The following is a 56407-nucleotide window of genomic DNA, read 5'->3' as shown; positions in this document are numbered from 1 at the left end:
CTCAGCTCCTCGAACGGTAGCGGACGGTATTCCTGCGCCGGCACTGGCCGCGCCTCGGGCGGCAGCAGCGAGAGCACGCCGGGAAGCTCCGCGCCCAGACGGCCCAGCAACTCGAAGGATGAAGCGCCGCGCAAATGAATGGCGCTGACGATGTCGTCGAGCGCATCGCCTTCAGGGAGCAGATTCTCGAAAAATGACCGGACCAGGTGCCCGGTGTAGCGCTCAGCCACCAGCGGAAATTGCGGTGCCAGCACATAGTGCCCTGGCTGTTCCAGCCATTGAGGGTCGTACTCGAAGAAGTAGTCAGCTGCAGCATGGCCGAACCACCCCATTGGACGGGCGTTGGCCCAGATGCGCAGCCGGATCATTCGGCGCTCGCCTCGGGGTCGCCCTGCCAACCGCCAAGGCTGGCTTTGAGTCCCAGTCCGGTCGCGAGGAGCAGCAATTTCACCAAGGAACAGCGCCCCGGATCGCTTTCCGCGTCGCGGATGAAAGAGGGGCTGACGCCGCACACCGAAGCGGCTTGCGCGCGCGACAAACCCTGGCGCTTGCGCTCGGCCGTGAGTCGCATGGCCAGTTCAGAAAGATTGTCTGGAGTGAGGTACATGAATTGACCTGATAAGAGCATTATTGCTTAACGCTGATCAAATCAATCTTTTTTGCCTCTATAGGGTCAATTTAAAGCAATATCGATTTTTGACCCAGGAGGGTCAAAATCACGAATCAAATACGGCCAGACAGAAGTATTGACCTTGAAAGGTCAAGCCGCTCAATCTTCAGCTGCTTCTTCCAGACCGCCCTGCGGCTTCACCAACGACACCGGCGCCTCCTTCGGCCGCCCGGCCGTCGACACGATCTCCTGGTCGATCGCGCCGAACAGCGAACGCCCGTCCAGCCCCTTCATCTCGATGCGGATGGTGTCGCCGAACTTCATGAAGTCGGTATACGGCTGGCCGGTCTGGATGGTCTCGATGCAGCGCTTCTCGGCGATGCACGAGTAGCCCTTGGGCCAGTCCATGTGGCCGTTCTTCTCCACGCCCTTGTTGCTCACGGTGCCGCTGCCCACGATGCTGCCGGCGCGCACGTTGCGCGTCTTGGCGATGTGAGCGATGAGCTGGCCGAAGTGGAAGGTCATCTCCGGGCCGGCGTCGCACATGCCGACCTTGCGGCCGTTCCAGCTGCTTTGCAGCGCCAGGTGCACGCGGCCGTCCTGCCAGGCCTCGCCGATCTCGTCGAGCGTCACGGCCACGGGGCTGAAGGCGGTGGCGGGCTTGCTCTGGAAGAAGCCGAAGCCCTTGGCCAGCTCGGCCGGGATCAGGTTGCGCAGGCTCACGTCGTTGGCCAGCATCACGAGGCGGATGCCGTCGAGCGCCTGGTCGGGCGTGGAGCCCATGCGCACGTCGCCGGTGATGACGGCGATCTCGGCCTCGAAGTCGATGCCCATGGCTTCGCTGGGCACAATCACGTCGTCGGTCGGGCCGAGGAAGTCGTCGCTGCCGCCCTGGTACATCAGCGGGTCGCTGTAGAAGCTCTCGGGCACCTCGGCGTTGCGCGCCTTGCGCACCAGTTCGACGTGGTTGATGTAGGCCGAGCCGTCGGCCCACTGGTAGGCGCGCGGCAGCGGGGCCATGCACATCGACGGATCGAAGGGGAAGGCGTGGCGCGCGCGGCCGGTGTTGAGGGAGTCGTACAGGTCCTGCAGCTGCGGGCTCATGAAGCCCCAGTCGTCCAGCACCTGCTGCAGCCGGCTCGCGATGCCGGTGGCGTAGTGGGCGAGCGTGAGGTCGCGCGAGACAACGACGAGCTGGCCGTCGCGCGAGCCGTCCTTCAGGGTGGCGAGTTTCATGATGCGGTGCGTGCGTGATGGCGCGGGACACGGCACGTGCACAAGGCAAGGCGCCGCTCCCACTTAAACTGGTTGAACGGGCGGCAGTGTACCGAGGTGGTCTTGGTGAACCTCCGGGCCGGCGCCTCACTCCACACACTGATGTCGACGCTCGTCGCCCCTCCTTCTTCCTTGCTGCCTCCCGGCCTGCCCGGGCGTCCGTCGTGGCGGGTGCTGATCGGTCTGACGCTGCTGGTGGCGCTGATCCACCTGCTGGTGCTCGGGCTGGCACCGGTGGCCATCGGGCCGGAACCCTCGCCGCTGGCGAGCAAGTTCAGCACGCGGACGATCGTGATCGCGCCGCCGGCTTCCGAAAAGCCCGCGGCGCCGGCTGCCGCCCCGGCGGAAGCCAAGCCGGCGCCGCCGCCCAAGCCGCGACGGCCCCGCGAGGCGTCGGTGCCCCGTCCGAAGCCGGCTCCCGCGGCCGCTACGCCAACGCCGGAGCCAGACGCTTCCGTGCCCCCTGCTCCAGAAACACCCGACCTGACGGCTCAGGCCGCTCCCGATTCAGGAGCAGCACCGCCCGAAGCAGCCGCCAGCGCCCCTGCCGGTGCATCTTCCCCTGCTGGTGGCACGGGCACCGGCACCAAGGCGGCCGGTGGCAGCGAAGCCTCGGGCACCATCGCCGGCACCCAGGCGCTGAGGATCCCCGGTTCGGTCACGCTCGATTTCGAAGCCACCGGCCAGGTGGGAGCGTCGCCCCAGCGGGGCGTATTCGGTGAGCTCGTCTGGCTGCAGGACGGCACCCGCTACGACGGGCGGCTGACTCTCAAGGCGGTGTTCTTCACCCTGCTCAACTGGCACAGCACCGGCCGCATCGGCCCCTCCGGCCTAGAGCCCGAGCGGTACTCCGAAAGCCGCAAGGCCGAGGTGGCGTCGCATTTCGTGCGCGACCAGGGGCAGATCGTGTTCAGCAACAACACGCCCCCCGTGCCGCTGCTGGCCGGCGCGCAGGACCGCATGAGCGTCATGATGCAGCTCGGCGGCCTGCTGGCGGCCAGCCCGGACCGCTATCCGGCGGGCACCCGGATCTCGGTCCAGACCGTGGGGCCGCGCGATGCCGACGTCTGGGTCTTCGTGGTCGGCGAAGAGGAAAAGATAGCCCTCCCGGCCGGCGAATACACCGCGCGCAAACTCACCCGCAACCCGCGCCGGGATTTCGATAGAAAACTGGAGCTCTGGCTTGCGCCAGCCTACGGCTATCTGCCCGTACGCATCAGGCAAACGGAGCCCAACGGGGACTTCGCTGACGCCCAATTGCGCAAACCCCTACCCGCGGGACCCTCAAATTGAGGAGAAAGTCACACTATCGAAGCAAAAGGTCCTGGAGATATGCCGATTAGCCTGTTGGTTTTACAAATAGACAACCTATCTTGAAACTGGCGCGTTGATTGCTATCTAAACCCCATGAACGCCATCGACATACTCACAGGGCCCGCCATGAACATGCTTTATGACTCGGAGTCTTTCGTCGTCGTACACGTGCAGCCCAATGAAGGCGAGGAGCCCGCGCAGCCGAATGTGCCGGTTCTGGAGCGTCATGGCTTCGAGATCGTGGACAAGCGTTCGGGCAAGGAGGTGTACCTCGACGGCTCCTGGGCCGAACTGTTCCAGCAGCAGATCGCCGCGTGGCAGCTCAACACCCCCACGCAGGAAGAAGTCGAAGACACGCTCGAAGGCTACGCCGAGCTGGCCCACACCCCCGTCTTGGTGCACTGAGCCGAAAACCCCGGAAACAACAACTCAGTAGGTCACGGTCACCGTGATGGTGTCGGTATAGCTGCCCGGCGCAGCCGTGTACTGGCCGGTAGGCAGGCGACCGTAGACCGTGTGCGTGGTGCTTGCCGTCCTGGTCCCGAACCCACCTGAGGCAGACGCGCTGCCCGACACCGTGCTGGTCGCCCAGACCGTTCCATAGGTCGAACTGGTGTACAGGTTGTAGTTCAGGGTGTAGTTGCCATAGCTCATGTAGCGGCTCGTGGTCGTTCCCGAATTCCCCGCACTCAGGCTGACCGTATAGCTCAAGGTGCTGGTTCCGAAGATGCTTCCTGAAAACGTGGCCGCCACCGTGATGGTGCCGGTACTTGTGGTGGCGCTCGTCGTGGCCGCGCTGTAGCTTCCGAAGCTCAGGGCCGTCGCGCTGATGGTGGCCGAACAGGTCGGCGTCCCGAGGCCCGTCGACGTGCATGTCGCATGTGCCGGCGTGACAGCCAGGGCACCGATCAGACCAGCAACCCAGATCAGCGCGCCGTGGGTGGAAGCATCGTTTCGCATGTGTAGGGTCCGATTTGTGGCAACGTGCCGGAGATCGGAATGGGGCCGACCGTGAAACTGCAATGGCCTGTACGCCAATTCGCCTCGAAGCGTTCGCCCGCACGGGGGCGATCGAGCTGCAGCGTGCCGCCGTAGCCGGTGATCAATGGAGACGGACGGTTCTCGCCGATGACGTCGATGCCAGCCGGCAGCGGCGAGCCGTCAGGCAGCCGGATCTGCATCGTGGCGCTCAGGTCGCGCGAGATGTCGAAGGTGGCCGCCGCAACGCCCTTGTACGACGGCACGACCTGCAGCACGTCGGAGTGCACCTGCGCCGAGATCGGCAGATCGCCGTTGTCCACGCTGATCTTGTTCAATTCATAGGCGCGCAGGCCGGTCACGAGGGCATGCCCCTCGCCGTCGGTCGTCGTCGCCAGGTTGTTCTCCCGGTAGATCTTGATGCCGGCCGCGCCAGGCACCGTCACCAGCGCAAAGCCGTCGCTGGACGACTGAGCCGCGAAGAACATGCCCGACGTATAGCCCAGTGAGCCCTCGGCAAGCACCCTGGCGCTGGTTTCCTTGTTGAGGTCGACGACCTGCGCGTTGAAGCTCGCATAGGGGGTTCGCCAGGTTGCCTCGGCCTGGGTGCGCTTTGTCTCGCCATTCGAGGCCACGACGCGCCAGCCCAGCCCCTCATCGCTCGGCGTCGCCTGGCTGACGTCGACCGTGGTGGTGCTTTTCCCGTTCTGCCGGCTGGTCGTGGCCGATGCGGTCTGCCGGTCGCCCAGCGGAAGGGTCAGGCTCAAGCCGACCGAGGCGACGCGCTGGCGATTCGCCGTGGCGCCCGAGTCGGTGCGCGCCACATAGGTGTTCAGGAACACGGCACCGAGCTGAATGGAGTGGTTGAGCGACAGCACCTTGGCCTCGTCGCCACCGCTGTAGCGCAATGCCGTGTAGGCCAGGCCCAGGCTGCCATAGCGGCGGCCAAGGGATCGCCCCAGGAACAGCTGCGTCTGCCCGGTCGTGTGCGTCTGGCTGTCCAGCCAGGCAACCTGCATGAAGCCTGCGCTGGCGGATTGCCGGCTTGCAGAGAAGCTCCAGTCAGGAGCGATGTGCGCGAACGAAACACGCCCGAGCGTTCCGCTGCCCGCGTCCTGCGAGCGGCTGGCCGCGCCGTGCAGTCCGAACTCCCCCAGCGGTGCCCACACCCACGTCAGGCCGACGCCGGCGACCTGAACCTGCGCGCCGGCCTCGCCATGCAGTTCCATGGTGGCCGTCTCGCTGAGTCCGCGGCGCCAGTTGCCGGCAGCGAACGGGCTGCCGTAGTCATTGCTCTGAAGGCCATAGTTGAGGCGGCTCCACCCCACGTTGACCGAGTAGTCCGACAAGCCCGCGCGCAGCAGATTCGTGCTCACGTAGTAGGGCGTCGTGACGGTGCGGCGCACGCCCAGCGCGTCGGACACCGAGAAGCTCATCTCACCCGCACCGCTGAGCACCGGCACGTTGCTCAACGAAAACGGGCCCGAATCGACCTGCCCCTGATAGTGCAGCGTGTTGTTCACATAGGCCTCGAGCGTCGATGCAACGGCCGATCCGCCCGTGAGCGACGGCACCGGATAGCTGATGTACCCGGGGCTCAACCCGAACTGGGTGCCGAACTGCACCCCGGCGAAGCGCGACGGCGTGGACCACGCGGCGTTCTGCGTGATGGCGTCGCCAACCGTCAGCCGCGTCAGGCGATCCGGATCGTCGTAGCGGTAGTAGCTGTCGAGCCGGACCATCTTGCTCAGCGACGAAAGGCCCGTCGCATTCTGATAGGCCGACTGGCCGACGAGCACGCTGTTCGCCAGCAATCCCCATTGGCCCGAAACCGTGCTGTCGAGCAGCCCCGATGCGGCAGTGCCGTTGCTGTCGTGCTGCAGCGCCATGCTGTAGTTGACGAAGGCGGCATTGACCGAGGGCGTCGGCGACGGCCGGTTCGCGCCCTTGCCGGTGAGTGCACTGGCCACGAATGCCGTCACGGGCAAGCGCACTTGCGCTGTCTGCGTGCTTTCTTCCAGCGCCACGCTGCCATTGGGCAACGCAGCGGGGTCGTAGTAATCGGCCCCCTCGACCACGGCCGTCGCCTGGGCGGGAACGATGACGCGCCACGCCTGCAAGTCGGCACGGCTGAACAACAGCTTGCCCCCGTGCCGGAGCGCAGAGCGTGCAGGCCCCTCTGCCGTGCCATTGACTTCGACGTCGATGACCAGCGGGGTGAACGCCTGATCGTCTGCAATCACTTGGGCCTGCGCCATGTGTGCCACCGGCAGCCAGCAAGCGAAAGCGACCAGGCTACTGAGCCGCTGCAGCCGTCGCACCGGGAACTTGCAGGAAGACGGGGGGCAGCGGTACTTCGGAGTCCGCCTGCGCCTCGAGCTGGAGTCTGGCGCCCGGTGGCAGTGAAGGCAGCACGACCGGCAACCTGGCGCTTTGCTGCGGCAGCACGTAAACCGACATACGTTGACGCAAGAGTTCGCTGCCATCCGCATGGCGCACGGTGACTTGCGTGATCTGGATGTGCTCGCGCCCCAGGTTGTCGATGGTCAGCGCCGACGCGCTCAGATGCCACGCGACCGAAGGCGCTCCCGCAGGGGACGAAGGAGGCACGAAGATCGGCAAGACCAGTTGCAGCAGCGTCTGCAATTCAGCGCCCGCCCCCTCGGTCCCCGTTGGCAGCGCCTTGTCGCGCGGCAACTGCCTCAGGAAGATGCGGTAGCTGCGCTCGTCGGCCAGCGCAGGCACCTGCAGACCGAGGCGCACGATCTGCCGGCCATTGGCCGGAATCCGGAAGATGGCCGGATTGACCAGCACCTCACGCGTAGGCGCATAGACATCCTGCTGATCCTTCTGCGCCCAGCTCATGACCTCGGCCTGCATCGAGATCTCGCTGGCGCCGTCGTTAGTCACGACCAGCGAAGCGACCGGCCGGTTGGGCTGCAGCACAACCCGGACCGGAGCGATCTGGATGCTCGCGGCCCGAACGTCGACCGGAACGGCCGAGACGGCCATCGCCGCCGCCGAACCGAGGATGATCGCCGCGCGCGGCAGGAGCTGGCGCTTAGCCCAATCGAGAGACATGGACCGTGAACGCTCAGTAGGTGAGCGTCAGGGTGATCGTGTCGGTGTAGTCCGTTGCGGGCGCCACGGCGTACTGGGCGGCCGGGACCTTGCCGTAGACCGTATGGGTCACGGCCGAACCTGTGCCGGTGTAGTCCGACCCCGTCGTGCTGTTGCTCCAGTTGGTCGCATACGAGGAATCTTTGTAGAGACCGTACGACAGGCTGTTGTAGCCACTCGTCGCCGTGGCGCTCGTCATGGTCCGGGCCGTCACCGAGCCGCTGGTGCCTGCGCTCATGCCCAGCGAGTAGGTGGTGCCGTAGGTGCACTGCACGGTGAACGAGGTCGCGCCGGTGAGCGCAGTGCCCGGGGTGAAGCTTCCGAACGCGAGCGTGTCGGGCGTGGCCATGGCGCAGGAACTGAGCACCGTGGCCGTCACCTTGAAGGTCGTGGTGGCCGTCGTGGCGTGCGCGGACTGGAGCGGCAGCACGGCAAGCGCCACCAGGGCAGTGGCAATGGCGCCACCGAGTCTCAAGTTATTCATATCTACCCCGTAAGTGTCGGAAATTGAACCTCCGGATAGATGGATATCCGGCCCGTATCGCGAGCCACATGTGGTCTTTGGTATGACTTTTCGCGACGGGCCGAGTAAACCCAAAGACTTGGTAAAAAATTAGCAGGCTGTCAGATAAAAGTTTCAGAAGTGTTCAGCGGTAAATCCACCGGAACTTCAGCGGCGGTTGCGTGGCCAGCGCGCGAACGAAAAAAGCGGGAGGGCACGGACGACAGGGACAGGGGGAAATGGACGGCACCGCGTGCGCGTGCCCAGGGCATACGATCGCGCGATGCCTCCTCCAAACTGGCCCGCCCGGGCCTCCCGATTCCTGCTGTTCCCCCTGCTCGCCGTCACGGCGTTCACAGGTTGCTCGGCGCTGTCTTCTTCCGGCGCCGAGGCGCCCGACGCCCCCATCGCGCGCCGTGTCGCGGCACTCCAGCCGGTCGATGCCCTGCTGCTCGGCGAGCAGCACGATGCGCCCGAACACCATGTCATCGAACGCGAGGCCGTCGAGGCCCTGGTCGCTCGCGGCAATCTCGCCGCGCTGGCGCTGGAGATGGCGGAGGAAGGCCGCAGCACCGCGCATGTCGCCCCCACCGCCACCGAAGCGCAGGTGCAGGCCGCCCTCGACTGGAGCGACAAGGCCTGGCCCTGGGCCAGCTACGGCCCCGCGGTAATGGCCGCCGTGCGCGCGGGCGTGCCCGTGGTCGGCGCCAACCTGCCGCGCGCCCGCATGAAAGACGCCATGGCCGATGTCTCGCTCGACGTGCAGCTCAACGGCGAGGCCTACACCGCGCAGCAGGACGCCGTACGCGATGGGCACTGCAGGATGCTCCCCGAGTCGCAGATCGTTCCGATGACGCGCATACAAGTGGGCCGCGACCGCGCGATGGCGCAGGCCATCGTCAAGGCGCGACGGCCGGGCCAGACCGTGCTGCTGATCGCCGGAGCCGGCCACGTCGTGCGCACGCTCGGCGTGCCGCAGCACCTGCCCGACGACGTCAAGGTCGCCACGGTGCGGCTGATGGCCGCGCCGGCTGCTCCTTCGCCCGAAGCGGTGGCGGGCGACTACGACCGCACATGGCGGACACCGCCCCTGCCCGAAAAAGACTACTGCGCAGAGTTCAAGCGGCAGGCAAGACCCCAACCGAAAGCCTGAGCGCCCCATCGACAAGAAAAAAGCCGCGAGCCCGAAGGCCCGCGGCTTTTTCTTTCAGTACACGGCAGCTCAGCGCGAGGTAATCGCCGACACCGCCGAGTTGCCCGTCGCAGACGCCGTGATCTGGTTGCCCGTGGTGCGCAGCGTGCTGTTGCCCACCGCGCCCGAGACGCCGACCCCGAAGTTCACGCTCGTCACCGTGGCCGTCACCGCACCGGTGTTGACCTGGTAGTTGCCGATGGCCGCGCTCGGCGCGCCGGTGTTCAGCGCCGTCTGCGTCAGGCGGTTGGTCGCGCTGTTGCCGACGGCCTGCGCCGCCAGTGTGTTGCCCGTGACACCGACCGTGCCGCTCGACACGCCAGCGCCGGTGCTGTTGAGCGCCACCTGGTAGCTCGTACCCACGCTCGTGGCCGACACCGCACCCGAGTTGTTCTGGCTGTTGAGGATCGCTGCGCTCGCACCGACGTTGAGCGCCAGCGGCGTGCCGACCAGGCTCGACGAACCCACCGTGGCCGCGCCGCCGTAGCTGCTGCCACCGCTGGACTCGAGCACGTTGGTCGCCGCATTGCCGCGCGCCAGGGCGGCGGTGGTGTTGCCGTCGAGCGAGATGCTGCTGCCGTTGAGCGGCACCGCCCCCGTCAGCGTCGCATTCGCCACCGTGCTGGCCGTCGCCGTCACGCCGGCCGTGCTGCCCTGCACGTTCACGATGCCGACGCTGGCGCCCTGCGTCGCGCCGCTCGCTACCGTGGCGGTGTTGGTCGCGCGGTTGGCCGAAGCCTCTGCGAAGGTGCTGTTGCCCGAGATGGTGAGCGCGCCGTTGATCAGCCCAGGCGTGGGTGCGGCGTTGTCGTCGTTGTGGATCGACGTGCTGGCCGTGCTGCTGACCGTCGATGCGGCCGACTGGCGGTTCGACAGCACGTGGTCGCCGGTGGCCACCACGTTGTCGGCGCTGCCGGTCTCGTTCAGCGTGGCGGAACCCGTCGCGCCCGGCGGCAGTGTGTTGACCGCGCTCACGCTCAGCGTGTTGGTCGCGTCGTTCATCACGCCCAGCGCCGTGTTGCTGTTGCCCGAGAGGCGCACCGTCGATGCGGTGGACGCGGCCGGCGCGAACAGCTCCTGCGTGGACGTTGCCGTCACCGCGGCGGTGCCCGACTGCGTCGACTGCAGCGCCGAGCGCGCTCCCACGTTCGAGCCTGCCAGCGTCACGCTGTTGAGCGCCGTGTTGGCCACGGCCTTCGCGCTCTGGCTGTTGTTCGTCACGCCCAGCGTCGAGGTGCCGACGATGGATGCCAGTGCCGTGTCGATGCCCACGATGCCCGTCGCGGTGGCCGACACGGTCCCGGTGCCCATCTGCACGTTGGCCAGTGCGTGGTCTGCCGTCACTGCCACCAACAGCGCCGGGCCGGCTGCGGCCACGGCCGGCAACGGCGTGCTGCCGGCAATGGCGCTGCTCTTCACGTCGATGCTGTTGGTCGCGGCGCTACCGGTGGCGGCTGCGCTGGTGCTGTTGCCGTCGAGCGTGGCGCTGCTGCCGGTGAGCGCGTTGGGGCCGGTCAACGTGAGCTTGGTCACGTTGTTGGCGTTGGCTGCCACGGTCGCGTTGCTGTCCTGCGCATTCAGCACCGCGGTCTTGGCCGACTGCGATGCGCCGCCGGTCAGCGAGGCCGCGTTCGTCGCGCGGTTGGCCGCAGCTTCCGAGGACGTCGTGTTGCCCGAGGCGGTGAAGCTGCTGTTGACCAGGCCTGCGTTGGCGGGCACCAGGCTGTCTTCGTTGTAGATCGCGGTGTCGGCGGTGCTGGTGGCCGAGGTTCCGGCCGACTGGCGGTTCACCAGCACCTGGTCGCCCACCGCGGCGGTGTTGCCTGGCAGCGCGCCCTGGAGAATGATCGCGGGCACGAAAGACGCGACGGACGAGCCACCCGCAACGGCGACCTTGTTGTCCACGTCGTTGATCACGCTCAGCGCCGAGTTGCTGTTGTTCGAGAGTTTCACCGACGAACCCGCCACCGAGGCCGGCGCAAACGCCTGCATGAACGAGCGCGACTCCACCGCCGCCGTGCTGCCCTGTGCAGACAGCAGCGCCGAGCGGGCCGACACATCGGTGGCCGCGAGCGCGATGGCGTTGCTGCCCGTGTTGGCCACGGCCTTCGCGCTCTGCGTGTTGCCGGAGGCACTGAGCGTCGAGCCGGAGATCACCGCGCCGACCGCCGTGTCGATACCGAATGCGGCCGCCACCTTGGAAGAGATCGTCGGGCTCGTCACCAGCTGGATGCTCGACAGCGCATGGTCGCCGACCGCACCTGCCAGGCCCGCGAGGCTGGTCGCGCCGGCAAGCGGCAAGCCGTCGCCCACGGCGATGGTGTTGCCCTTCACGTCGATGCGATTGACGGCGGCGTTGCCCGTGGCCGAGCCGCCGGCGGCGTTGCCGTCCACAGTGACCTGCGAGTTCTGGATGCTTGCGCCGCCCAGCACCACTTGCACGCCGTCCTTGTTGTTGAGCAGCGCACCTTCCTGCCCGGTCAGCGAACTGACCGCGGCGCTGGTGAGCTGAAGGTTCTGCACCGCGGTAGTGGTCGAGACGCCGACCGCATCCACGCTCACGCCGTTGACGGCGCTGTTGCTGGTCGCGCCGGCCAGCGTGGTGTTGCCGCTGGCGTCCACCTTCGAGTTGCTGATGGCGCCGGTGACGGTGGTCTGCACTTCAGGCCCGCCGCTGCGCTGCGCCGACACCGTGCCCTGGCCCGACTGCGCGTTCTGCACGCTGAAGGCGGCGGTGGTGGCGAGCACGTTGCCCGTCAGCGTCGCACCCGCCAGCGAGAGGCCCGAGGTGTCGATGTTGTTGCCCGTCACCTTCACCGTGTTGCCGGTGGCGCGGCTGCCGTAGGCCAGCGCCTGCGCCGCGTTGTCCGAGCTGGACACCGAGCCGTTGCTCAACGTGCCCGTGACCGTGGTGCGCGCCACGATGCCGCCTGCCGCCGTGGCGTCGATGACCGTGCCCGCGCCCGCCACCGCCTGCGTGTTGGTGACGTTGGCAATCGAGGCATTCGAGCCACTCACGTTGTTCAGGCCCAGCGTCACGCCGCTGGCCGCGTCGTTGCCGTAGGTGGCTGCGACAAAGGCGTTGTCGCTGTTCGCGACGCTGACGGCCGAGACATTGCCGGTGACGGTCGCCGAGAAAGTGTTGGGGCCGGTGGCCGAGCTGCCGATGTTCCCCTGCACCGACTGGTCGTTCAGGATGCCGTAGGCCGCAGTCACCGTCGGCAGGGCGCCGGCCGCGTTGCTGAACGGCAGTCCGCTTAGCACATCGACCGTGACGGTCGAGGCCGGCGTGCCCAGGAACGGGCCTGGCGCCGCGGCCAGGTTGCCCGCGCTCACGCCCAGCGTGTTCGACGCCGAATTGCCGTAGGCAATGGCGCGCTGCAGGTTGTCGGTGAGCGCGACCGAGCCGCCGGTGACGTTGCCGTTCACCGCGATGCGCGCTTCGGGATTGAACAACGCCGCGCCAGCACCGGAGGTCGCATCGGACATCTGCACGCTCGCGATGCCCGCGCCCGTGCCGACCGAGTTGCCGGTGAGCGTGAGCGTGTTGGTGGCCCCGCTGCCGACCGCCACGGCTTCCTGCCGGTTGTCGGTCAGCGCCAGCGTGTTGTTCGCGACCGGTGCGCCGCCACCGCTGGCGGTCAGCAGGATCTGCGAGCCGAAGTTGAGCGCCGCGGGGCCGCTGCCGTTGTAGTTGCCCTGCAGGTTGGTGAGCGTCGCTGCGCCGCTGGCGGACACGCGCCCGTCGGAGTTCGTGCCACCCGTGAGCACGGCGTTGCCGTTGCCCAATGCCACCGTGGCCGCCTGGATCGCCAGGCTCTGCGTGATCTGGTTGCCTTGTGCGGTGGCCGCCGACGTGTTGCCGGACACGGTGACCGAGCTGCCGCTGGTCTGCCCCGTGCCGGGCGACTCGCCCGTCTGCGCCGAGATGACCGACGGAAACAGGAACGCCGTCGCCGCCGCCGCGGAATTGGCCTGCTGATTCGACACCGCAGCAGTGCCGGTGAACGAGGCCGCGTTCTTGCCGCTGGCAATGGCGCTCGACGCCGTGTTGCCGGTGGCGTCCGCCGTGATGCTGTTGTCTGACAGCGTGACCTGGCTGTTCTTGCTCGACTGCACGCCGGCGCGGATCTCAGCGCCCGAGGTCTGGGCGAAAGTGGTCACGCCGATGTTGCCCTGGCTGTTGACGATGGCCAAGTCGCTGTTGACGTTGCTGGTCACGCCCACGCCGTTGTGGATGCTGTTGTTGGCTGCGGTGGCGGCCGTGCCGGTGCCCGCGATGGTCACGTCGTCGATCAGGATGCGGTTGCCTGCCACACCGGCCGTGGTACCCAGCGCCTCGTTGCCCGTGGCCGCGCTGGAGATCGCATTGCCCTGCACCGACAGCGAGCCCTGCAGCACGTTGGAGCCGCCGGCAGGCACGCCGCTCACGAGGCCCGTGATCACCGAGCTCGCATTGGTTGCGCTGTGCGTGACGGCGAGGATGCCGTTGCCGTTCGCCTGCAGGTTCGCGACCACCGCCGAGCCGGCGAAGGCTGGCGCGCCGCCCGACTGGATTTCGGCCGTGCTGGTCGCGCTGTTGGCCTTGAGCACCGCCGAGATCGAATTGCGTTCGAGCACGGCAGCGGTGGTCAGCGTGATGCCCGGGCTCGCCGTCAGCATCAGGTCGACCGTGTTGCCCAGCACCTGCGCGTTGGAGCTTGCGCCCGTGGCCGACTGCAGCGAGGTCACTACGATGTTGCCCTTGGCATCGAACAGCGGTGCGCCCGCCGGGTAGGTCAGCACCGAGGTGCCGGCCTGCGGCAGCGCGCCGACCGCGGCGGCGCCCGACACGACCGAGCTGCCGCTGTTGAGCGTGGTGGTGGCCGAGATGGTGTTGTCGGCGTTGACCACGCTGCCTGTCTGCAGCGTGCTCGATTCCACCGCCAGCTTGCTGCTGATCACTGAGCTGTTGATCGTGCCGGTGTTGATCGCCACGCCCAGCGTGGCGGCGTTGTTCACCGGCGTGCCGGGCGCCGGCTGGATGCTGTTGGCAAAGCTGTTGCCGGTGGCGGTCGCGCCGACCAGGTTGCCGCTGGTGCTCATCGCCACGGGGTTGGGGTTCGACGGCGTGCCGGTGGAGGTCGTGCCCACGGTGGCGCTGGTGATGGTGGCGTTGACGGCCCCGGTATTGCTGATCTGCTTGTCGATCGTCGGCGTGCCGGTGACGGTGCCGTTGTAGGCGGCATCGACCGAGGTCTCGGCGGCTTGTGCGCCGGAGGCTGCTGCAATCAGCGCCATCGCGACTGCCGTGCCGATGCTGCTGCGGCTGAACATGGGCGCGCGTGTGGCCCGGCTCTGGATCTTGCGTGCTTTCATGGCGTGACTCCTCGGATGTTGTGGAAGCGGTCTGGGTCGGAAAGTGGATGCGCGATGCGCGCGGAACAGCAGGTCAATCGCCCTTGACTGCGCCGTCGGAAGAAGAAGCAGAAGGTGAAGGAGCGGGCGCCGCGCCGCCGACCACCGCGCTGCCGATGCGCAGCTTGGCGATCTCCTGCAGGCCCGGGCCATCGCGGTGGATCGACGTGTCGGCGGCATCGGGTCGCCATGTGAGGCTGATGGCACCCGGTGCCACGCCGCGGTTGGCAAGGGCCGAGGTGACGGCCGCGATGCGCTGGTCGGTGAGCTCGTCGCGCTTGCGGGCGTCCCAGTTCTCGGTGTCGCGCGCCACCAGCACGATGTCGGTCGAGCCCTTCTTGGCCAGGCCCGCGATCTGGTCGATCAGCGCGAGCGAGCTGCCGCCGAGCGTGGTCGCGCCGAAGTCGAAGGACACCTGCGTTGCCGTACCCGTGAGGCGCGCGCCGCCCTGCCCCGCGGCGTTGACGGCCACGCCGCTCTGCACCACGGGCGAGGTCACGGCCGCGCCGCTCACGGTGGCGTCGCCCGGGTTGTCGACCTTGCGCAGGTCGGCCGCGGGCACGGTCGGAATCTGCTCGCCGCCGCCCGGACGCATCGTCATGCAGGGCCGGTGGTCGACCTGCGTGACGGCCGCCATGAGCCGCACTACGCCCTCTTCCAGCGCTGCGCGCACGCCCATCTGCACCGGCTCCTGGCCCTTGGCGCCGATGTCCACGTCGTACAGCTTGCTGCCGAAGAAGCGGAACACGTTCAGGCCCACTTCGTAGCCGTTGAACTGCTTGGTGAGGCTCACCGTGCGCACCACCATCAGCGACTTGGTGTCGACGATGCGCAGGTCCACGCTCACCGACTGGCTGAAGGTGCGCGCCTTCACGCCCACCTGGTTCACCGCGAACTCCGCGCCGCCCGAGTTGATGTTGTAGTTGAGCTCGGTGATGCCGCCGACGATGAAGTAATCAGACTTGTTGATCGTGCCGCCGAAGTACGGCAGCCACGGCACCGCCTGCCCGCCGTTGGGACCGCCTACCTGGTGCGTGCGGCCGTCGCCGAGCTGGCGGCGGTCGGCGTACGCGAGTTCGCGCTCGGCGATCACCGGATCGAAGCGCTCGGCGATGCTCACCGCGCCGCCGAGCTTGCCGAGTGCCGAATACACCATCAGCGCGCCGCCCTGCGTGATGGCATTGCCTTCGTTGATGCTGTACTTGCCGGTGTAGTCCTTCACGTCGCCCACGCCGATGACGATGGGCGGGCGCCGCGTGGCCGCGATGTGGTCGGCGTAGCAGGCGAGCACCGCCTCCATCGGCGTGACGTTGTCGCGCACCGCGGGGCCGAGCACCACGGGCGCCTCGTTGGGCGCAAAGCGTTGCTGCGGAGCGGAGACACAACCAGCGAGCGCCACCGTGGCGATGGCTGCGAGCGCGAAGGTGCGGGAGATGGGGAATTGCATGTCGCGTGCCTCGTTCAATTGAGCACGCCGAACGCGCACGCCGAGCTGCCGCCGACGCTCGCGGTCTGCGCACCCGAGTTGCTCTGATTCGAGTTCAGAGCCTGGTTGGCCGCGCCCTGCACCTGCGTGCTGGTGCCGCCGACGATGGCCGAGCCGACAGCGCCGGAGTTGGCCTGCGTGGTGCCCACCGTCGCGCCGCCGAGCGTGCCCACCGCGGTGCGGCTGTCATTGCCCGATGCACTCGAAGTCGCGCCCGAAGTGGAAGGCGAATTCGCGACCGTGCTGTTGTTGCCGTCGTTGCCCGTGGAGGTCGCGGAGACGTTGCAGTTGTACTGGCGACCGATGTTGTTGGTCGTGTTGTAGACCGGCGCCGAGTAGTAGCCGCTCTTCTGCTTGCGGATCATGTCCTGGATCGCGGCCTGGTTCACCTTGTCGGTGCTGGTCTGGAACTGCCATGCGGCGTTCTCGCCGACGTTGTTGGCGAGTGCAGCCAAAGGCGCACACACCAATGCCATAAGAAATACACGTTGCATGACGGTCCCTCTCTGGAAGACGCACTTGATGAACTCATAAGTGCTACGTTTCGGGAGGGGATGCTAGGGATCGGCGGCCACGACCGGTATCCCGGGAACCGGTAGGAGGTATCCCGGGAACCGGTAGAAATGAGGATGGCAACCCAAGGGCCCGCGCAGGCCGCAGGGGTCGCACGCGCGCGCGCAAGCGTGCGCTTCGGCAGGTCAGGCTAGTCGCCGAACCAGAACAACAACCAGGCGGTGACAGAGCCGAGCGTCACCATCACGAGAGCGACCTGGCGACCCGCAGGAAGTGGCCGGCTCACCCATCGCTCGATGTTTTTCGACATCTTCGTCCCCCGTTCTTCTAGTGAGGACCGAAGCGTGAAGCGCTCGCCGAGTTCTGTCAAAGCAGAAGAAATGCTTCGTCGACTTTCTTGGCGACGGCCGGCAAAGCGCCTTCGTGATCTCGGGCTCACGAAGGCGCTGCCGTCTTGCTCAGGCGTGCGCCTTGATCGAATCCGCCAGCGTGTTCACCAGCGTGTCGATGTGCGACTTCTCCACGATGTACGGCGGCGCGATCACCAGCACGTCGCCAGCGGGCCGCACGAGAGCGCCCTTGTGGAAGCAATCGAGGAAGACCTCATAGGCGCGCTTGCCCGGCGTGCCCGCGATGGGCGCGAGCTCCACCGCCGCGGCGAGGCCGAGGCTGCGGATGCTGACCACGTTGGGCAGGCCCTTGAAGGTGCTGTGGAAGGCATCGCCCAGCACCTTGCCCATTTCGCCGGCGCGCGCGAACAGGTTTTCTTCTTTGAAGAGATCGAGCGTGGCAATGGCCGCGGCGCAGGCCACCGGGTGGCCCGAGTAGGTGTAGCCATGGAAGAACTCGACCACGTGCTCGGGCGCGTCGGTCTTCATCATCGCGTCGTAGAGCTTGTCGCGGCAGATCACGCCGCCCAGCGGAATGACGCCGTTGGTCACGCACTTGGCGAAGTTCAGCATGTCGGGCACCACGCCGAAGTAGTCAGACGCGAAGTTGGTGCCCATACGGCCGAAGCCGGTGATGACCTCGTCGAAGATCAGCAGGATGCCGTGCTTGTCGCAGATCTCGCGCAGGCGCTTGAGGTAGCCCTTGGGCGGCAGGTACCAGCCGGCCGAACCGGCCACCGGCTCCACGATGATCGCGGCGATGTTGCTCGGATCGTGCAGCGGCAGGATGCGGGTTTCGAGCTCGACCAGCGGGTCTTCGGCCCACACCGGCTCCTCGTTGTGGATGTAGGCGTGGTTCACCGGGTCGTGGATGAAGCGCATGTGGTCCACGCGCGGCAGGAAAGCCGAGCCGAACACCTTGCGGTTGCCCGGAATGCCGCCCACCGACATGCCGCCGAAGCCCACGCCGTGGTAGCCTTTCTCGCGGCCGATGAACACGTTGCGGTGGCCTTCACCGCGCGCGCGGTGATAGGCCAGAGCCACCTTCATCGAAGTGTCGGCGGCTTCCGAGCCCGAGTTGCAGAACAGCACCTTGTTGAGGTCGCCGGGCGCGAGCGAGGCGATCATCTCGGCCGCCTTGAAGGCCTTGTCGTTGCTGACTTGGAAGGCGGTGGCGTAGTCGAGCGTGTCCAGCTGCTTCTTGATGGCTTCGTTGATGGGCTTGCGGTTATGGCCCGCGCCCACGCACCACAGGGACGAGATGCCGTCGATCACCTTCTTGCCGTCATGGGTGGTGAACTCCATGCCGTCGGCCGCCACGAAGACGCGCGGGTCCTTCTTGAAATGACGGTTGGGGGTGAAGGGCAACCACTGGTTGTCCATGTTGAAGTCCTGGAAGGCCATGCGTGTCTCCTGCGGTTATATCAACGGGGAAAATCGCGATTCTGGCACCCCTGCCACAATTACGCCCCTGATGACGACCACTACGCCTGCCTACATCCTGAACCTCTCCTGCCCCGACCGTACGGGCATCGTGCACGCCGTCTCGGGCTTCCTGCTCGAACGCGGCGCCAACATCGAAGAGGCCGCCCAGTACAACGACCATGACACGGGTCTTTTCTTCATGCGGGTGCGCTTCGCCTGCGGCGACCACAGCGAAGCCACGCTGCGCGAAGAGCTCAAGACCTTCGCCGCCGGCTTCGGCATGACGCTGCAGCTGCACGCCGCCGCCGAGCCGATGAAGACGGTCATTCTGGTCAGCAAGGAAGGCCACTGCCTCAACGACCTGCTGTTCCGCTGGAAGAGCGGCCTGCTCGCCATCGACGTGCGAGCCATCATCTCGAACCACCGCGACTTCTACCAGCTGGCCGCCAGCTACAACGTGCCCTTCCACCACATCCCGATGACGGCCGCGACCAAGGCGCAGGCCGAGGCGAAGCAGCTTGAAATCATCGAGGCCGAAGGCGCTGAACTCGTGGTGCTCGCGCGCTACATGCAGATCCTGAGCGACAACCTGTGCCGCAACCTCGCCGGCCGCGCGATCAACATCCACCACTCGTTCCTGCCCAGCTTCAAGGGCGCCAAGCCCTACTACCAGGCACACGACCGCGGCGTGAAGCTGATCGGCGCCACCGCCCACTACGTGACGGCCGACCTCGATGAAGGCCCGATCATCGAGCAGGACGTGGCCCGCGCCGACCACACCGACACGGTCGAAGACCTCACGGCCCGCGGCCGCGACACCGAGAGCCAGGTGCTGGCGCGTGCGGTGAAGTGGCACAGCGAGCACCGCGTGCTGCTCAACGGACACCGCACGGTGGTGTTCCGCTAGGCCTCCAAAAAAGCATGCCTCCACTTGGGAGGCATGCATCCCGCTCAGCGTCAGTTGCGATTCGGGTTGTTCGGCCGGCGGTCGTAGCGGTTCGGCACGCCATCGCCGTCACGATCCCAGCGGCCTGCGTTGTACTGCCAGCGCCCGCCTTCCTCGCGCCACTCCGGCGCACGGTAGGCATAGCCCGGACGGGCGCGCACCCAGACGCCGCGGGTCCAAACATGGCGCCCACCGCGCCACTCATAGTGCCCCGGCGCCCACACATAGCCGCGGCGCGGCGGGGGCACGCGTTCGGAGCGCGGAGGGGGCGGCGCCACCTGTATGACCACGGGTTGCGCCTGCGCGGCCGTGGGAACAGTCAATGCGCCCACCGACAGAAGCGATGCAGCGCCGACGGAAAGAGCCAATGCGAGTTTTTTCATGAAGGACTCCTCATGAGTTGTTGGAGGAGCCTTCATGCTGCCCAGTCCATGTGAACCGCCTGTAAGCAATGCACGAAGTCTTGTGTAAAGCTCTGACTCGCCTTTGAGCGCCCCGGCGAGCGCTCACTCCTGCAATTCGCGCAGATCGATGGCTGTGGCCATCGCCGCATGGCCGGCCTTGTTGGGGTGCAGGTGGTCGCCCGAGTCATACAGCGGATTCAGCGCCTTCGGGTCCGCAGGGTCGCGCAATGCCGCGTCGAAATCGACGACGCCGTCGATGTCCTGCTGGCCACGGATCCAGCGGTTGACACCTTCGCGCATGGCCTCGCTGGCCTCGCTCCAGTAAGGCGTGTTCCTGAACGGCGGCACGGTGCCGAGCAGCACCTTCACGCCCTTGGCGCGGGCCTGCTTGACCAGTTGCTCCAACCCCTCGGTGATGCGCTCGGCCGTCGGCATGTCGCGCGGCTTTATCTCTGCGCCCGGCACCTTGGTGAACAAGGTGCGGCCGATGTCGTTGGTGCCCAGCAGGATGATCGCGTGCGTCACGCTGCTCTGCCGCAATGCATCGCGCTCGAAACGGGAGAGACCGCTGGGCCCCAGGCCGTCGGCCAGCAGGCGATTGCCGCCAATGCCGGCATTGAGCACTGCAACGTCTTGCCCGGCGCGCTGCGTATCGCGCAGGCGCGTGGCAAGCATGTCGGGATAGGCCCCGAAGTTGGCCTCTGCGGTGCCCGCTGTGATCGAGTCGCCGAAGGCCACGACAGTGCGCACGGACTTGGTGGTGAGCACGTCGAGCCCGGTCACGATCTGGTTCAACACCAGTGGCGAAGGGCTCTTCAGCTTCGGCGCCATCACGGCATTGCCGGGCGCTATCCATGTCGTGCCCGGCTCCAGCATGGAGACAGTGGCAAAAGGCGTGGTGCGGTCGAAGAAGGCGCTCACGACCACCGTCTGTCCCGCCTGCACCGGCAGGTCGATGCCATCGCTCCAGGCATCCGCCCCGGGCGCAATGGTCATGGTGGTGCGGCCGCCGAAACGCAGCACGCGCAGCGTGGTCGGCGAGAACGCATCGGCACCGGTGCCGCGTGCCGCGCTCGCGGCGGCAATGCGCAGCGGCGTCTTGCCGAAGCGGTTCGAGAAGCGGATGCGGATGCGCTCGCCGTCCAGCGACATTTCGACCTTCTGACGCAGCGTCCGTCCGCGCAGGTCATTACCGGCAGGCGACGAATAGTTCGCACCGCCGGGGGCTGCGGCCATCTCCGTGAAATCGACCGGCGCCACGGCCCAGCTCGCAACCCAATGCGCCTCGGCGGGCTGCCGTGGATGGTCGTCGGGCGTCACAGCCTGCACGCCGACGGCCAGCACTGCGAGGCAAAGGGCAGCCACCCAGTGCGCGACGGTCACGTCGCGCAGGCGCTCTGCCCAAATGGAAACCAGTTTCATGCGCGCAAAGCGTCGCAGTGTACGGAGCCACTGTGCCCCCGCGCGTGACGAGGTCTAAGGGCGAGTTACCAAGTGTCTACATAGGCAGAGGCAGCCTCTGATGCTTTCGTCGCGGACGAGAGGCCACGCACCAACCAGGTGCGCGTGTCGGCCGGATCGATCACCGCGTCGATCTCCAGCGTCTGCGCCATGTGGATTGCTTCGCCGTTCGCATACTGCTGCGCGACCAGTTTCTTGAACAGTGCATCGCGCTCCGCACCCTCGGGCACGGCGGCCAGTTCCTTGCGAAAACCCAACCGCACAGCACCTTCCAGCCCCATCGCGCCGAATTCGCCGGTGGGCCAGGCCACGGTGAAAACCGGCGCGTCGAAGCCGCCCGCAGTCATCGCCTGCGCGCCCAGCCCGTAGCCCTTGCGAAGCACCACGGCGAAGAATGGCACGCGCAGATGCGAGGCCACCATGAACATGCGGCACACATGGCGCACCTGCGCCTGCGCCTCGATTTCGGGCCCGACCATGAAGCCGGGCGTGTCGCACAACGAAACAATTGGAAGGCCATGCGCATTGCAAAGCTGCATGAATCGCGCGGATTTGTCGGCTGCTTCCACATCGATCGCGCCACCAAGGTGATGCGGGTTGTTGGCCATCAGCCCCACCGGCCTGCCTTCGATACGTGCAAGCGCAGTAACGATGCCCGCGCCGAACCCCGCGCGCAATTCGAGCAGCGAGCCGGTGTCGGCCACGCCGCGCATCGCGGCGCGCACGTCGTACACGCGCAGGCGGTTTTCGGGCACCACGTGGCGCAGCGTGCGCGGGTCGGCGCATTGCCAATCGGTGGTCGCGCCCTGGAAGTACGACAGGTATTGCTTGGCTGCGGCCACCGCCGCAGCTTCGTCTTCCACCAGGATGTCGATCACGCCGTTGCGCGACTGCACACTGCTGGGCCCGATCTGCTCGGGCGCGAAGGTGCCGAGCCCGCCGCCCTCGATCATTGCGGGGCCGCTCATGCCGATGTTGCTGCCCTTCGTGGCGATGATCACGTCGGCGCACCCCAGCAGCGCCGCATTGCCCGCGAAGCATCGTCCGTGCACGATGCCCACCACGGGCACCTTGCCCGACAGCGCCGCGAACTGGCTGAAGGTGTGATTGTTCAGGCCCGCGACGATCGGCATGTCCGTATCGCCGGGACGACCACCGCCACCTTCGGCGAACAGCACCACTGGCAGCTTCAGCTGATGCGCCACCGTCAGCATGCGGTCGGTCTTGTGGTGGTTGCGCATGCCCTGCGTGCCGGCCAGCACGGTGTAGTCGTAGGCCAGCACGGCGCAGCGCGACACCTCGGGGCCGAACTGCTTCGCGTTGATGCTGCCCAGGCCCGTGACCATGCCGTCCGCGGGCGTGTTGGCGATCAGGTCTTCGAGCGTGCGACGACGCGTTTGTGCGGCGATGGCGAGTGCGCCGTACTCGATGAAGTTGCCAGGGTCGGACTCGGTGTCGCACAGGTCGGCGATGTTCTCGCGCGCGGTGCGGCCGCCTTGTGCGTGCCGCTTGTCGACGGCGGCCTTGCGATTCGCGTCGAGCGTGGGCGCGTGGCGGTCAATGACCTTCTGCAGATCGGGGCGGACCGCATCGAGATCGTGCTCTGCGCTTGCCTCGGCTTGCACGGCTTGCGCGTCGACGGCTTCCAGTTGCACCAGCGACTGGCCTTCGATCAGGTAGTCACCGGGCTCGGCCAGCAGCGCGACTACGCGGCCAGCCACCGGCGCGTGCAGCAGGTGCTCCATCTTCATGGCTTCGAGCACGCCGAGTTGCGCGCCGGCGGGCAGCACGTCGCCGATGGCGACTTCGAACTGCACGAGGCGGGCGGGCATCGGGGCCTTGACGGTGAGCTCGTCCGATTCGTCATCGGCGACGACCGCTTGCGCTGCGGGTGTCGCCACCGTCTTCTTTGCATGCTTCTCCAGCACCGCAGCAGCCGCGAGCAGATCGCCCAGATGTGCCTCCACGAAGCGCGTGTGCACCGCCTGCGTTGTGAACTCAGGCCGCGCCGCGATGGCGCGCAGCAGCGAAAGGTTCGTGGCGATGCCGTCGATGTGGCATTCGTCCAGCGCGCGCAGCGAACGGCGCAGCGCGTCTTCGAAACGCGGCGAGGGCGAATGCACGATGAGCTTGGCGAGCAGCGTGTCGTAGTGCGGCGAAGGCGCGAGGCCCGTGTAGCCGTGCGTGTCCACGCGCACGCCGGGGCCAGCCGGCAGGTCGAAGCGCGCGAGCGTGCCGCCCGAAGGCCGAGCGTTGCCCTGCGCGTCGAGCGTCTCCGCGTTGATGCGCCACTGCACCGCGAAGCCGCGCTGCGCCGCCGTGTGATCGGCCTCCACGCCAAGCTCACCCAGCGACTGGCCGGCGGCCACGGCGACCTGCAACTGCACGAGATCCAGCCCCGTCACAGCTTCCGTCACCGTGTGCTCGACCTGCAGGCGCGGGTTCGCCTCGATGAAGACGAAGGGCAGCGTCGTCGATGCCGCATCGACCAGAAATTCGAAGGTGCCGAGCCCGCGATAGCCCACCGTCTTCGCCATGCGCAGCGCAGCCTGCGTGACCTGCGCGCGCAAGGCTTCAGGCAGCGAAGGGCTCGGCGCGATCTCCACCAGTTTCTGAAAGCGCCGCTGCAGCGTGCACTCGCGCTCGCCGAGGCTGGCCACGGCGTGGCCGTCACCCAGCACCTGCACTTCGATGTGCCGCGCATTGCGCATCAGCCGCTCGACATACACGCCTTCGATGCCGAAGGCGGCCTTGGCTTCGGACATGCAGCGCGCATGCGCCTCGGGCAGTTCTTCAGCGTTCAGCACCGCGCGCATGCCGCGCCCGCCACCGCCGCCGATGGCCTTGACCATCACGCCCGCGCCCTGTGCATGCTGCTCGGCGAAGAAGGCCTGTGCCTGCGCGAGCGTCACTGCGCCCACGCTGCCGGGCATCACAGGCACGTCGCATTGCGCGGCCAGTGCGCGTGCGCGAGCCTTGTCGCCGAACAGGCCAAGTTGCTCTGGCGTGGGGCCGATGAAGACAAGACCGGCATCCGCGCAGGCTTGTGCGAAATCGGCGCGCTCGCTGAGAAAGCCGTAGCCGGGATGCACCGCATCGCAGCCCTGTGCCTTGGCCACCGCGATCAGCGCCGCGACATCGAGATACGCGGAAGGCCCGGTCGCATCGAGCGCGACTGCTGTGTCGGCCAGCTGCACATGCAGCGCCGCCGCATCGTCGCGCGCATGCACCGCCACGCTGGCGATGCCCAGGTCGCGCAGCGCGCGCACCAGACGCACGGCGATCTCGCCGCGGTTGGCAATCAGAACTTTGGAGAACAACAAGCGGGACCTCTCAGCTTTTGTCTTTGAGCAAGCGGCGCAGCACCTTGCCCGCGCCGGTCGTCGGCAATGCGTCGATGAAACTCACGAAGCGCGGCGCCTTGTAGCTCGCCATGTTGTCGCGCGCCCAGGCGATGAGCGCGTCGGCGTCGAGCTCGGCGCCGGTCTTGCGCACGATAAAAGCCTTCACGACCTCGCCCTTCTCGGCATCGGGCTGCGCAATGACGGCCGCCTGCGCCACCGCCGGGTGCTTGATGAGGATGGTTTCGACCTCTTCGGGGAACACGCTGTAGCCCGAGACCTTGATCATTTCCTTGAAGCGGCCGATGAAGGTGAGATACCCGTCGGCATCGAGCTTGCCCATGTCGCCGGTGTGCACCCAGCCGTTGCGCAGCGTGGCAGCAGTGGCTTCGGGCTTGTTCCAGTAGCCCTTGAAGGTGCCCGGGCTGGTGAGCACGATCTCGCCGACTTCGCCCACCGGCATGTCAGCCTGCGTGTCCGTGTCGATGATGCGGATGGCCACGCCCGGCACTGCGATGCCCTGCGTGCCCCAGCGCGGCGCGTGGTGCGGTGTGTAGGTGTCGCAGGTGTGGGTTTCGCTCAGGCCGTAGGCGGCCTCGAATGAAGTGCAGTTCGGTGCGTGCGTGCGCCATTGCTGCGCCAGCGGCTCGGTGAAGGTGATGCCGAAGCTGGTCACCGGATTCATCTTCAGGCTGCTCAAGTCGAAGCTTGCGATGTCGCTTACCTGCATGCAGGCCACATTCATCGGCGCGATGCTGTACCACCAGCTCACCTTGTAGGCGGCAATGGCCTGCAGCACGGCGCGTGGGTCGAAACGGTGCAACAGCACCGAAGCCGCACCGGTCAGCACCGGCACGTTGACACCCATCAGCATGCCGGCAATGTGATACAGCGGCGCGATGGACAGCAGCACGTCGCCCGGCCCCACGCCGTTGCAGTCGGCCGCGGCGCGCGTCTTGAAGAGCGCGTTGCCGTAGCTCAGCATCGCGCCCTTGGGCAGGCCCGTGGTGCCCGACGTGTAGGTCATGAGCGCCACGTCGTCCATGTCGATGGCCACGGGCTGCGGCTTGGCGTTGCCACGCATCACGGCCAGGAAGTCTTCGTAGCCTTCGGGCACGCTGCGTTCGGCCTTGCGCTCTGCGGCCAGTTCGGCCGGCAGGTCGAGCGACGACGGGTCGGGCAGCAGGTCGGCGTAGTGCACCGCGAACACATGTTCGAGCGCGCTCTCCGGCTGCACCTTGCGCACCACCGGCAGCAGCGGTGCGGCCGCGACGATCACGCGCGCCTTCAGGTCGTTGACCTGGTAGGCCAGCTCGTGCTCCTTGTTGAGCGGACCGCTCGGGCAGACGATGGCCCCGATCTTCTGGATGCCGAAGTGGGCGACCAGGTACTGCGGACAGTTGTTGAGAAAGAGCACCACGGGCTCGCCCTTCTTCACGCCCAGTGCCTGCAGGCGCGCCGCGAAGGCGTCGCTGGCGCGGTCGAGTTCGGCCCAGCTCATTGCGTGGCCGTACCAGAGGCAGGCGGTGCTTCCGCCACGCTCGCGTGCGTGGGTGCGCAGGTACTCGTGCAGCGGCTGCTGCGGGCGGTTGGGCAATGTCTCCATGGCGTCACTTTCTCAGGGTTATCGATAGCCGCCTGCACCGGGCAGGCGCTTGCCAATGGTGCATGGTGCACGAACAATCCTACCCATGGGTATAACTTCCGCGACACGGCACAAACCCTCTGGGGACCAGAGCGACACGACGGCGCAGCCGCACCTGCCCCAGGGCACGGGCCGACAGCGCGCAGCCACGCAGGGCACCGACCTGCAGCGCGAGCGCATCCTGCAGGCGGCCGCGCAACTCTTTGCGGCACAGGGCTACGCGAACACCACCATGGCGCAGATCGTGCGCGCACTGGGCGTGACCAAGCCCTTCGTGTACTACTACTTCCGCGACAAGCAGGAGATCTTCGAAACGCTGTCGTGGCGCCCCGCGGTCGACTGCTTCACCGCGCTCGACTTCGCGGCCACCGACCCGCGCCGCGCGAGCGAGAAGGTGCTCGAAGGCATCGAGCGGCTGATTCGCGCGACCATCACGCATCACCCCGTCGCCTTCTTCCCCTACCGCGAGCCGCAGGTGTACCGGCCCGAGTACATCGCCGCGCAGAAGAAGCTCGCGCATCACTTCTACGACCTGCTGTGCCCGCTGCTCGAAGAAGCGCGGCGTGATGGCGATCTCGACTTTGCGGAAACCAAGATCACCGCGCTCGCGGCGTGCAGTTTGCCGGGCTTCCTGTACAGCTGGTACCGCCCGGGCGGGCGCCTGTCGCCCGACGAGGTGGTGGCCGAGCTCACGAAGCTGGCCAGCCGCGTGATCGGACTGCAAGCGAAGAACTGACAAGACAACCACCCCGGAGACAAACCATGAAGTTGAAGAAGGCGCCATTGGCGCGGATCGCCCTTGCCTGCCTGCTGGCCACTGCCGGCGCCGCGCACGCGCAAGCACAGCAGACCTACAAGATCGCCTACATCGATCCGCTCTCCGGCCCCTTTGCCAACGTCGGCGAGCTGATGCTGATGCACACGCAGTACGCCATCGAGGACATCAACGCCAAGGGCGGCGTGCTCGGCGGCACCAAGCTCCAGCTGCTGCAGTTCGACAGCAAGCTCTCGGCGCAGGAGAGCCAGAGCGCGCTGCAGGCGGCGATCGACCAGGGTGCGAAAGCCATCGTCACCGGTGGTTCGGGCTCGTCGGTGGTCACGGCGCTGGTGCAGTCGGTGGCGCGCTGGAACCAGCGCAACCCGGGCAAGGAGCTGATCGTGCTGAACCATTCCTCCATCGACCCCGAGATGACGGGCAAGGGCTGCAGCTTCTGGCACTTCCAGACCGAGGCCAACACGGCGATGAAGATGAAGGCGCTGGCCAATTACATCAAGAAGACTCCTGATGTGAAGAAGGTCTATCTGCTGAACCAGGACTACGCGCACGGCAAGCAGTGGGCCAGCTATGGCCGCCAGCTGGTGGGCCTGGCGCGGCCGGACATCCAGTTCGTGGGCGAGGCGCTGCACCCCATCGGCCGCGTGAAAGACTTCGCGCCGTACATCGCCAACGTGAAGCAGAGCGGGGCCGATTCGGTCATTACCGGCAACTGGGGCCAGGACATGACGCTGCTGCTGAAGGCAGCGGGCGACGCAGGCTACAACCTGCGTTACTTCAACCACAGTGCGGGCTCGGTGCCGGGCACGGTCACTGCGGTGTCGCAGGCGAAGCTGGGGCAGCTGACCTGGGTGGCCGAATGGCATCCGGGCGAGGCCGACACGCCGAAGGTCGACGCTCTGGCCAAGGCCTACAAGGCCAAGACGGGCAAGGACTTCCTCGCGCCGCGCATCGACATGACGCCGCGCCTGCTGGCCGCGGCCATCAACAAGGCCGGCAGCGCCGACACCATCAAGGTGGCGCGGGCCCTCGAAGACCTGACGTTCGACTCTGTGGTGGGGCCGGTGCGCATGCGTGCCGAAGACCACCAGTTGTTGCTGCCGCAGGTGGTCAACACCATCGTGCCGGTGGATGGCAAGACCGTGAAGACGGGCTGGGAAGGTACCAACTACGGCTTTCGCACTGACGCGGTCTATACCGGGAACGAGCTGGCGCAGGGGACTGAGTGCAAGATGGTTCGGCCCTGACTCCCTGACTTTCAGGGTGCGTGCGAAGAGCACCGGGTGCTCCCCGCAGCGAAATAAAGGAAGAGGCCGAAGGCCGGGGGACATTCGCGGAGCAAGGCACCCCGTCGGCGTGATTGCGCCCTGAATGAACTCCCCAGCCTAAGGGAAACCCCGTCCTGCCTGCCCCCCATGCCATCGGGATACTCCGGTTGTTACACCCCGGATATCAGAGGCGGGTCCATTCCAAAGGCACAACAAGACCATGGCAGGCAAAAACTCGCTCTACCCGATCCCGCATCCGGCGAAGAAACCCTTCGTCGGGAATCTGCTGTCGATCGGGTCCGACTCTCCCGTGCTCGACATGTGGAAGATCGCGCAAGACCTCGGTGGTATCTACTGGCTGGACATGCCGGGCATGCCGGTGATCGTGGTGTCGTCGCCCGCGCTGGTCGACGAACTCTGCGAGGAGCCGCGCTTCGACAAGAGCACGCGCGGTGCATTGCGACGGCTGCGCGCCGCCTCGCACGGGCTCTTCACTTCGGACACGCACGAGGAGACCTGGTCGAAGCCGCACAACATCCTGCTGGCCAACTTCAGCCAGCGCGCGATGCAGGCCTATCACCCGATGATGCTGGACATCGCGGGGCAGCTGGTCACCAAGTGGGAGCGCCTGAACTTCGACGAAGAGGTGGACGTGGTGCGCGACATGACCGCGCTCACGCTCGACACCATCGGCCTGTGCGGCTTCGGCTATCGCTTCAACTCGTTCTACCGCGAGGGCTTTCATCCCTTCGTCGATGCGATGGTGCGCACGCTGGAGACGGTGCAGAACCGCCGCGGCCTGCCGCTCGAAGAGCTGATGCTGAAGAAGGAGCTCGCGCAGCAGCGCAAGGACATCCGCTACATGCACAAGATGGTGGAAGACATCATCGAAGAGCGGCGCACGAGCGGCGCCGACATCGCCACCAAGCCCGACCTGCTGAGCTACATGATCGCGGGCGTGGACAAGAAGAGCGGCGAGCAGCTCACCGACAAAATGATCCGCGACGAGTGCATCGAATTTCTCATCGCGGGGCATGAAACCACCAGCGGCCTGCTGTCCTTTGCCATCTACTTCCTGCTGAACAATCCCGAGGCCATGGCCAAGGCGCAGGCCGAGGTCGACAACGTGTTCGGCCCCGACACCACGCAGAAGCCCACCTACGCGCAGGTCAACCGCCTGCAGTACGTGATACAGGTGCTGAAGGAATCGCTGCGCCTGTACCCGACCGCGCCCGCGATCTCGATGCGCGCCAAGGAAGACACGAAGATCGGCGGCCAGTACACGATCAAGAAGAACAACATGATCATCATGCATGCGCTGGCGCTGCATCGTGACAAGGGCATCTGGGGCGAGGATGCCGACCAGTTCAACCCCGACAACTTCACGCGCGAGGCCGAGCGCGAGCGGCCGGTGAACGCATTCAAGCCCTTCGGCAACGGGCAGCGCGCCTGCATCGGGCGGCAGTTCGCCCTGCAGGAGGCTGTGCTCACGCTGGGGATGATCCTGCAGCGCTTCAACCTCGTGGACCACACGGGCTACAAGCTGAAGATCAAGGAAGCGCTGACGATCAAGCCGGAGAACTTCAAGATCAAGGCGCTGCTGCGCGACCCGGCCACGCGTCCGCGCGGCAACATGACCGACGCGGCCGCAGCCCCCGTGCAGCCCGTGCAAGCTGCCGCGCGCAAACCCCAGACAGCACGCCACGGCACCTCGCTGCTGGTGCTGCAGGGCTCCAACCTCGGCACGGCCGAAGACCTTGCGCGCCAACTGGCCGAGGCCGGCGAGATGCGCGGCTTCTCCACGCAGCTGGCCTCGCTCGACGACTACGCCGAGCGGCTGCCTGCCAACGGCGCGGTGGCCATCGTCTGCGCCTCGTACAACGGCGTGGCGCCCGACAACGCGGCCGAGTTTCATCGCTGGCTCGACAAGGCCGACGATTCGCTCAACGGCGTGCGCTTCAGCGTGTTCGGCTGCGGCAACACCGACTGGGCCGCCACCTACCAGGCAGTGCCGCGCCGCATCGACGAACGGCTCGAAGCGCTCGGCGCCACGCGCGTGCATCCGCGCGGCGAAGGCGATGCGCGCGAGGACATGGACGGCGCCTTCCAGGACTGGAGCGACGCGCTCTGGCCCGAGCTGGTGAAGGCCTTCGACATCAAGACCGGCGCCGACACGCCCGTGCAGAGCGAACCGCTCTACACGCTCGAAGAGCTGCCGCCGCCGCAGAAGAACGCGATCGTCGATGCGCTGGGCGCGGTGGCGCTGCGGGTGATCGAGAACCGCGAGCTGCAAAGCGGAGGCAACGGAGAAGCCGGCCGCTCCACGCGCCACGTCGAGCTGATGCTGCCCGAGGGCCTGATCTACCGCGCCGGCGACCACCTGAGCGTGGTGCCGCGCAACAGCCCGGCGCAGGTCGAACGCGCGATGGCGCGCTTCGGCTTCGATCGCACGGCCCACGTGCGCCTGCATGCTGGCGCGGGCCGCAAGGCAGCGCTGCCAGTGGAGCAGGTGATTGCGGTCGACCGCCTGCTGGGCGACTACGTCGAGCTGCAGGACGTGGCCACGCGCAAGCAGATCGCCACGCTCGCGGCCTACACCGAGTGCCCGTTCACCAAGCCCAGGCTCGCGGCGCTGTCGGGCAGCGACGAGGCTTCGCAGGCCGCATACAAGGCCGACGTGCTCCACAAGCGCAAGTCGCTGCTCGACCTGCTGGAAGAGCACCGCGCCTGCCAGGTGCCGTTCGCTGTGTTTCTCGAAATGCTCTCGCCGCTGTCGCCGCGCTACTACTCGATCTCTTCGTCGCCGACGATGACGCCGGGCAAGTGCAGCGTGACGGTGGGTGTGGTGAGCGGCCCGGCCAAGTCGGGCATCGGTACTTTCGAGGGCGTGTGCTCCAACTTCCTGGCGCGCGCAGAGGCCGGCGACACGGTGCACGGCGTGGTGCGCGAGACCACGGCCGAAGGCTTCCGGCTGCCGGACGATGCGAGCCGACCGCTCATCATGGTCGGCCCAGGCACGGGCCTCGCACCGTTCCGTGGGTTCCTGCAGGAGCGCGCGGCGCAGATCGAGGCAGGCAACGCGCTCGGCGAGGCGCTGCTGTTCTTCGGATGCCGCCATCCCGAGCAGGACTTCATCTACTCCGACGAACTCCAGGCCTGGGCGCACCGCGGCGTGATGAAACTGCACACCGCGTTCTCGCGCGCGGGCGAACGCAAGGTCTATGTGCAGGACCTGATCCGCGAGCAGGCCGCCGAAGTGTGGAAGCTGCTGGAGGCCGGCGCGGTGGTCTACGTGTGCGGCGACGGCTCGCGCATGGAGCCCGACGTGCGGCGCACGCTGAGCGATCTGGCGCGCGAGCATGGGCACGACAGCACGGCGTGGATGGACAGGATGATTGCCGACCAGCGCTACGTGCTGGACGTGTGGGCCGGCAGCTGAAAGGAAGACTGCGGGCCTCGTCAGGCCGCCAGCGCCGACATGTGGTCCTCGAAGGTGCCGCGAACGTGCCAGCCGTCCGGGGTCAGCGCCATCACCTTGTCGGAGAGGCCATTGGGCCCCGCCTCGGCCTTGACCTCGGCGGCAGCTGAACACATGAGGCCCAGCATGGTCTCGGCCGTGATCGGCTCTCCCCCGGCATCGAAGCTTGCTCCACTGTCCATGAAGTAGATGACGTTGCGGCTGGGCACCACCGCGAGCAACTCGCCCTTGAACCCCTGCGACAACTGCGCCCAGAGGTCCGGCAGCAGCAGCATGCAGGCCTCAAAGTCGTCGCCCGTCACCAGGGCCTTGTACATGACGAGATCCTGCGTGCCGAGATTGGGCTCCACCTGCCGGAGCATGTTGTCGATCGCCAGTTCGTACAGCGACTGCGGGTCGAGCCCCGTTTCCGCCATGCCTTCGTGCGTCAGCGTGACGAACTGCGTGGGCGTGTCGAGCGCGAACGTCATCAGCAGATCGGAATCGCCAGCGAAGGGGTAGGCCACGGGCGTCTGCGCCTCGCGGTTGCCGCCCCGCGCCTCGATCTGGTCGAGCATCGGCTGCACGGCTTCGAGGAAGTCGACGTGCTTGATGCGGGGGTAGACGGGCGGCAGGTCGGGGTACATGGCGCCGCTATTGTTTTGGGCGGGCCGGCCGCGCCACAAGTGACGGAAGTCATGGGCTGACAGCAAAAAGCCGGCAATTGCCGGCTTTTTGCTTCGAAACCCGCAACTCAGGCGTCGCGGTCAGGGTCCGGATAAACCAGCGGCCCCAGCACCCCGCGATTGAAGGGCTTCCACTCGCCCTCCGGCTGCGCCAGCCGGTCGGCCACCGCATAGAGCACTGCCGGGTGCGCACCCAGCCCCAGGTGGCTGGCAATGACTTCGATGTTCTCCGACTGCGGACCGGTCTTCTCGATGCTGCAGCGCCATGCGACGACACCGTCGGTGCGACTGAAGATCGAGGTGGTCGGCACGGGCGGCGTGGGCTGCACGAACTTCATGCGGCGCGGGTCGTGCGAGCTCTGGCCGCTCACGCCTTCGTACACGCGCCATGCGTTGGTGGCGCGCGGGCTGCCGGAGAACGGGCTGCCCAGCGTGATGACGTTGCGGATCATGGGCGCATAGGAAGACGCCAGCAGCCGCGCATACACGCCGCCCAGGCTCCAGCCGATCACGCTGACCTTCTGGCCGCTGTTGTCGTGCAGGGTCTTCAGCAGCTCGACCATGCCGTCTTCCACGCCTTCGCGCGGACCGAAGTTGCGGCCCAGGCCCCAGCCGTGCGCGTCGTAGCCGCGGCTGCACAGGTAGCGGCGCAGCAGCAGCGTGGAGCCATCGCCCGCCACCAGGCCCGGCAGCACGAGCACCGGGTGTCCATCGCCACGCGGCGTGAGTTGCAGCAGCGGCCACATGGCGATGCCGGCGCCGGTTTCCCAGAGCGCGCGGGCTTCGGCCAGCAGCAGGAGGCGCGACGGTGGTGCGACAGGTTCGTTGGCGTGGGTGGCGGTGGTCATGATGGTGGATGGCTCCTTTTTGGTTTTTATCTTCTTCAAGACGAACATGAGGCCGAAAGAATCAATGCCCCGTCGGACAACAACGTCATTTATCCGAGGTATTTGCCCCTCAGGTAATCAAGGTAAGCCCTCGATTCGCTGGAAACATACGGGGAAACCAGCGTGAGCGTGTAGAAAGCCGCCAGACCGGGGTCGGCCTGCGCCAGCGCGTCGCGCCCCGGCACGAGCCGCTCGAACGACAGCCAGCAGGTGGTGGTGAAGACCATCTGCAGCGCCAGGATGCGCGCCTGCTCCGCACTGGTCTCGATCACGCCCGAGGCCACCAGGCCTTCGCACAGCGTCTGCGCGGCCAGCAGGTTCTGCGCGGTGAGGGCCTGCGCACGCTGGCCCAGCGCCGGGTATTCGCTGGCCAGGAAGGCCATGTCGCGATAGATGAAGCGGTATTCGTCGATGGCCTCGAAGCGCAGGTGCAGCGCGAGCCAGAGGTCGTCGATGGCTGCGATCGATGCCGACGAGCCGTTCAGGGCCTCGAGCCGTTGCTCGAAGCGCCGGAACAGCCATTCGACGATCAGCTGCTTGGCCTTGAAGTGGTAGTGCAAGTTGCCCGGACTGATGCCGAGCTCGGCGGCAATCTTGTGGGTCGACACGGCCGCGAGGCCTTGCGCATTGAACAGCGCGAGGCTGGCCTGCAGGATGCGGTCGCGTGTGGTGTTGGAACTGGCCACAACCGGCTTGTTGCTGGGTTGTCGCTCAGCGTTTGGCGCTGCGGCCACGGGAGGTGGCGGCGCCGGTGCCTTCGCCTTCGAGTTGCGCCACGCGTTCGCGCAGTTGCGCAACCTCGTCGCGCAGGGCCTGCACTTCGGCGGGGCCGGGCATGCCCAGGCGTTGCATGGCGGTGGCGACGCGCTGGTCGAACACGTCCTCGAACTTGCGGATGCCGAAGCTGTCGAGGCTGGGGACCTTGCCCTGCCCGATGCCGAGCAGGCCTTCGATCACGTTGGCCTGGCGCTTGGCGACGTCGTTGCGCACGTTGTCCAGCGCCTTGAGGCCGGCGCGCAGCAGGACTTCGGCCTTGCCGGGCTCGGCGGGCTTCTTCGTTGCCGCGGGCGCCTTCTTCGCGGCCGGCGTCTTCTTCGCAGGCGCCGCCCTCTTCTTCAACTTTGCAGTTTCGTCAGGACGGGTCGCCATGCAGTGCTCCAGATGCCGGAAAAAAGAAAAGGGGCGCAAAGCGCCCCGGGGGTCAGGCCGCCTTGCGGGCAGCAGCGCGGCGAACCGGCTTCTTGGCGGCGGCGGCCTTGGCCTTCACCGTGCGAACCGGCTTGGCTTCTTCGGCGCCGCTCACGCGGGCTTCGATCTGCTTGGTGCCGGCGACGATCTTGTCGGCGATCTGCACCGAGACGGTGGCGATCGGCTGGTTCAGCGCGCCCAGGGCGTTGATCACCGAGGTGGCGACCGGCGATTCGACGCGAGCCACGCGGCTGGCGACCGATTCGATACCGCTGGTGGTGCCGGCGGCAACGCGGTCCATCACGTTCACGATGCGGCTGGTGTCGATGTCCAGGCGGTTGGCCAGGAAACCGTTGATCTTTTCTTGCGCGCCGATCAGGTTGGCCTTGACCTGCTCGCTCACCAGCGGAATCTGGCGGCTGCCGAGGAAGTTGCTGTAGCGCGAAGCGGCGCCGCCCAGGAGGCGATGCACGCCGGTGCGGTAAGCGCCGACCAGGGTCTTGCCAGCGTCGTTGTATTGACCGACGACGTGAACAGCTGCGGAAGCGATGGTGGTTTGCGTGGACATGGTGATTTCCTTGAAGTTGAAAGGCTCGCGAAGGAAACGGTATGTCTTTCGCGATGGGCCTATCTTCTTCTGCAGGGCCTAGGCCTGAAAAACTAGAACGGTCGGAAAACTAGTCCAACTGCCCCAATTTTCTTTCTGCAGGCCGGGCTCCGTGCGCCGATCATGCCGCAGCAGCCCTGGGGCTGCCGGAACGCTTGGCCGGTGCGGCCTTGCGGGCTGGCGGCTTGGGCGTGGCTTTCTTCGCCGCGGTCTTGACCGGTGCCTTTGCGGCTGCCTTCACGGGCGCCTTCTTCGCCGCGACCTTGACTGGCGCCTTCTTGCGCGCGGCAGGCTTCTTCTTTGCAGCCGCAACGGGCGCGTGCTCGGCCTCGTCCGACGGCTCCTCGATGGTCTTCGCCGGCACCGGCGCGGGCGCCGCACCGGCGGCGGCCGGGTGCTTCTGCGTCAGCTCCATCAGCAGCTTGTGCTCGGCCAGCAGGTAGTCGCCGATCTCGGTGATGTCGGGCACGGCACGGCGGCAGGCAATCAGGCCGTAGTCCATGCGGCCGTTGTAGCTCTGCACCGTGACGTTGAGCGCCGTGCCGTGGCTGGCGATCGACACCGGGTAGTAGCAGGTGACGAGCGCGCCCGCGAAGTACATCGGAAACGGCGCGCCGGCCACGTTCGAAATAGCCACGTTGGCCGCCGGCGGCAGCAGGTTGACGATGCCCGAGCGCCCCACCATCGACGCAATGCCCGACACCAGCCAGGGAGCGGCGAAGGTCGGGAAGTCGTCCAGGACCACGGCCTTGAAGCGGTTCATGGTCGACTTCGATGAGGTCGACGACGCGTTGATCGCCTTCAGCCGCTGCACCGGGTCGGTGATGTCGGTCGCCAGGCTCACCAGGATCATGCTGGCCTGGTTGTTGGCCGTCTGGTCGCCCGCCTCGCGCAGGCTCACCGGCACGCCGGCCACCAGCGGCTTGGCCGGCAGCTCGTTGTTATCGGCCAGGTAGTGGCGCAGCGCGCCGGCCACCGTGGCCATGACCACGTCGTTGAGCGACACGCCGAAGTGCTTGCCGATGTACTTGGTCTCGGCCAGCGAGATGGTGCGCCCGGCAAAGGTGCGCTGGTTGGTGATCGACACGTTGAGCGAGGTGCGCGGCGCGAAGAGGTTGAACTTCTTCGGCGCGGCGGCCGTGTCTTTTTCGGCCGCCTTCTCGTCGGGCTTGGCCAGGCCGCCGATGGCGCGCGCGATGGCGGGCGCCATCTTGAAGAGCTTCACGTACTGCTGCGCGGTGTTGCGCAGCGCGGCGGTGGCAAGTTCAGCCATGCCCAGCTGGTAGCCGCTGCTGCGCGGACGCGAACGCCGCGGCTTCACGACGCGGCCGGTGGCCTCGAGGTCGAAGATGGCCTTGCCCACTTCCACGCCGGCCTGTCCGTCGATGCCCGCGTGATGCACCTTGGTGTAGAGCGCCGCCTGGCCGCTCTTGAGGCCGTCGATGATGTAGAACTCCCACATCGGCCGGCTGCGGTCGATCAGCGAGGAGTGCAGCCGCGCCACGTATTGCTGCAACTGCCGGTTGGTTCCGGGCTTGGGCAACGTGATGTGGCGCACGTGGTAGTCGAGGTCGATGTCGTCGTCCTCGACCCACACCGGGTTGGTCATGTCGAAGGGCATCAGCGCGAGCTTGCGCGTGAACACGTCGGCCAGGTGGATGCGGCTGGCCATGAAGTTCTTGGCGTCTTCGTAGAAGTCGCCCTTGTAGCCCTTGGGCAGGTCGAGCACGTTCAGGGAGCCCACGTGCATCGGCATTTCCGGCGTTTCCAGGTGCAGGAAGGTGGCATCAAGACCGCTCAGGTGTTTCATGTGTTGTGTCTCCTTGGTGGGGCATGCGCCGTTCGGCAGGATACCGTGCGCATTGCGTTCTTGGGCCCCGGGTTCTTCAGTGTTTCCACCGGGGGAAGGCACCCGCGAGACAGGGGTTTGCCCGAAGTAGCGAAAAAGTGCCATGTGCCCGGCGGGCAGGGCAACAACTGCTCACATCGCCCGTTTCACACAGGCTCCGTACACTGCGGCCATGACATCCAGCCTCCCCCCGCAGCAGCATCAGGACGACAACCTCTGGCTCGAAGACATCGACGGCGAGAAGCAGCTCGACTGGGCGCGCACGCAGAACGCGCTCACAGTGCAGGCCTATGCGCAGTCGCCCGCGTTCGAGGCACTCCAGCAGGGCATCCTCGAGGTACTCGACTCGGACGACCGCATTCCGATGGTCCGCAAGATCGGCCCGCGCTTCTATTACAACTTCTGGCGGGACAAGGATCACACCAAGGGCCTGTGGCGCCGCACCACGCTCGATGAATACCGCAAGCCGCAGCCCGCGTGGGAGACGGTGATCGATCTCGACGCACTGGCCGCGGCCGACAAGGAGAACTGGGTCTGGCACGGCGCCGACTGCCTGGAGCCCGACTACAGGCGCTGCCTGATCTCGCTGTCGCGCGGCGGCGCCGATGCCGACGTGGTGCGCGAGTTCGACCTGGAGACGAAGCAATTCGTCGAAGGCGGCTTCTCGCTGCCCGAGGCCAAGAATCACGTGGGCTGGAAAGACATCGACCACCTCTACGTGGCCACCGACTTCGGCCCCGGCTCGATGACCAGCTCCAGCTATCCGCGCATCGTGAAGGAATGGAAGCGCGGCACGCCGCTCGAAAGCGCAGTGACGGTGTACGAAGGCGCACACGAGGACATGTCCGTCAGCGCCTATCGCGACAACACGCCGGGCTTCGAACGCGACTTCGTCTCGCGCCAGATCGATTTCTACGAAAGCGAAACCTGGCTGCGCGGCGCCGACGGCAAGCTCGCCAAGATCGACGTGCCCGACGATTCGCTGGCCGAGATCACGCGCGAGTGGATGCTGATCGAGCCGCGCACCGACTGGACCGTGGGCGGCACCACCTACAAGTCGGGCTCGCTGCTGGCAGCGAAATTCGACGACTACATGGCGGGCCGGCGCGAACTCACCGTGCTGTTCGAGCCCGACGACACGACCGCGCTCGACAGCCACTCGTGGACGCGCCACCACCTGATCGTCAACGTGATGCACGACGTGGTGAACCGGCTCGAAGTGCTCACGCCGCCATCGAACGGCAAAGGTGCGTGGGCGCGCGAAAGCCTCGGCGGCGCGCCCGCGCTCTCCACCATCGCGGCGGGCGGCATCGACGAGGACGAGAACGACGACTACTTCCTCACCGTGAGCGGCTTCCTGCAGCCGACCACGCTCTACATAGGCACCATCGGCCAGGGCGAACCGGAGGTGCTGAAGGACAGCCCCGCCTTCTTCGACGCCTCGCGCTATCGCGTGAGCCAGCATTTCACGACCTCGAAAGACGGCACGCGCGTGCCCTACTTCGAGATCGCCGCCAAGGACCTGCAGGCCAACGGCAAGAACCCCACGCTGCAGTACGCGTACGGCGGCTTCGAGATCTCATTGCAGCCGAGCTACAGCGGCAGCATCGGCCGCGCGTGGCTCGACAAGGGCGGCGTGTACGTCATTGCCAACATCCGCGGCGGCGGCGAGTACGGCCCGCGCTGGCACCAGGCCGCGCTGCAGGAGAACCGGCTGCGCACCTGCGAAGACTTCGCGGCCGTGTCGGAAGACCTGTTTGCTCGAAAGATCACCTCGCCCGCGCACCTCGGCGCCATGGGCGGCAGCAACGGCGGCCTGCTGATGGGCAACATGCTCACGCTGTACCCGAAGCTCTACGGCGCCGTCGTGAGCGAAGTGGCGCTGCTCGACATGCGGCGCTACACGCATCTGTCAGCCGGCGCCTCGTGGATAGCGGAATACGGCGACCCCGACCAGCCCGACGAGTGGGAATTCATCCAGACCTTCTCGCCCTACGAGAACGCGAAGCCGGGCCAGGCTTACCCGCCCGCCCTCTTCACCACCTCCACGCGCGACGACCGCGTGGGCCCGGTGCATGCGCGCAAGATGCACGCGAAGATGGCGGCGCTGGGGTACGACAGCAGCTTCTACGAGAACCTGGAAGGCGGCCACAGCGCTGCAACGGACAACAAGGAATCCGCCTTCATGGACGCACTGGGCTACGCGTACCTGTGGCAACACCTGGAGAAGCCGTGATGAGCAATGCCAGCAGCACCCCCGTCACCCTCGAACTGATCGGCGCGCCGACCGACATCGGCGCCAGCGTGCGCGGCGCCGGCATGGGGCCCGACGCGCTGCGCGTTGCGGGGCTGCCGGAGGCGCTCGCGCGGCAGGGCTACACGGTCATCGACCGTGGCAACCTCGCGGGCCCGGCCACGCCCTGGGCGCCGCCGACCAACGGGCTGCGTCACCTCGACGAAGTGATCGCCTGGAACCGCTCGGTGTACGCGGCCGTCGACACCGCGCTGGGTGCCAGCAATGTGCCGGTGATGCTGGGCGGCGACCACTGCCTGGCCATCGGCTCGATCAGCGCGGTGGCGTGGCATGCGCGCAAGCGCGGCAAGAAGCTGCGCGTGCTGTGGCTGGACGCGCACTCCGACGTCAACACCGAAACCACGAGCCCCAGCGGCAACCTGCACGGCATGCCGGTGTCGTGCCTGCTGGGCCATGGGCCGGCAGTGCTCACGGGCTGGAGCGGCGAGCGCGCGGCGCTACAGCACGACGCCATTCGCTTCATCGGCATCCGCAGCGTGGACGGCGACGAGAAGGAAGCCATTCGCACGCTGGGCCTGAGCGTTTTCGACATGCGCCACATCGACGAGCACGGCATGCGCACGACCATGACAGAGGCACTGCAGGACGTGGACGAAGACACGCACCTGCACGTGAGCTTTGACCTCGACTGCCTCGACCCAGCCGACGCGCCCGGCGTGGGCACCGGCGTACGCGGCGGGCCGACCTACCGCGAGATGCAGCTGTGCATGGAGATGATCGCGGACACTGGGCGGCTCGGCTCGCTCGACGTGGTCGAACTGAACCCGGCGCTCGATGTGCGCAACCAGACGGCTGAAGTGGCCGTCGAACTGATCGAGAGCCTCTTCGGCAAATCAACGCTGGTGCGCTAGGGCCCCAGGGTCAGCAGGTTCAGGGGCGCTCGACCTGCGCGGCCTTGGCGCGCATCGTGTAGCCCTGGTAGGCCGGCAGCGCGATGGCCGCGACGATGCCGAGCCCCACGATGACGGGCAGCAGCCATGCGCCGATCAGCACGCCAGTGGTGTTGGGCGGCGGCGGCGCGCCGAAGCGGTTGCTGCCCTTGGTGCCCGACTTGAAGACCCAGATCAGCGCGACCAGCGGGATCAGCGCCAGGAACAGCATCCAGCCCGACCAGTCCATGTCGTGCGAGCGCTGGATGCCCGTGAGCACGTAGAAGACGAAGTACGGAATCGCGAGCAGGAAGGTCAGCGCCACGATCAGGCCCTCGGAACGCCCGAGGCCGGCGATGCCGAGGATGAAACCCAGCAAGGTGGCCGCGACGATGAAGATGATGTACGAAAACATCGTGTACGCCAGGAAGCGCGCCCGCCCGCTGCGGCCCTTGGCGGACCACAGCTTCACGGGCTGGACGCCCGCATCGCCCTCGTACACATCGGCCACCGTGGCGCGGGGCGCGGCGTAGGGATTGGTCATCTCGGTCATGTGCTTTTCTCTCTCCTCTGTTGTGAAGTTCACATTTTGGGCAAAGACCTTTACAAAAGACCAGCCCTTTTGACGGCGTGATAGCGATTCACCAACGCCACCGCGAGGTCGGCCGGCTCCACGTCTACCGAGAGCGGATCGTTGCCGACCACGCGCGCAAAGGCATCGCGGCGCGACTGCTCGAACAGATGCGCCGCCGCAACATCGACCGCGTCGCGCGCATGCACCAGCGGCTGGCTGGCGATGCGCCCGAGCACGCGCTCGCGCAGGCTCGCGACCAGCACGAGGTGCTTGCGGCGCAGCAGCTTGATTGCGGGGCGTAGCTCGGCGGCATCTTCGTCGCGGAAATTGGTGAGCACGATGACCAGCGCGCGCCGTTTCTGCACACGCAGCATTTCCTGCGCGGCCAGCAGGTAGTCCGAATGGGTGGCGCCGGGCTGGATGTCGTGCAGCCGGTTCATCAGCGCATTGAGGGTGGCGGTGCCCTTGCGCGGGGCGAAGTCGCGCCGCTCCTCGGCGGGGCAGCCGAAGGTCATGGCGCCGACCTCGTCGCCCTCCTTCAGCGCCACGTAGCTCAGCAGCATCAGCGCATTGAGCGCCTCGTCGAAGTGGCTGTTGGCCTTCAGCGCCAGCGCACCCTCGTCGGCGCGCATGCGGCGGCCGCAGTCGAGCAGGAACAGCACGCACTGGTCCCGGTCGTCCTGGAACTCGCGCACGATGGGCCGGCGCTGGCGCTGCGTGGCCTTCCAGTCGATATGGCGCAGCGAGTCGCCGGTCTTGTAATCAGAAAGTTGACGGAAGTCGGTGCCGAGCCCGCGCTGCGCATAGGTCTTGATGCCGATCTGCGCCAGCCGCCGGTCGCCCGACAGCCAGGCGTAGCGCGCCAGCGCGGCGAAGTTGGGATACACGCGCAGCCGGCGCGGCTCGCCCAGGGTCTGGCGCATGTCGAAGCAGCCGAAGCGGGTGCGCCAGCGCAGCTGGGTGGCGCCGAACTGCGCCACGCCGCGCTGCGTTGCTGTGGCGGTGTAGCGCAGCGCAACCTGCGAGAGCGCCGGCACGGCGACGGTCTGCGGCAGGCCCTCGAAGGTGAAGTGCGCGTCGAGTTCGTCGAACACCGACACCTGCCAGGCCTGCGTGCCTTCGTTCACCAGCGTGAGCGTGAGCACCGTGGGTACGCCGAGCGAGAACGCCCCGGGCAGGCTGCGCTCGATGCGCAGCGGCGCGGCGCGCCACAGGCGCAGGCTCAGCCACAAATCGACGCTCGCCAGCACGAGCCCCAGCGCCAGCAGCAGGCCGGCCACGATGGCGACGTAGCCCACCGGCACGCCCAGCAGCAGCGCCACGGAGGCGGCCACGGTCAGGCCGGCCAGCGCCAGCACGGCCGCACGCGCGGGAATCGGAACAGCAGCGCGCATCCGCGGGCCTAGAGCCTTGGTGCCTCTACGCTGTCGCGCGCGGCGCGCAGCAGGGTGTCGACGCCCAGGCCTTCGAGCTGCGCGTCGGGCGAGATCATCACGCGGTGCCGCAGCGCAGGCAGCGCCTGGCGCGCCACGTCGTCGGGCGTGATGAAGTCGCGCCCGGCCATCAGCGCGGCGGCGCGGGCAGCGCGCACCAGGGCCATGGTGCCGCGCGGCCCCGCGCCGGACGAAAGGCCCGGCCAGTCTCGCGTGGCGCGCGCGATGCGCACCGCGTAGTCGATCACGCGCTCGTCGGCCTGCACCAGGCAGGCCAGCCGCTGCAGTTCGAGCACCTGCGCCTCGTCGAGGCAAGGGCGCACAGCCTCAAGCGGAAACTGGTTGCCGGCGCGCTGCCGCGTGGTCAGCTGCACGATGGCGTTTTCTTCGCTGTGGCTCGGAAAGCCGATGTCGATCTTCAGCAGGAAGCGGTCGAGCTGCGCTTCCGGCAGCGGATAGGTGCCCTCGGTGTCGATCGGGTTCTGCGTGGCCATCACCATGAATGGGCGCGGCAGCGGCATGGCCGTGCCTTCGAGCGTGACCTGGTACTCCTGCATGACTTCGAGCAGCGCGCTCTGGGTCTTGGCCGGCGCGCGGTTGATTTCGTCGGCCAGCAGCAGGTTGGTGAACACCGGGCCCTGGTGCACGCGCAGCGTGCCGAGGCTGCTTTCGCCGCGCGCGGCGAGATCGAGCACCGCGTGGCCGGTGATGTCCGAGGGCATCAGGTCGGGGGTGAACTGCACGCGTGCATAGCGCAGCGTCATGGCCTGCGCCAGCGCCCGAGCAAGCAGGGTCTTGCCAAGCCCAGGCACGCCTTCGATGAGCACGTGGCCCGAAGCGACCAGCGCTATCAGCGTCTGGTCGACCGCCTCGAGCTGGCCGACCACGGCCTGGCCGACCTCGGCGCGCAGCGTCTGCAGCCATTGGGCCGCACGCGTCAGTTCTTCGGGTTGGATGGCTTGCATGAGCGTCTCTCGGTCAGGATGTGGATGAAGAAGAAGGTGAAGGCATGAACGGCCCGTGGGCGTCGAGCCGGCGGCGCGCGGTTTCCAGCACCTCCAGGTCGACCGACATGGCGCCGGCATGGCGCGCTCGCTCGCCCATCGCCCGAACGAGCATGGCTGCCTCCAGCCCGGTGGCCTGGGCGATGGCGGCGGCGCGCGCGGCGGCATCGCGGCGGGCATAGCCGCGCAATTGGCGGCCGGCGGATTCGTTCAGCGCGCGCAGTTGCGCGGCGTGCAGCGCGTCGGCGCCGTGCATGTGCAGGAAGCCGGCGGTGCCGCGCACCTGCTCGGCCATGGAGCGCCGGTGCGTGCCGGCCGAGGGCGCCAGCGGCCCGAAGCGCACGGCCGCTCGCCACAACGCAACAGCCAGCGCCAGCAGGCCCACGAGCAGCGCGGCCCAGCCCTTGTGCCAGATCCAGCGCAGGAAAGGTTCGCGTGTTTCCTCGGCGACGAACCAGATTTCGGCGCCGCTGCGCGCCTGCACCGCGGCGACGGCGAACAGCGCGTTGTCAGCGCGCGTCAGGTTCACGTTGTGCAGCAGGCCCCAGGGCATCACGGTGACGGTGCCACGGCCAACCTGCACCCGGATCGCCTCGGGGCCTTTCGCGCCGAGCACGGTCCACAGGGGCGGCGGCTGCTTGTCGGCGGGCCGGTAGCGCGCCGCCGACCAGGTGCAGATCCGGAAGCTGCGGCCACCAGCGAAGCTCGCGGGCACGGTCTCGGGCTCGGTCACCGCATGGCAATCCGCGTCTTTGGCAGGTTCGGCGAATTGCGACTTGGGCAGTCTCTTCCTGGGTCCGGATGGCTCTTTCTCTTTCTCTTTTTTCTCATCCGTCGCGGGCGGCTTTTCCCAGACCAGCGGGATCCAGCCTTCCAGCAGGTCGCTGTTGATGAGGTGGCTGGGCATCACGAGGTGCCCGCCCTGCTCGACCCACTGGCGCAGGCGCTGTTCGCGCTCGGGGAACATGTCCCAGTGGCTGGAGGCGAGCACCAGCCGTGCCTGCGCGGGGGGCATGGTGTCGAGGCTGTCGTGCTTGACCACCTTGAGGCCGAGCTCGCGCAGCATCACCTGCGCGCCGTAGAACGAATTCTTCTTGGCCTCGCCGCTCGCGGGCGTCGGCACTTCGGTGTCGGCCCATTCGGTGGCGGAGACCAGCCAGAAGCCGATTCCCGCCAGCACCAGCACCGCGCCGATGCGAACCAGCCATGCATTCATGCGACGGCGCCCTTCAGATCGGCGACGGCCGGCGCGGCGGCGGAAAGATGCAGATCGAACTCGCCGCAGACCGCCAGCACCTGCGCTGTGGATGGCAGCCGACCGCCGTACGCCCCCAGTTGCCAGGCACCGACCAGCCGCACGAAGAAGGCCTGTGCGTCCGGTGTCAGCCGGGTTGCGGAGAGCTGCATGCACTCGCCCTCGGTGCTCGCGGCTCGCACCGGCACTTCATGCGCGTGCACGAGGCGCGACAACGCGCCGCGGTAGAGCAGCGACAGCGCGGGCCGGTGCTGGCCGCGCTGCCAGAGCGCGGCTGCCGCATTGCCGATGTCGTCGGGCAGGCTTTCGGGCCGGATGTCGAGGCTGCCGACGTGGCTGGGCAGCAGTTCCTTGCCGGGCCGCGCACCGCCAGCACGCACCTGCATCCAGCGGCGCAGGCGAATCACCAGCCAGGCCAGTGCCAGCGCACCCAGCCCCCAGATGAGCCAGCGCGCACCCTCGGCCACCGCCCTGATGAAATCGCGCAGCCAGTCGAGGCTGTCGGTCTTCTTCTCGGGTTCGTCTTCCTCTTCGTCGTCGCGTTCCTTGAAGCGCAGCTTTCTTTCGGTCTTGGTGCCGGGCATGTTCGGATCGGCGCGGACCTTGTCGACTGCGGTCTTCACCTGCTCGCGGGTCGGGGCCTCGGCAGCGACTGCCGCCGGCGCCATCGCGACGATGGCGCACGCAGCCAACACAGCCGCCGCGATACGAAGTGCGCGAAGCCTGGAGGTGTCAGCGGAACCCACGGCGGAACTCCTGCTCGATGTCCCACGCTTCGAGCTCTACCCGGCGGTTGAGGTACATCGCAAAACCGGCCGCCACATAGAACGGCTCCAGCACGCCGATGACGAGCGCATAGGCCCCCGCAGTCAGCAGGCTCTGCAGTGGAACGTCCGACTGCGTGAGCCAGCCGAACAGATCCTTCGCGCTACCTTCCGGCGCGAACCAGAACAGCAGCGACAGCAGACAGATGTCGAGCGCCATCTCCACGTTGGCGAACACCATCTGCATGCTTGTGGCCGCGCCGCGCCGTCCGCGCAACAACTGCGTGCGCCGCTTGCGCCGGGCGCTGCCGCGCTGGCCTTCGAGCTGGTCGATTGCCTGGGTGAACGAACGCCAGGGTGAAAACCGCCGCCACAGCAGCGTACGCAGCAGTTGCCCGCCCCACACGGCGCGGCGGTTTTGCCAGAGGTCGGCCCAGCGCGTCTCCTGCCCGAACACCGCGCGCGAATGAACGAACAGCAGGCTGCGGTCGAACCAGGGCTTGAGCCAGAAGATCAGCAGGCTGGGCAGCCAGCCGGCGATCTCGACCGTGCACAAGGCCAGCAGCACCGTCACGATGTACACCGGCAGGAAGGTGCGCCACACCGAGCGCGCATGGTTGCGCACCAGCTGGGCGCCCAGGTCCGCGGCCTCGGCCATGGGCCGTGGCCGCAGGGCAATGGCGAGGCCGTCAACCTGCACGGTCTTCAGCCTTTGCAGTTGCAGCAGTGGCGCGCGGCCGGCCCTGCCAGCCCAGGTACGCCAGCACCAGCACCCAGCAGGCGCCGCCCACGCCGTACTTCACGGCCGGCGCGATCCAGCGCGCCGACGACCAGAAGGCCTCGATCGCGGCGGCGAGCAGCAGCAGCCCGAAAACACCGTAGACGATCACCACGGCATGGCGCGCGGCCAGCCGCAGCGACTCGAGCCGTGTGTAGCGGCCGGGCGCAACCCACGCATAGCCGAGCCGCAGGCCGGCCGCGCCCGCCAGCACGATGGCCGTGAGCTCGAAGGCCGAGTGCGTGATGACGAAGGAGCAGAAGTTCTCGGCATGCCCCGCCGCAATCAGGTAGCCGCCGACCGCCCCGATCTGCACGCCGTTGAACACCACCACCACGGCGCTGCCCACGCCGGCGAAGATGCCGGCCGCGAAGCAGCGGAAGCCGATGCCGATGTTGTTCATGATGTAGAAGCCGAACATCTGCCAGTCGTCGCCCGCGCTGCGCGTGCGGCCCAGCGACTCGGCACTGTCGCCGTACATCGAATCGAACTGCTGCACGGAGCTGGCATCGAGCAGGTGCAGGATGAAGCCCGGGTCGCGGTAGGCGGCCCAGCCCGCCGCCAGCAGGGGCAGCACGAACATCAGCGTCGCAACCAGCAGGTAGATGCGGTGCGCCCGCACCGCCTCGGGAAAGTCGACCAGCGCCAGCCGCGCGAAGCGCGCCAGGCCGTAGTCGTGCTGCCGGTAGATCAGCCGGTGCGCGCTCTGGGTCAGGCTTTCGAGCCGCTGCGTGAGGTGAATGGGGTAGGCGCGCGCCTGCGCCAGTGCCAGGTGCTCGCACACGCGACGGTACAGCGTGGCGAGCCGCGCGCCGTCGAACTTGCGCTTGGTCTCTGCCACGCGGATGACGGCTTCGAGCTCGGTCCACAGCGGCGCGTAGGCGGCTTCGAAATCGAGTGGCGTCATCGCCCGCCTCCTCGCGCATCGGCGCCGGCGCGGCGGCCCAGCACCCATTGCGCAACGCCCAGCAGGCGCTGTGACGCGGAGGCGCCGGAAGTGTCAGGGCCCAGCACCGGTTCGGCGACACGGGCGAGTTCGTCGAAGCGCTCGGGGGTCAGGCGCGTCGCGCGACCGGCCCACGACACGATGGCCATCTGCTCGCGCGCCGACAGCGGCCGCGCGGGCGCCTGCGGCTCGGCCGCGGGCACCTCGCCGTGCAGGCTCACGTGGTCGCTGAACACCACCAGCGTGCCGGCGGCCAGGTCACCCAGCCGCTTGCTGTCGCGTCGCCACAGCATCGACACGATGCCAGCGCCATAGAAGGCCGGAACAAAGTCGGCCGCGCGCAGCAGGTTGCGGGTGAGCGCGGCGGCGGGCGTCACGGGCAGGCCCGAGTCCATCACCACGCGCAGCCCCATCACGCGCTTGCCGGGCGTGGCCGCCGCGCGCGTGAGCTCGAAGATCACGGGGTAGAGCCACTCGAGGCAGAAGTAGCTGATGAGCAGGATGCCGAAGCCCATCTTGCCCATCATGCCGACGGCGATGGAGATCGTGGTGAAGATGCCGAGCCGGATCGCGAAGTCAATGAGGTACGCCAGCCCGCGCGCAACCAGGCCGGCCGGGCGCAGCGAGAGCGCAATGCCTTCCGGGGTCTCGGCGGTGTAGAGCGTGTCGAGGCGCACTGGCGAAGCGCTCGCTCAGGCCTGCAACACGACGGTGTCGGCGATCTGGTCGTGCAGGCAGCGGCGCGACGCGCGGAAGATGAAGAGGCAGTCGATCAGCACGTAGATCGGCCCGAGCAGCGGCCAGATGGTCGTGAAGAACGTGGGGCCGTCGCGCAGGGCCAGGATGCGTCCGATCTGCGCGCGCGAACCGTCGGGCCGGGCAATGCGGATCTTGAACAGCGCCTTGCCGATGGTCTGGCCGCGAGTGGCCAGCAGGTAGCCGTGCAGAACGAGGTAGAGAACGATGCCGGAGGCCGCGCCGGAGATGCGTGGCTCCCAGAGTCCGAGGCCATCGTCCTCCCAGAGATTGATGGGCGTGAACTTCGCCAGGAGCCAGATCGCGGCGAGGGAAATGCCGGCATCGAGCATCGCTGCCAGAAAACGCTTGCCGCGCGTTGCGAGTTCACCGGGCTGCACCTGGCCCGGCTGCAGCACGTCCTCCACATGGGATTGCGGCGGCGCGTAGCGCGCGTCCTGCGACTGATCTTCCATGCCCGTCCCTCTCCGAAACGATTGATTTTCGGAAGATTCTAGTGGGTGGGCTGCTCCGGCAGTCGGCGAACAGGAGCACTCTGCAGGTTGCGCAGGTCGTCCAGCAGCAGGCTCAGGGGTGCGGCCAGGAGTGCATTCGACGGGGAGTCTTGCGACGCCTGCACGCAGCGGTCGAGCCCATCGAGGTCCGGTGGCGCGCCCTTGCCCGCGAGCGCATCGGCCATGCCGGCGACTGCGGCACTGGCAGTCTGCGCCGCTTCGCGCCATGCGTCGTCGGCCTGTGCGCCCTGCATCTGCCGGAACACGCGATCCAGCACCACGGCGTCCTGGAAGATGCGCGCCGCCAGCCGGGCCTTGTCGCGATAGGCACCACGCGCCGTGCCCCCGGCGGTGCCGCGTCGCCACCATCGCGCCTCCAGGTCCGCACTGCCGGCCAGCAAGACGAGCCGGTCCAGCGACGCGCGCGTGCCTGCGTGAATGCGCTCCGCCTCGGCACCGGCAGGCCTTCGCGCAGCGGCCATGCGCCTCGCGATACCGTGCAGCAGCGCGGCGCAGCCCTCGTCGAAACGCGCGCCCGCGTGGTACTCGGACACGAGCGTCGAAACCGCCAGCGCCACTCCCACGCCGATGCCGATCTGCGCCATGCGCAGCAGCGCCACCTGCAGCGCCGAATGGCCGGGAATGCCGCCGGCCGACAGGATGATCAACGCGGCAACCGGTGCGCTGCGCAAGCCCGGCGCAGCCGCGCTGGCAAACGCCAGCAACATGACGACGGCCAGCGTGGTCGCCAGCATCGGCGCGCCGTGGTGCTGCAGATAGACGCCGGCCAAGCCGCACAGCGCGCCGGCGGCCGTGCCGCGCACGCGGTTCCATCCGGCATCGAGCGTGGAACCGGCGCTCGGGCGCATGACGATCAGCACGCTCATCACCGCCCAGAAACTTTCGGGCAGGTGCAACGCGGTGGCCACGCCCCAGGCGATGGCCACTGCCGCCGCCAGCTGCACGCCGGGACGCCAGCGGCCGTGGCGCCACGGCTCCGTCAGGCGTTGCAGTGCCGGGGCGCCGTTCATGCTTCTGGCGCCGGTGGATCGCCGCCTTCCAGCGCGGCGGCGATGCCGTCGATCAGCCCGCAGGCCTGCAGCAGCAAGGCGCGCTGATCGGCATCGAGCGTGGCGCCGATCACCTCTGCCAGTGCCGCCTCGCGCGTGCGCATGATCGCCTTCAGACGGCGTATGCCCTCCGCCGTGAGCGACAGCAGCCATTGGCGCCCGTCGGTCGGGTGCGGCGTGCGGCCGATCCAGCCCTCGGCCTCCAACTCGGCCAGTAGCCGGGTCAGCGACTGGAGCTTGACGCGCTCGAACCCCGCCAGCGCCGTGGGCGTGCACGGCCCGTGCCGATGCAGCTGCCCGAGCACACTGAGCTTGGCCACGCTGGGGCCGTCAGGCGTTGCGCTGCCGCTGCGCAACTGGCGCGTCAGCAACGACACCGAGGTGCGAAGACGCGAGGCGCATTGCGCCGGATCCGGGATGGTGGAAGCCATGCCCAGATTGTAAGATGCATCTTGGTACTTTGGAGCCCCGGCGTCAGCCCCGGTTCGGCGACGAGTTCACCGGGTAGGTGACGGCGGGCTGGGCAGCGGCGGGAGCGGGCGGCGAGGCGACCGGCGTTGCTTCCGCGGGCGTCCCGGCTTCGTCCTCTCCTTCCGGGCCTTCGAGGAAACGGTCGAGCAGCGCGAAGAAGCGGTCGTAGAAGCGCTCGTCCGTCAGTGTCTCGCTCGCGACCTTCACCATCGCGTCGTCGCTGCTCGAGAACGGCAGCGAAAGCGAGCCGATCGCGCCCACGCCCAGGCTGGCCGAGTTGTTCACCTTCTTGATGCCGTAGCGGTCCTGCAGCGCGGTCGCAAAAGCCACGGTGCTCTTGCTGGCCTTGCCGCTTCTTGTGCTCTCGCGAGCGCAGACCACCCGGAACTCGACCTCGACATGCACCTCGGCCGCCGGCTGGAAGCTCTTGCGCCCGGTCACGAGATCGGCGTTGGCGGCCGTGATCATGTAGCCCTGGCTCAGCAGTGCGCGGCGCGCGGCTTCGCAGGTCTGGGCCTCGGTGGCCTCGTAGTCGCGGGTGTGGGTGGTGGTCGAGCCGAAGGCTTCGGGCTCATAGTTCACGCGGCGCGATGTGCTGCCGCAGCCGGCGAGCACAAGGACGACAAGGGCGGACAGCAGGCCGAGTACGAGAACCCGGGCGCGAACAACTGGAAAAGAAGTGAGGTGCATGGACGGCATGGAGCGGCGAATGCTAACCGGCGCCTTGCCGGCAAGGCTTCGAGCGCATCCGCTCGTCGGCGTTCCCTGCCGCGCGAGATTTTCAGGACCAGGGCAGCACGTGATGAGCGCGCACCCGCGTCGCCGCGATCAGCCGCGCATTGGGCGCATCGGTGCTCGCCACCCAGGCGAGCGCTTCCTCGGCGCTGCGGCCGAACTGCTGGTGGCGCCGCACCAGGCGCTCTTCGCGCACCGCATCGTCGATGTCCACGTACCAGACCTCGTCGAACATCGCCGCCGCGCCGGCCCACGGACCGACGTCGTGCAGCAGGTAGTTGCCTTCGGAGATGACAAGCTGCGTCGTGGGCAGCACGGCGATGGCGCCGGCAATCGGCTCCTCGATCTCGCGGCGGAATTCGGGGGCATAGACGATGTCGCCATCGGGCCGCTGCTCGCGCAGGCGCTGCAGCAGCGCGACATAGCCGGCGCTGTCGAAGGTGTCGGGCGCGCCCTTGCGGCCGGAGCGGCCAAGCCGTTGCAGCTCGACGTTGGCGAGGTGGAAGCCGTCCATGGGGACGACCTGGGCGCGGTCGCCCAGCGACCGCCGCAGCGCCTCGGCCACGGTGGATTTGCCGGCGCCCGGTGCGCCCACCAGGCCGAGCAGCTTGCGCCGCCCATCGGCGAGCAAGTTGTGAATGCGGGCGTTTTCTACTTCGCCGACAGTGTTCATCGATAGACCTCAGAAGAAATGCCATTCAGGCAGGACTTCGCGGCGGCTGAGCCAATCCGAAGGAATGCCCTCGGCGCCGACGATATCGCACAGAGTGTCCCAGTCGCCCCCTGCTCTGACCGCCAGCCACAGGGCGTCCGGGAAGCTCTCCAACGGTCGCAGCCCTGCCGACGTCGTCATTTCAGAATCGCGCGGAACGTCAGGCTGATGCGCGCACCGGCGCCTTCGGCCTTAGGAATCGCATGCAGCCAATCCTGCTGGACGGCATCGGACATGTAGAGCAGCGATCCGTGGGGCAGCAGGTAATCGAACCGGACGGTACTGTCAGCCTTGCTGCGGTACGCGATGGATCGGGGGCTGCCGACGGACACGATGGCCACACCCGTGCCGGGTGCCAGGGCCTCGCTGGAGTCCGAGTGGAAGCCCATCGACGACGCACCGTCGGCGTAGAAATTCAGCAGGCAGTTGTTGGGGCGGAATCCGAGTTCGGCTTCGATCTGGTCGCACAGGGCTTCCAGTTCGATGGGCATCGGTACCGCCTCATACGAAATCTGCGAATAGTTGTAGGGCACGCCGAAGCTGGCCGTCTTGCGCGCTCGCATACGCTCGTCCCACGTCACCGCGGCGCAGAGCCATTCGAAAAGGGCATCGGGCGACGCGACGAACGCGGGATCGAGGTGGATAGGCGGACCGCTCATGGGTCCGCAGAATACAAGGACCGGTGCTCTGCGATCAGGGGTACAGGCCGCGCTCTTGACGAGCCATCAGGATGCGCTCGCAAGCCACCGCATACGTCGCCGTACGCAGCGTGATCTTGTGCTTGTCTGCCGTGTCCCAGATCTGGTTCAGTGCGTTCATCATGATGCGGTCCAGGCGCACGTTGATTTCGTCTTCGTCCCAGAAGAAGGACGAGAAGTCCTGCACCCATTCGAAGTAGCTCACCGTCACGCCGCCGGCGTTGCAGATCACGTCGGGCACGACCAGCACGCCGCGCTCGGCGAGGATGTCGTCAGCGGTCGGCACGGTGGGGCCGTTGGCGCCTTCGAGCACCAGCTTGGCGGTGGTCTTCTGCGCGCGCTCGGCGGTGATCTGGCCTTCGAGGGCGGCCGGGATCAGGATGTCGCAGGCGACGTTCCAGAAGTCTTCGTTCGGCACGATGTCGCCGCCGGACTTGAAGGCGACCACGCCTTCCTTGTTGGCCACCGGGATCAACTTGGCCAGGTCGAGGCCGTTGGTGTTGACGATGGTGCCGGTGTGGTCCTGCACCGCGACGATCTTGGCGCCCGCTTCGGCGAAGAGTTCGGCCGCGACCGAGCCCACGTTGCCGAAGCCCTGCACGGCGATGCGCGCGCCGCGCAGGTCCATGCCCAGGCGTCGGGCGGCTTCACGGCCGGTGACGAACACGCCGCGGCCTGTGGCCTTCACGCGGCCCAGCGAGCCGCCCAGGTGCAGCGGCTTACCGGTGACGACGCCGGTGGCGGTGCCGCCGACGTTCATCGAGTAGGTATCCATCATCCACGCCATGATCTGGCCGTTGGTGTTGACGTCGGGCGCGGGGATGTCGGTGTGCGGGCCGATGATGATGCCGATCTCGCTGGTGTAGCGACGGGTGATCTTCTCCAGCTCCTGCAGCGACAGCTTCTTGGGGTCGACGCGAATGCCGCCCTTGGCGCCGCCGTACGGCAGGTTGACGGCCGCGGTCTTGATGGTCATCCAGGCCGACAGGGCCATCACTTCTTCGAGCGTGACGTCGGGGTGGAAGCGCACGCCGCCCTTGCCCGGGCCGCGGCTCATGTTGTGCTGCACGCGGTAGCCCTCGAAGTGGGCGATGGTGCCGTCGTCCATCTCGATCGGCACATCGACGATCAGCGCGCGCTTGGGGCGCTTCAAGGTTTCGACCCAGCGGGCCAGCGGGCCGAGGTACGGCACGACGCGGTCGACCTGCGAGAGATAGGTGCCCCACGGGCTGTTCGCGGTCGGATTGACGAAGGAGAGTTTTTCGCTCATGAGAGATCCCTTGGTTTAAACGGGTGGCCGCAACGATAGACCTCTACCGCGCGTCGCGCCATGGCTTATGCGCGCCGCGCTGGCGGTTATGCAAGAGAGGTTTGGTTTCGCAGCCAGGGAGGCACATTGCACCGATGTACATGACAGAAACGTCATCTACGGGTTATCGACCCTGCGGATGGGCTTCGTAGAGTTGGCTTCACCAACCAAGGCAACCCAACCACCCTCAAGGAGTCACGAATGAACAAGCAAGCTTCCGCCACCCGACTGCTCGGCACCGCCACCCTCGCCGTCCTGCTGGGCGTGATTGCAGCGCCGAGCTTCGCCGGCAACTACGCCGAGGGCGATCCGCGTCCCGTGCCGCTGACCTCGTCGACGACACGCTCCGCGGTAACCGCCGACGCTGTGCAGTGGCTGAAGACCGCGCCCACGCAGGGCTACACCAGCGGCTATCAGCAAGAGGCGGCCGTTGTCTCGGCCAACACCCGCGCCGCAGTGGCGGCCGACACGCGGCTGTGGATCCAGTCGGGCCTGGCGGCTCAGCAGAGCGGTGAAGCCGGCGCCGATATGACGAAGCCCGGCTACCACCAGGCCGCAGCCGAATACGCCAAGCTGCGCGCAAGCCCCGCCTATGGCGCGCTGGTCGACCAGCTCAAGGGCCAGCAGGCGGCGGCGCAGTCGCAGACCCAGGTCCGCTGAGAGAAGGCGCGAAAGAGCTGACGGCGCGCGGCGGTGCCCTGGGTAGGCCAGGGTAGACCGCCGCCAGCGCCTTGGTTCTATCTCCTATGGTCAGCGGCCATAGGCCGCATCTTCCGCCAGCAATCAGCGTTCGGGCCGGATAATCTTCTGATGCTCGACCTGGACCGCATCGATCTCCGGCTGCTGAAGATCCTTCAGGAGGACGGCCGCATCACCAACCTCAAGCTGGCCGAGGCGGTAGCGCTCTCGCCCACCGCAGTGCTGGCGCGGGTGCAGCGGCTCACACGCGACGGCTTCATCCAGGGCTACGAGGCGCGGCTTGATCCGCACAAGCTGGGCCGCGGCTTCACCGTCTTCGTCGAGGTGCTGCTCGACCGCACCACGCCCAATGTGTTCGACCAGTTCAAGGCGGCGGTGCAGGTGCGCGACGAGATCATGGAATGCCACATGGTCGCGGGCGGCTTCGACTACCTGCTCAAGACCCGCATGGCCGACATGGCCGCCTACCGCGAGTTCGCGGGCACCGTGCTGTGGCAATTGCCCGGCGTGCGCGAGACGCGGACTTATGCGGTGATGGAAGAAGTGAAGAGCAGCGCGCGCCTGCCGCTAGGGGTGTGAGCGCGCCCGGCCACCGAAGATCGCCGTGCCGACACGCACCATCGTGCTGCCCGCGCTGATTGCCGCTTCAAGATCGGCACTCATGCCGAGCGACAGCGTGTCGAGTTCGATGCCCGCGTCGCGAATCGACTGGTACACCGCATGCGCGCGCAGGCACAACGCGCGCTGCGCCTCGAAATCCGCCGCCGGTTCGGGGATCGCCATGAGCCCGCGCAGCCGAAGCTGTGGCAAAGCCGCCACAGCGCGTGCCAGAGCCAGCGCCTCTTCCGGCGGCACGCCTGACTTGTTGGCACCGCCGTCCACATTAACCTGAAGGCATACATTGAGCGGCGGCAGCGAAGCCGGCCGCTGGGCCGACAGGCGCTCGGCAATCTTCAGCCGGTCGATGCTGTGGACCCAGTCGAAGTGCTCGGCCACGGGCCGCGTCTTGTTGCTTTGCAGAGGGCCGATGCAGTGCCATTCGAGGGCGGCGCGCAGATCGGCGAGGGCTTCGATCTTGTCCAGACCTTCCTGCACGTAGTTCTCGCCGAAGGCCGACTGGCCCGCCACATGCGCCTCGCGCACGGCCTCCGGCCCGAAGGTCTTGGACACCGCCAGCAACCGCACCTCGCCCGGGTCGCGGCCGGCCGTTACACATGCCTTTGCGATCCGGCTGTTTACTTGCTGGAGGTCGTCGCCAATCATCGTCATAATCGTCCAAAATCGTATCAAAACGTCACCGAACTCGAGCCGAGGAGCCCCGTGGACATCACCCAATTGCTGGCGTTCAGCGTCAAGAACAAAGCCTCCGACCTGCACCTTTCCGCAGGCCTGCCGCCCATGATCCGCGTGAACGGCGACGTGCGCCGCATCAACGTCGACGCGCTCGATCACAAGGGCGTGCACGCCATGGTGTACGACATCATGAGCGACACGCACCGCAAGCACTACGAAGAGTTCCTGGAGGTCGACTTCTCATTCGAGATCGACGGCCTCGCGCGCTTCCGCGTGAACGCCTTCAACCAGGCACGTGGCGCGGCCGCGGTGTTCCGGACCATTCCCTCGAAGATCCTGACGCTGGAGCAGCTGAACGCACCGAAGATTTTCGGCGAACTCGCGCTCAAGCCGCGCGGGCTGGTGCTGGTGACGGGCCCCACGGGCTCGGGCAAGTCGACCACGCTGGCCGCCATGGTCAACTACCTCAACGAGAACGAATACGGCCACATCCTCACGGTGGAAGACCCGATCGAGTTCGTGCACGAGTCGAAGAAGTGCCTGATCAACCAGCGCGAAGTCGGCCCGATGACGCTGTCGTTCTCGAACGCGCTGCGCTCCGCCCTGCGCGAAGACCCGGACGCCATCCTGGTGGGCGAGTTGCGCGACCTCGAAACCATCCGCCTCGCCATGACCGCGGCCGAAACGGGCCACCTGGTGTTCGGCACGCTACACACCTCTTCCGCCGCCAAGACCATCGACCGGATCATCGACGTTTTCCCGGGCGAGGAAAAGGAAATGATCCGCGCGATGCTGTCGGAGTCATTGCAGGCAGTGATCTCGCAGACGCTGTGCAAGACCAAGGACGGCCAGGGCCGCGTGGCAGCGCACGAGATCATGCTGGGCACGCCCGCCATCCGCAACCTGATCCGCGAGGCCAAGGTGGCGCAGATGTACTCCACCATCCAGACCGGCCAGGGCTCGGGCATGCAGACGCTCGACCAGAACCTGACAGAGCTGGTGCGCCGCAATACCATCTCGGCAGCCGAAGCCCGCGGCAAGGCCAAGATTCCCGAGAATTTCCCCGGCTGATCCACAGCCCTTCGGAGCACCGACATCATGGAACGCGATCAAGCCAGCCAGTTCATCAACGACCTGCTCAAGCTCATGGTGAGCCGAAACGGCAGCGACTTGTTCATCACCGCCGACTTTCCGCCGGCCATCAAGGTCGACGGCAAGGTCACCAAAGTGTCGCAGCAGGCGCTGGGCGCGCCGCACACGCTGGCGCTCACGCGCTCGATCATGAACGACCGCCAGACGGCGGAGTTCGAGCGCACCAAGGAATGCAACTTCGCGATCTCGCCGACCGGCATCGGCCGCTTCCGCGTGAACGCCTTCGTGCAGCAGGGCAAGGTCGGCATGGTGCTGCGGACCATTCCCGCCAAGCTGCCGACCATCGACGGCCTGGGCATGCCGCAGATTCTGAAAGACGTGTCGATGACCAAGCGCGGCCTCACCATCATGGTGGGCGCCACGGGT

51 protein-coding genes (2 of these 51 only partly in view) are annotated in these 56407 nt (G+C 67.2%); 13 read left to right on the top strand and 38 right to left on the bottom strand.

All coding sequences use genetic code 11. From position 1 onward, the window contains the following. The 3 genes from ACSFCA_RS29710 to ACSFCA_RS29700 form a co-directional block, all read right to left on the bottom strand. Positions 1-368, bottom strand: the beginning of a protein-coding gene (locus tag ACSFCA_RS29710; protein WP_435461919.1) for a HipA domain-containing protein. It extends 889 nt beyond the left edge of the window; 368 of the gene's 1257 nt are visible here — the first part of the coding sequence; it begins with the start codon at positions 366-368; its stop codon lies beyond the left edge, outside the window. After that, complete coding sequence (locus ACSFCA_RS29705) at positions 365-607, bottom strand: helix-turn-helix domain-containing protein (RefSeq protein ID WP_093178412.1); 243 nt, start codon at positions 605-607, stop codon at positions 365-367. The genes ACSFCA_RS29710 and ACSFCA_RS29705 overlap by 4 nt, the downstream gene beginning before the upstream one ends. A 162-nt stretch (positions 608-769) precedes the next feature. Further along, positions 770-1846, bottom strand: a complete 1077-nt coding sequence (locus ACSFCA_RS29700; protein WP_258352711.1) for a fumarylacetoacetate hydrolase family protein — start codon at positions 1844-1846, stop codon at positions 770-772. A 141-nt stretch (positions 1847-1987) separates the two neighbouring features. On the opposite strand from ACSFCA_RS29700, the gene ACSFCA_RS29695 reads away from it, so the two are divergent. Together ACSFCA_RS29695 and ACSFCA_RS29690 are read left to right on the top strand one after the other, a co-directional pair. Next, the gene (locus ACSFCA_RS29695; RefSeq protein ID WP_435461920.1) at positions 1988-3178 is read left to right on the top strand and encodes a DUF3108 domain-containing protein; all 1191 of its coding nucleotides are present in this window, start codon (positions 1988-1990) and stop codon (positions 3176-3178) included. 147 nt (positions 3179-3325) lie between these two features. Next, a complete protein-coding gene (locus ACSFCA_RS29690; RefSeq protein WP_176929076.1) occupies positions 3326-3604 on the top strand; it encodes a BTH_I0359 family protein in 279 nt (92 codons plus the stop codon). A 24-nt stretch (positions 3605-3628) separates the two neighbouring features. Here the strand turns inward: ACSFCA_RS29690 and ACSFCA_RS29685 are convergent, their stop codons facing one another. The 4 genes from ACSFCA_RS29685 to ACSFCA_RS29670 are packed head-to-tail and all read right to left on the bottom strand — an operon-like array spanning position 3629 to position 7781. Further along, on the bottom strand, positions 3629-4159 hold the full coding sequence (locus tag ACSFCA_RS29685; protein WP_435461921.1) for a spore coat protein U domain-containing protein: 531 nt from the start codon (positions 4157-4159) through the stop codon (positions 3629-3631). Beyond that, entirely contained in the window at positions 4126-6435 is a 2310-nt protein-coding gene (locus ACSFCA_RS29680; RefSeq protein ID WP_435461922.1) for a fimbria/pilus outer membrane usher protein, read from the bottom strand. The genes ACSFCA_RS29685 and ACSFCA_RS29680 overlap by 34 nt, the downstream gene beginning before the upstream one ends. A gap of 37 nt (positions 6436-6472) precedes the next feature. Continuing rightward, the gene (locus ACSFCA_RS29675) at positions 6473-7258 is read right to left on the bottom strand and encodes a fimbrial biogenesis chaperone (protein ID WP_435461923.1); all 786 of its coding nucleotides are present in this window, start codon (positions 7256-7258) and stop codon (positions 6473-6475) included. Positions 7259-7271: 13 nt separating this feature from the next. Beyond that, entirely contained in the window at positions 7272-7781 is a 510-nt protein-coding gene (locus ACSFCA_RS29670; RefSeq protein ID WP_093059963.1) for a Csu type fimbrial protein, read from the bottom strand. A gap of 301 nt (positions 7782-8082) precedes the next feature. On the opposite strand from ACSFCA_RS29670, the gene ACSFCA_RS29665 reads away from it, so the two are divergent. Continuing rightward, positions 8083-8952, top strand: a complete 870-nt coding sequence (locus ACSFCA_RS29665) for a ChaN family lipoprotein (protein ID WP_435461924.1) — start codon at positions 8083-8085, stop codon at positions 8950-8952. Between the two features lie 69 nt (positions 8953-9021). Here ACSFCA_RS29665 and ACSFCA_RS29660 read toward each other — a convergent pair whose 3' ends face one another. The 4 genes from ACSFCA_RS29660 to aptA form a co-directional block, all read right to left on the bottom strand. Then, positions 9022-14349 (bottom strand): beta strand repeat-containing protein, encoded by a 5328-nt coding sequence (locus ACSFCA_RS29660; protein ID WP_435461925.1) that lies wholly within the window; start codon positions 14347-14349, stop codon positions 9022-9024. Between the two features lie 73 nt (positions 14350-14422). Then, positions 14423-15835: a CsgG/HfaB family protein gene (locus ACSFCA_RS29655; RefSeq protein ID WP_435461926.1), complete on the bottom strand. Its 1413-nt coding sequence runs from the start codon at positions 15833-15835 to the stop codon at positions 14423-14425. A 14-nt stretch (positions 15836-15849) separates the two neighbouring features. Continuing rightward, the gene (locus ACSFCA_RS29650) at positions 15850-16368 is read right to left on the bottom strand and encodes a hypothetical protein (protein ID WP_258352703.1); all 519 of its coding nucleotides are present in this window, start codon (positions 16366-16368) and stop codon (positions 15850-15852) included. A 477-nt stretch (positions 16369-16845) separates the two neighbouring features. Further along, on the bottom strand, positions 16846-18180 hold the full coding sequence (gene aptA / locus ACSFCA_RS29645) for an omega-aminotransferase AptA (protein ID WP_258352702.1): 1335 nt from the start codon (positions 18178-18180) through the stop codon (positions 16846-16848). A gap of 70 nt (positions 18181-18250) precedes the next feature. Here aptA and purU point away from each other — a divergent pair, with 70 nt between their 5' ends. Beyond that, positions 18251-19108, top strand: coding sequence for a formyltetrahydrofolate deformylase (gene purU, locus ACSFCA_RS29640; protein ID WP_435461927.1), 858 nt, complete (start codon positions 18251-18253; stop codon positions 19106-19108). A 50-nt stretch (positions 19109-19158) separates the two neighbouring features. Here the strand turns inward: purU and ACSFCA_RS29635 are convergent, their stop codons facing one another. The 4 genes from ACSFCA_RS29635 to ACSFCA_RS29620 form a co-directional block, all read right to left on the bottom strand. Then, complete coding sequence (locus tag ACSFCA_RS29635; protein WP_093057657.1) at positions 19159-19530, bottom strand: YXWGXW repeat-containing protein; 372 nt, start codon at positions 19528-19530, stop codon at positions 19159-19161. 123 nt (positions 19531-19653) lie between these two features. Continuing rightward, a complete protein-coding gene (locus ACSFCA_RS29630; protein WP_435461928.1) occupies positions 19654-20973 on the bottom strand; it encodes an SGNH/GDSL hydrolase family protein in 1320 nt (439 codons plus the stop codon). A gap of 65 nt (positions 20974-21038) precedes the next feature. Further along, positions 21039-24332, bottom strand: coding sequence for a carboxyl transferase domain-containing protein (locus ACSFCA_RS29625; RefSeq protein WP_435462009.1), 3294 nt, complete (start codon positions 24330-24332; stop codon positions 21039-21041). 13 nt (positions 24333-24345) lie between these two features. Beyond that, positions 24346-25959 (bottom strand): AMP-binding protein, encoded by a 1614-nt coding sequence (locus tag ACSFCA_RS29620; protein WP_435461929.1) that lies wholly within the window; start codon positions 25957-25959, stop codon positions 24346-24348. A gap of 85 nt (positions 25960-26044) precedes the next feature. Between ACSFCA_RS29620 and ACSFCA_RS29615 the strand changes: the two genes are divergently transcribed. The 3 genes from ACSFCA_RS29615 to ACSFCA_RS29605 all read left to right on the top strand — a co-directional run bounded on the left by ACSFCA_RS29615 (position 26045) and on the right by ACSFCA_RS29605 (position 31480). Then, on the top strand, positions 26045-26734 hold the full coding sequence (locus ACSFCA_RS29615; protein ID WP_093078947.1) for a TetR/AcrR family transcriptional regulator: 690 nt from the start codon (positions 26045-26047) through the stop codon (positions 26732-26734). Positions 26735-26760: 26 nt separating this feature from the next. Next, on the top strand, positions 26761-28020 hold the full coding sequence (locus ACSFCA_RS29610; RefSeq protein WP_435461930.1) for a branched-chain amino acid ABC transporter substrate-binding protein: 1260 nt from the start codon (positions 26761-26763) through the stop codon (positions 28018-28020). A gap of 241 nt (positions 28021-28261) precedes the next feature. After that, positions 28262-31480, top strand: a complete 3219-nt coding sequence (locus ACSFCA_RS29605) for a bifunctional cytochrome P450/NADPH--P450 reductase (protein WP_435461931.1) — start codon at positions 28262-28264, stop codon at positions 31478-31480. A gap of 20 nt (positions 31481-31500) precedes the next feature. Here the strand turns inward: ACSFCA_RS29605 and ACSFCA_RS29600 are convergent, their stop codons facing one another. The 6 genes from ACSFCA_RS29600 to ACSFCA_RS29575 all read right to left on the bottom strand — a co-directional run bounded on the left by ACSFCA_RS29600 (position 31501) and on the right by ACSFCA_RS29575 (position 36676). Continuing rightward, positions 31501-32145: a DUF1444 domain-containing protein gene (locus tag ACSFCA_RS29600; RefSeq protein ID WP_435461932.1), complete on the bottom strand. Its 645-nt coding sequence runs from the start codon at positions 32143-32145 to the stop codon at positions 31501-31503. A gap of 107 nt (positions 32146-32252) precedes the next feature. Next, positions 32253-33032 (bottom strand): esterase/lipase family protein, encoded by a 780-nt coding sequence (locus tag ACSFCA_RS29595; RefSeq protein ID WP_435461933.1) that lies wholly within the window; start codon positions 33030-33032, stop codon positions 32253-32255. An 89-nt stretch (positions 33033-33121) separates the two neighbouring features. Continuing rightward, on the bottom strand, positions 33122-33757 hold the full coding sequence (locus tag ACSFCA_RS29590; protein ID WP_093057664.1) for a TetR/AcrR family transcriptional regulator: 636 nt from the start codon (positions 33755-33757) through the stop codon (positions 33122-33124). Between the two features lie 25 nt (positions 33758-33782). After that, positions 33783-34220, bottom strand: a complete 438-nt coding sequence (locus tag ACSFCA_RS29585) for a phasin family protein (RefSeq protein ID WP_435461934.1) — start codon at positions 34218-34220, stop codon at positions 33783-33785. Positions 34221-34272: 52 nt separating this feature from the next. Then, positions 34273-34827, bottom strand: coding sequence for a hypothetical protein (locus tag ACSFCA_RS29580; protein ID WP_093057666.1), 555 nt, complete (start codon positions 34825-34827; stop codon positions 34273-34275). A 160-nt stretch (positions 34828-34987) separates the two neighbouring features. Then, on the bottom strand, positions 34988-36676 hold the full coding sequence (locus ACSFCA_RS29575; RefSeq protein WP_435461935.1) for a WS/DGAT/MGAT family O-acyltransferase: 1689 nt from the start codon (positions 36674-36676) through the stop codon (positions 34988-34990). 211 nt (positions 36677-36887) lie between these two features. Between ACSFCA_RS29575 and ACSFCA_RS29570 the strand changes: the two genes are divergently transcribed. Both ACSFCA_RS29570 and rocF read left to right on the top strand, forming a co-directional pair. Further along, complete coding sequence (locus ACSFCA_RS29570) at positions 36888-38951, top strand: prolyl oligopeptidase family serine peptidase (protein ID WP_435461936.1); 2064 nt, start codon at positions 36888-36890, stop codon at positions 38949-38951. After that, positions 38951-39880, top strand: a complete 930-nt coding sequence (rocF, locus tag ACSFCA_RS29565) for an arginase (RefSeq protein ID WP_093057669.1) — start codon at positions 38951-38953, stop codon at positions 39878-39880. The genes ACSFCA_RS29570 and rocF overlap by 1 nt, the downstream gene beginning before the upstream one ends. Before the next feature lie 19 nt (positions 39881-39899). Here rocF and ACSFCA_RS29560 read toward each other — a convergent pair whose 3' ends face one another. The 16 genes from ACSFCA_RS29560 to ACSFCA_RS29485 form a co-directional block, all read right to left on the bottom strand. Continuing rightward, positions 39900-40451 (bottom strand): DUF805 domain-containing protein, encoded by a 552-nt coding sequence (locus ACSFCA_RS29560; RefSeq protein WP_435461937.1) that lies wholly within the window; start codon positions 40449-40451, stop codon positions 39900-39902. A gap of 50 nt (positions 40452-40501) precedes the next feature. Beyond that, positions 40502-41866 carry a DUF58 domain-containing protein gene (locus ACSFCA_RS29555; protein WP_435461938.1) on the bottom strand — a complete coding sequence of 455 codons (1365 nt, stop codon included), beginning with the start codon at positions 41864-41866 and terminating at the stop codon, positions 40502-40504. Between the two features lie 8 nt (positions 41867-41874). Then, positions 41875-42870, bottom strand: coding sequence for an AAA family ATPase (locus ACSFCA_RS29550; RefSeq protein WP_093078969.1), 996 nt, complete (start codon positions 42868-42870; stop codon positions 41875-41877). Positions 42871-42883: 13 nt separating this feature from the next. Then, positions 42884-44125 carry a DUF4350 domain-containing protein gene (locus ACSFCA_RS29545; protein WP_435461939.1) on the bottom strand — a complete coding sequence of 414 codons (1242 nt, stop codon included), beginning with the start codon at positions 44123-44125 and terminating at the stop codon, positions 42884-42886. Further along, complete coding sequence (locus ACSFCA_RS29540; RefSeq protein WP_435461940.1) at positions 44122-44910, bottom strand: DUF4129 domain-containing protein; 789 nt, start codon at positions 44908-44910, stop codon at positions 44122-44124. The genes ACSFCA_RS29545 and ACSFCA_RS29540 overlap by 4 nt, the downstream gene beginning before the upstream one ends. Beyond that, a complete protein-coding gene (locus ACSFCA_RS29535) occupies positions 44897-45628 on the bottom strand; it encodes a hypothetical protein (protein WP_435461941.1) in 732 nt (243 codons plus the stop codon). Before ACSFCA_RS29535 ends, ACSFCA_RS29540 begins: the two co-directional genes overlap by 14 nt. Next, complete coding sequence (locus ACSFCA_RS29530) at positions 45618-46613, bottom strand: stage II sporulation protein M (RefSeq protein ID WP_258352683.1); 996 nt, start codon at positions 46611-46613, stop codon at positions 45618-45620. The genes ACSFCA_RS29535 and ACSFCA_RS29530 overlap by 11 nt, the downstream gene beginning before the upstream one ends. Then, positions 46610-47329: an RDD family protein gene (locus ACSFCA_RS29525; RefSeq protein WP_435461942.1), complete on the bottom strand. Its 720-nt coding sequence runs from the start codon at positions 47327-47329 to the stop codon at positions 46610-46612. Before ACSFCA_RS29525 ends, ACSFCA_RS29530 begins: the two co-directional genes overlap by 4 nt. A gap of 15 nt (positions 47330-47344) precedes the next feature. Beyond that, positions 47345-47863: an RDD family protein gene (locus ACSFCA_RS29520; RefSeq protein ID WP_258352682.1), complete on the bottom strand. Its 519-nt coding sequence runs from the start codon at positions 47861-47863 to the stop codon at positions 47345-47347. Between the two features lie 38 nt (positions 47864-47901). Continuing rightward, complete coding sequence (locus ACSFCA_RS29515; protein WP_435461943.1) at positions 47902-48933, bottom strand: FUSC family protein; 1032 nt, start codon at positions 48931-48933, stop codon at positions 47902-47904. Then, positions 48930-49403 carry a MarR family winged helix-turn-helix transcriptional regulator gene (locus ACSFCA_RS29510; protein WP_258352680.1) on the bottom strand — a complete coding sequence of 158 codons (474 nt, stop codon included), beginning with the start codon at positions 49401-49403 and terminating at the stop codon, positions 48930-48932. The genes ACSFCA_RS29515 and ACSFCA_RS29510 overlap by 4 nt, the downstream gene beginning before the upstream one ends. Before the next feature lie 43 nt (positions 49404-49446). Further along, a complete protein-coding gene (locus tag ACSFCA_RS29505) occupies positions 49447-50142 on the bottom strand; it encodes a DUF2242 domain-containing protein (RefSeq protein ID WP_258352679.1) in 696 nt (231 codons plus the stop codon). 82 nt (positions 50143-50224) lie between these two features. Further along, the gene (locus tag ACSFCA_RS29500; RefSeq protein WP_435461944.1) at positions 50225-50851 is read right to left on the bottom strand and encodes a nucleoside/nucleotide kinase family protein; all 627 of its coding nucleotides are present in this window, start codon (positions 50849-50851) and stop codon (positions 50225-50227) included. A gap of 9 nt (positions 50852-50860) precedes the next feature. Beyond that, entirely contained in the window at positions 50861-51031 is a 171-nt protein-coding gene (locus ACSFCA_RS29495; RefSeq protein WP_435461945.1) for a hypothetical protein, read from the bottom strand. After that, positions 51028-51549 (bottom strand): alpha-ketoglutarate-dependent dioxygenase AlkB family protein, encoded by a 522-nt coding sequence (locus ACSFCA_RS29490; RefSeq protein WP_435461946.1) that lies wholly within the window; start codon positions 51547-51549, stop codon positions 51028-51030. Before ACSFCA_RS29490 ends, ACSFCA_RS29495 begins: the two co-directional genes overlap by 4 nt. A 34-nt stretch (positions 51550-51583) precedes the next feature. Next, positions 51584-52858 (bottom strand): Glu/Leu/Phe/Val family dehydrogenase, encoded by a 1275-nt coding sequence (locus ACSFCA_RS29485; protein WP_258352677.1) that lies wholly within the window; start codon positions 52856-52858, stop codon positions 51584-51586. Between the two features lie 240 nt (positions 52859-53098). On the opposite strand from ACSFCA_RS29485, the gene ACSFCA_RS29480 reads away from it, so the two are divergent. Both ACSFCA_RS29480 and ACSFCA_RS29475 read left to right on the top strand, forming a co-directional pair. Then, on the top strand, positions 53099-53557 hold the full coding sequence (locus ACSFCA_RS29480; protein WP_435461947.1) for a hypothetical protein: 459 nt from the start codon (positions 53099-53101) through the stop codon (positions 53555-53557). A 150-nt stretch (positions 53558-53707) separates the two neighbouring features. Continuing rightward, positions 53708-54175, top strand: a complete 468-nt coding sequence (locus tag ACSFCA_RS29475; RefSeq protein WP_258352675.1) for an Lrp/AsnC ligand binding domain-containing protein — start codon at positions 53708-53710, stop codon at positions 54173-54175. Here the strand turns inward: ACSFCA_RS29475 and ACSFCA_RS29470 are convergent. Beyond that, positions 54164-54865, bottom strand: coding sequence for a YggS family pyridoxal phosphate-dependent enzyme (locus tag ACSFCA_RS29470; protein ID WP_435462010.1), 702 nt, complete (start codon positions 54863-54865; stop codon positions 54164-54166). The two genes, ACSFCA_RS29475 and ACSFCA_RS29470, sit on opposite strands and share 12 nt — an antisense overlap. Before the next feature lie 51 nt (positions 54866-54916). On the opposite strand from ACSFCA_RS29470, the gene ACSFCA_RS29465 reads away from it, so the two are divergent. After that, on the top strand, positions 54917-55960 hold the full coding sequence (locus ACSFCA_RS29465; protein ID WP_007833310.1) for a type IV pilus twitching motility protein PilT: 1044 nt from the start codon (positions 54917-54919) through the stop codon (positions 55958-55960). 27 nt (positions 55961-55987) lie between these two features. Continuing rightward, on the top strand, positions 55988-56407 hold the start of the coding sequence (locus ACSFCA_RS29460; protein ID WP_097197835.1) for a PilT/PilU family type 4a pilus ATPase. 717 nt of this gene lie beyond the right edge of the window; 420 of the gene's 1137 nt are visible here — the first part of the coding sequence; its start codon is at positions 55988-55990; the stop codon falls past the right edge of the window.

The organism is Variovorax multivorans (assembly GCF_051216835.1).
In the GTDB taxonomy this organism is placed as follows: Bacteria; Pseudomonadota; Gammaproteobacteria; order Burkholderiales; family Burkholderiaceae_C; genus Variovorax.
Note: the sequence above shows the minus strand (reverse complement) of the source record. Positions and strands in the feature narration are given on the sequence as shown.

Coding starts and splice junctions, on each gene's coding strand:
- ACSFCA_RS29705 (WP_093178412.1), bottom strand. CDS start 607: ATGTACCTCACTCCAGACAATCTTTCTGAACTGGCCATGCGACTCACG.
- ACSFCA_RS29700 (WP_258352711.1), bottom strand. CDS start 1,846: ATGAAACTCGCCACCCTGAAGGACGGCTCGCGCGACGGCCAGCTCGTC.
- ACSFCA_RS29695 (WP_435461920.1), top strand. CDS start 1,988: ATGTCGACGCTCGTCGCCCCTCCTTCTTCCTTGCTGCCTCCCGGCCTG.
- ACSFCA_RS29690 (WP_176929076.1), top strand. CDS start 3,326: ATGAACATGCTTTATGACTCGGAGTCTTTCGTCGTCGTACACGTGCAG.
- ACSFCA_RS29685 (WP_435461921.1), bottom strand. CDS start 4,159: ATGCGAAACGATGCTTCCACCCACGGCGCGCTGATCTGGGTTGCTGGT.
- ACSFCA_RS29680 (WP_435461922.1), bottom strand. CDS start 6,435: ATGGCGCAGGCCCAAGTGATTGCAGACGATCAGGCGTTCACCCCGCTG.
- ACSFCA_RS29675 (WP_435461923.1), bottom strand. CDS start 7,258: ATGTCTCTCGATTGGGCTAAGCGCCAGCTCCTGCCGCGCGCGGCGATC.
- ACSFCA_RS29670 (WP_093059963.1), bottom strand. CDS start 7,781: ATGAATAACTTGAGACTCGGTGGCGCCATTGCCACTGCCCTGGTGGCG.
- ACSFCA_RS29665 (WP_435461924.1), top strand. CDS start 8,083: ATGCCTCCTCCAAACTGGCCCGCCCGGGCCTCCCGATTCCTGCTGTTC.
- ACSFCA_RS29660 (WP_435461925.1), bottom strand. CDS start 14,349: ATGAAAGCACGCAAGATCCAGAGCCGGGCCACACGCGCGCCCATGTTC.
- ACSFCA_RS29655 (WP_435461926.1), bottom strand. CDS start 15,835: ATGCAATTCCCCATCTCCCGCACCTTCGCGCTCGCAGCCATCGCCACG.
- ACSFCA_RS29650 (WP_258352703.1), bottom strand. CDS start 16,368: ATGCAACGTGTATTTCTTATGGCATTGGTGTGTGCGCCTTTGGCTGCA.
- aptA (WP_258352702.1), bottom strand. CDS start 18,180: ATGGCCTTCCAGGACTTCAACATGGACAACCAGTGGTTGCCCTTCACC.
- purU (WP_435461927.1), top strand. CDS start 18,251: ATGACGACCACTACGCCTGCCTACATCCTGAACCTCTCCTGCCCCGAC.
- ACSFCA_RS29635 (WP_093057657.1), bottom strand. CDS start 19,530: ATGAAAAAACTCGCATTGGCTCTTTCCGTCGGCGCTGCATCGCTTCTG.
- ACSFCA_RS29630 (WP_435461928.1), bottom strand. CDS start 20,973: ATGAAACTGGTTTCCATTTGGGCAGAGCGCCTGCGCGACGTGACCGTC.
- ACSFCA_RS29620 (WP_435461929.1), bottom strand. CDS start 25,959: ATGGAGACATTGCCCAACCGCCCGCAGCAGCCGCTGCACGAGTACCTG.
- ACSFCA_RS29615 (WP_093078947.1), top strand. CDS start 26,045: ATGGGTATAACTTCCGCGACACGGCACAAACCCTCTGGGGACCAGAGC.
- ACSFCA_RS29610 (WP_435461930.1), top strand. CDS start 26,761: ATGAAGTTGAAGAAGGCGCCATTGGCGCGGATCGCCCTTGCCTGCCTG.
- ACSFCA_RS29605 (WP_435461931.1), top strand. CDS start 28,262: ATGGCAGGCAAAAACTCGCTCTACCCGATCCCGCATCCGGCGAAGAAA.
- ACSFCA_RS29600 (WP_435461932.1), bottom strand. CDS start 32,145: ATGTACCCCGACCTGCCGCCCGTCTACCCCCGCATCAAGCACGTCGAC.
- ACSFCA_RS29595 (WP_435461933.1), bottom strand. CDS start 33,032: ATGACCACCGCCACCCACGCCAACGAACCTGTCGCACCACCGTCGCGC.
- ACSFCA_RS29585 (WP_435461934.1), bottom strand. CDS start 34,220: ATGGCGACCCGTCCTGACGAAACTGCAAAGTTGAAGAAGAGGGCGGCG.
- ACSFCA_RS29580 (WP_093057666.1), bottom strand. CDS start 34,827: ATGTCCACGCAAACCACCATCGCTTCCGCAGCTGTTCACGTCGTCGGT.
- ACSFCA_RS29575 (WP_435461935.1), bottom strand. CDS start 36,676: ATGAAACACCTGAGCGGTCTTGATGCCACCTTCCTGCACCTGGAAACG.
- ACSFCA_RS29570 (WP_435461936.1), top strand. CDS start 36,888: ATGACATCCAGCCTCCCCCCGCAGCAGCATCAGGACGACAACCTCTGG.
- rocF (WP_093057669.1), top strand. CDS start 38,951: ATGAGCAATGCCAGCAGCACCCCCGTCACCCTCGAACTGATCGGCGCG.
- ACSFCA_RS29560 (WP_435461937.1), bottom strand. CDS start 40,451: ATGACCGAGATGACCAATCCCTACGCCGCGCCCCGCGCCACGGTGGCC.
- ACSFCA_RS29555 (WP_435461938.1), bottom strand. CDS start 41,866: ATGCGCGCTGCTGTTCCGATTCCCGCGCGTGCGGCCGTGCTGGCGCTG.
- ACSFCA_RS29550 (WP_093078969.1), bottom strand. CDS start 42,870: ATGCAAGCCATCCAACCCGAAGAACTGACGCGTGCGGCCCAATGGCTG.
- ACSFCA_RS29545 (WP_435461939.1), bottom strand. CDS start 44,125: ATGAATGCATGGCTGGTTCGCATCGGCGCGGTGCTGGTGCTGGCGGGA.
- ACSFCA_RS29530 (WP_258352683.1), bottom strand. CDS start 46,613: ATGACGCCACTCGATTTCGAAGCCGCCTACGCGCCGCTGTGGACCGAG.
- ACSFCA_RS29520 (WP_258352682.1), bottom strand. CDS start 47,863: ATGGAAGATCAGTCGCAGGACGCGCGCTACGCGCCGCCGCAATCCCAT.
- ACSFCA_RS29515 (WP_435461943.1), bottom strand. CDS start 48,933: ATGAACGGCGCCCCGGCACTGCAACGCCTGACGGAGCCGTGGCGCCAC.
- ACSFCA_RS29510 (WP_258352680.1), bottom strand. CDS start 49,403: ATGGCTTCCACCATCCCGGATCCGGCGCAATGCGCCTCGCGTCTTCGC.
- ACSFCA_RS29505 (WP_258352679.1), bottom strand. CDS start 50,142: ATGCCGTCCATGCACCTCACTTCTTTTCCAGTTGTTCGCGCCCGGGTT.
- ACSFCA_RS29500 (WP_435461944.1), bottom strand. CDS start 50,851: ATGAACACTGTCGGCGAAGTAGAAAACGCCCGCATTCACAACTTGCTC.
- ACSFCA_RS29495 (WP_435461945.1), bottom strand. CDS start 51,031: ATGACGACGTCGGCAGGGCTGCGACCGTTGGAGAGCTTCCCGGACGCC.
- ACSFCA_RS29490 (WP_435461946.1), bottom strand. CDS start 51,549: ATGAGCGGTCCGCCTATCCACCTCGATCCCGCGTTCGTCGCGTCGCCC.
- ACSFCA_RS29485 (WP_258352677.1), bottom strand. CDS start 52,858: ATGAGCGAAAAACTCTCCTTCGTCAATCCGACCGCGAACAGCCCGTGG.
- ACSFCA_RS29480 (WP_435461947.1), top strand. CDS start 53,099: ATGAACAAGCAAGCTTCCGCCACCCGACTGCTCGGCACCGCCACCCTC.
- ACSFCA_RS29475 (WP_258352675.1), top strand. CDS start 53,708: ATGCTCGACCTGGACCGCATCGATCTCCGGCTGCTGAAGATCCTTCAG.
- ACSFCA_RS29470 (WP_435462010.1), bottom strand. CDS start 54,865: ATGACGATGATTGGCGACGACCTCCAGCAAGTAAACAGCCGGATCGCA.